Genomic DNA, 56088 nt, shown 5'->3' on the forward strand with positions numbered 1-56088 from the left:
CGATGGGCCACGTCGACCACGGCAAGACCACCCTGACCGCCGCCATCACCAAGGTCCTGGCCGAGCGCGGCACCGGCACCTTCGTGCCGTTCGACCGCATCGACCGCGCCCCGGAGGAGGCCGCCCGCGGCATCACCATCAACATCGCGCACGTCGAGTACGAGACCGACACCCGGCACTACGCGCACGTGGACATGCCGGGCCACGCCGACTACGTGAAGAACATGGTCACCGGCGCCGCGCAGCTCGACGGGGCGATCCTCGTCGTCTCCGCGCTCGACGGGATCATGCCGCAGACCGCCGAGCACGTGCTGCTCGCCCGGCAGGTGGGCGTCGACCACATCGTCGTCGCCCTCAACAAGGCGGACGCCGGCGACGAGGAGCTCATCGACCTGGTCGAGCTGGAGGTCCGCGACCTGCTCACCGAGCAGGGCTACGGCGGTGACGCGGTGCCCGTCGTACGGGTCTCCGGGCTGAAGGCGCTGGAGGGCGACCCGCGCTGGACGGCGTCCATCGAGGCGCTGCTCGACGCGGTGGACACCTATGTGCCCATGCCGGAGCGGTACCTGGACGCGCCGTTCCTGCTGCCGGTGGAGAACGTGCTGACCATCACCGGCCGGGGCACCGTCGTCACCGGTGCGGTGGAGCGCGGCACGGTCCGCGTCGGCGACCGGGTGGAGGTGCTGGGCGCCGAGACGGAGACGGTGGTCACCGGCCTGGAGACCTTCGGCAAGCCCATGACGGAGGCGCAGGCCGGGGACAACGTGGCGCTCCTGCTGCGCGGTGTCCCGCGCGACGCGGTCCGCCGGGGCCATGTCGTCGCGGCCCCGGGCAGCGTGACGCCCAGGCGGCGCTTCAGCGCGCAGGTGTACGTCCTCTCCGCCCGCGAGGGCGGCCGTACGACACCGGTGTCCACCGGCTACCGCCCGCAGTTCTACATCCGCACCGCGGACGTGGTCGGCGACGTCGACCTCGGCGAGGCGGCGGTCGCGCGGCCCGGGGACACGGTCGCGATGACGGTGGAGCTGGGACGCGAGGTGCCCCTGGAGCCGGGGCTCGGCTTCGCCATCCGCGAGGGCGGCCGGACCGTCGGCGCGGGCACGGTGACCGCCGTGGAGTGAACGGGGTGTGCTGACGGAGCCGAAGGTGCGGGCCGGGCGAGTCCGGCCCGCACCCGGCGAGGTCACCGGCGGGCGCCGGGTGCGGGGGCGGCGCGCACCGGACGTACGGACCGGCACAATGGATCCGTGACCGAGTCCATACCCGTGACGCGCGCCGTCGATCACGGGACCGCCAAGCTGATGCCCGACATCGACCGCGAACGGGCCTGGTTGCTCACCGTGGACGGGGCGCCGCAGTCGTACGTCGACCTGGACGAGCCCACGCACCTGGAGTTCGAGTACGCGCGCCGGCTCGGGCACGTCCTGGACACCGTCGCGGAACCGGGCCGCCCGCTGGACGTCCTGCATCTGGGCGGCGGTGCGCTCACCCTGCCCCGCTACGTGGCCGCGACCCGCCCCGGATCGCGCCAGGAGGTCGTCGAGGCCGACCGGGCCCTGCTGGAGCTGGTCGTCAGCCACCTCCCGCTGCCGGAGGGCGCGGGGACGGCGCTGCACACCGCCGACGCCCGCGCCTGGCTGGAAGCGGCCCCGGCCGATTCGGCGGACGTGCTGATCGCCGACGTCTTCGGCGGCTCCCGGGTCCCGGCCCACCTCACGACCCTCGCCTACGCCCGTGAGGCCGAGCGCGTGCTGCGCGCCGACGGGATCTACCTCGCGAACCTCGCCGACGCCGCGCCCTTCGCCTTCCTGCGCTCCCAACTCGCCACGTTCGCCACGCTGTTCGAGGAACTGGCGGTGATCGCCGAGCCCGGTGTGCTGCGCGGCCGGCGCTTCGGCAACGCGGTGCTGATCGCCGCGCACCGTCCCGTGGACACGGCGGTCCTGGCCCGGCGCACCGCCGCCGACGTCTTCCCCGCCCGTGTCGAACACGGCGCCGCCCTGCGGGAGTTCATCGGCACGGCCGCGGCGGTCGGGGACGAGGGCGCCGTACCCTCGCCCGAGCCTCCGGGCGGGACGTTCAGCGTCGGCTGACCCGCCCGTCCCGCCCGCGGGCCGGGCCCACGCCCGGTCAGCCGGTCGGGTCCCCGTGCAGCCGGACGGTGCTGAGGATCTTGAGGATGGTGGCGTCGGCAAGCTCGTCCTTGACGCCCTTGGCACCGTAGAGGGTCCAGGAGGTGAAGTCGCCCTGCGCGTTCTTGAAGGCGAAGCTGGTCGCCTTGCCGTCGGTGTCGCACTTGTGCGTCTTCGGCACTCCCACGGTGAACGAGGTCGCGACGCTGCCCTTCAGGCCGGACTTGGTGGTGTAGGGCTTCGCCTTGCCGATCTTCAGGTACTTCTTGGCGGCGTCGCTCTGGTTGGTGTAACCGCCGAAGGCGAACGCGGCGGCGTCTCCGCGGGCGATGCTGGCGGTGTCCTTGCCGCCGTTCTCACCCTTGGTGCCGCTGGAGGCCAGGGAACTGGTCTCCTTGGTGCCGTCCTTGTCGTCGTCGGACGTGCACCAGTCCTCCTTCAGGAAGGCGGGCGCGGAGAACACGATGTAGGGAGAGCCATCACCCTTCTTCTTGTCCTCGAAGCCGCTGACCACCCCGGGGGAGTCGACCTTCCAGTCGGGCGGGACGTCGAAGGCCGTGCCGTGCTTGGGATTGAGGACGACCTTCCAGCCGGGGATCACCGGCTTCTCGGTCTGAGTGCCGCGCGGGTTGTCGCCCGTCGTGGTGTCGGACGGGCTCGCACCGGTCGACGCCGAAGCCGAGGCCGAGGCGGACTGGCTCGCCTTGCCGTCGGTCCCGCCGCCGTCCGCCTTGTCGTCCTTGTCGCCACCGAGGACCAGGAACCCGGTCACCCCCGCCGCCACCACCACGGCCGTCGCGGCGATGATCGCGACGAGCTTCGTCCGGTTGCCACCGCCACCGCCACCGCCGCCCGTGCCGGTCGGCGGCTGCGGCCCGCCCACGGGGGTGGGCGCGCCCCACTGCGGCTGCTGCTGCGGCGGCTGGGTGTAGGGGTTGGGCTGTTGGTACCCGGGCTGCTGATAGGGATTCGGCTGCTGGTAACCCGGCTGCTGGTACGGGTTGTTCTGCGGGTTCTGCTCGCCCCCGGGCGGCTGCTGTCCTGGCCACATGGGCAGCAACCCTATGGTGCCGGGGACACGATTCGGTCACCGGGCCTTGTCAGGGACGTACCAGATCGGCGGACGCGGTCCCGGGACCGCTCTGGTCAGGTCTGCTACTCGCAAGTAACATGACGCCATGAGCGCAGATCAGATGTCGATCGGCGAGTTGCTCGCCGCCACGGTGCCGATGGTCCGGACCCTGAACCTCGAGTACCTGGAGACCACTCCGGAGCGGGCCGTGCTGTCCCTGCCGGACCAGGGCGAGTACCGCAACCACGTCGGCGGACCGCATGCCGGGGCGATGTTCACGCTCGGCGAGTCGGCCAGCGGGGCGATCGTCCTCGCCGCCTTCGGCGACCAGCTCTCGCGGGCGGTGCCGCTGCCGGTGAACGCCGAGATCGCGTTCAAGAAGATCGCCCTCGGCCCGGTCAAGGCCACCGCGACCCTCGGCCGTCCCGCCGCCGAGGTCGTCGCCGAACTCGACGAGGGCCGGCGCCCCGAGTTCCCGGTGACGGTGCGGATCCAGCGTGAGGACGGCGCCGTCACCAGCGAGATGACGGTCGTCTGGACCCTGCGGCCGAACGGCTGAGCGGCGCTGCGTCGCCGCAGGCGTCCACTCCGGCTCCCACCTGGCCAGGTGGGTGACCGGAGTTGGAGGTTTCGTGTGGCATCCGGCCCTGTCCGTCCACATCTCGGGGCCTTGCGCGAGGGAATTTTCGAATGCGGGTGCGGATACTCGCGGTAACTCCCCTGGCATTTCCGGGCATTGTCCCTTCGGCCTTTCGAACTCCTTGTTTCCCGTGAGTAGCGTGTGCGAAGGTGAGCCTCCCCTGCGGGAAAGGCGATGACCGGCCTCCCTTTCCCGGTCAGGTGCGCACCCGTCCGGCACCCGCGTTCCCTGGACGCGTTCCGCGTGCCGTCCTGCGGCCTGAAAGGAAAAGGTCCAGTGCAAGCCCCCCACCCCCCACGCCCTCCCTATCCGCCCCACCCCGGTGTGGCCACGACCGAGTCCGACCGCCATCTCGTCGCCCGGCTGCGGGACCCCGACGGCGGCCACCACGCCGTCGCGCTGCTGCTGGCCCGGCACTGGCGGGCGACCTACGACTACGCCGCCATCTGCCTTGCGGCGCCGGGCGATTCGGCGGCCATGGTGGCCACCGCCGCCTTCCGGCAGGTGCTGCGCCGGCTGACCGCCGGCGCGGTCGGCGGCGCCCTGCGCCCGCAACTCCTCGTCGCCGCCCGGGAAACCGTCCGGGAATGGGCCGCCGACGAGGCGGCGTGCGCCGTACTGCCGGAACTGAGCAGACCTTCGGGAGGCCGCGGTCTTCGTGCGGTGACGTCCATGACGTCCGAAAAGCGGCTGCTGGCGGAAAGGGCTTTCCAAGCACTTCCCGGCGCTTTCCAATGCCTGTTGTGGCACACCGAGGTCGAGGCCGAACCCATAACCATACCGTCGGGTCTGCTGGCGATGGACGCCGATGGCGCGGCCGGCACGCTGGAGCAGGCACGGGAGCAATTCCGGGCCGGTTGTGTGCGTGCGCACCGGGACCTCGCGCCGAGCGGTGAATGCCGCTACTACAACCGTCTTCTCGACGTTCCTCTGCGTCGTGGCGGGACGCTGCTGCCCGATGTCCGGCAGCACCTGCGCGCCTGTGCGCACTGCCGTCACGCGGCCGAACAACTCGGTCACTTCGACGGCGGCCTGCGCGTCCTGCTCGCCGAGGCCGTGCTCGGCTGGGGCGCCCGCCGCTATCTGGACTCCCGTCCGGCCCGCGCCGCGGCCACCGCGGCCGGCCCGGTCACCGCTGCCGCCCCGGCTCCAGGAGCCCACCGTGCGTCCGGGCCGGCCGGCCTCGCCCGCGGCGGACGTCGAGGCATCGCCCGGACCGCCACCGGTGTCCGCGGCGGCCCGTTCCTCGGAGGTACGGGCCCACGGCGCGGGCATGGGCACGCGAACCGGCACCGCACGGCCCTGGCCGTGGCCGTCGGACTCGCCTCCCTCGTCCTGCTCGCCACCGTCCTGGCGGCGAAGGGCTGGACCGCCGACCGGGTCGCCCCCGTCCCCCGGGTCACCTGGGGAGCGCCCGGCGAGACCGCCCGCACGGACGCGGTCGCCGGCGGGACCCCGTCCGCGTCCGCCTCGGAGAACTCCGGGCGAACCATGGCACACCACCCTTCGGTGCCGAACCGGTAGGCTTCCCGGGGGCGCTTCTTCGCGGCGCGCCCGGGAACACACGGACGCGAAACGGGGAGGAACCGGCGGTGCACGTCCAGGAGTGGCTCGACTCGGTGCCCGCAGGCGCCGTCTACGCCGTGGTGGCCCTGGTCATCGGGCTGGAGAGCCTGGGCATCCCCCTGCCCGGCGAGATCATCCTGGTCTCGGCGGCCCTGATGTCCTCGCAGCACACCGGTGTCAACCCCGTCGTGCTGGGCGCCTGCGCCACCGCCGGCGCGGTCGTGGGCGACTCCATCGGCTACGCCATCGGCCGCAAGGGCGGCCGACCGCTGATCGCCTGGCTGGGCAGGAAGTTCCCCAAGCACTTCAGCGAGGGACACGTCGCCACGGCCGAACGCTCCTTCGAGAAGTGGGGCATGTGGGCCGTCTTCTTCGGCCGTTTCGTCGCCCTGCTGCGCATCTTCGCCGGCCCGCTCGCGGGCGTGCTGCGGATGCCGTACTGGAAGTTCCTCACCGCCAACGTGCTCGGCGGCATCTGCTGGGCGGGCGGCACCACGGCCGTCATCTACTACGTCGGTGTCGTCGCCGAGTCCTGGCTGAAGAAGTTCTCCTGGCTCGGCCTGGTGGTGGCCGTGCTCATCGGGCTGGGGTCGATGCTGGTGCTCAGGCGCAAGGCGAAGAAGGCGCAGGGTGCCGCGCGGGAGGCCGAGGTGGAGACCGTGGGCGCCGCCGAGTGACCGGCGAGCGGGCCGGTCGTGCACCGGCTGCGCGGGTGCGTCCGTGCGCTACTCCTGCACGTCTCGGTGGGCCTTCGCCAGCTCCGCGTACATCGTGCCGTTGAGCGTGAGGCCCTGGCGCTCCTCCTCGGTCAGTTCCCGCCGCACCTTCGCCGGCACCCCTGCCACCAGCGAACCCGGCGGCACCACCATGCCCTGCGGCACCAGGGCCTGGGCGGCGACGAGCGATCCCGCTCCGACGACCGCGCCGTTCAGCACGGTCGCCCCCATGCCGATCAGGCAGTCGTCCCCCACCGTCGCCCCGTGGACGACCGCGTTGTGGCCGACGGACACCCGCTCGCCGATGGTCACCGGGAAACCGGGGTCCGCGTGCAGGGTGCAGTTGTCCTGGATGTTGCTCCGCTCGCCGACGAGGATCCGCTCGACGTCGCCCCGGACCACCGCGCCGTACCAGACGCTCGCCCCGGCCTCCACCGTCACGTCCCCGATCACCGAGGCCGTGGGCGCCACGAACGCCTCCCCGTCGATCTTCGGCTCCTTGCCCCCGATGCCCGTGATCAGCGCCTTGTGCGTCATCGCCCTCTCCTTGTCGTCGACACCCCGCACCGTACGTCATCCGGTGGGGTGAAGATCACAGGCGTCCGGTCTCATGGGGGCGGCACGGCCTGAGTACGGTGAGCGGGTGCCCAAGCGCAAGAACACGTTCTCATCATGGCGGCGCCGCCTCGCGCAGCGCGCCGTCCACGCGGGCTGGGCCTGGGTGCAGAGCACGGGCTCCGTCACGGCGGAACACCCCGGGCGCTTCCGCTTCGGCGCGATGGGAACAGGTACCAGACTGGCGTTCCCGCTCGGCACGGTCTTCGGTGAACCGTGGATCCATCTCGGCGCGCACTGCATCGTCGGCGAGCAGGTCACGCTGACGGCCGGACTGATGCCCGACCTCGACCTCGGCCCCGACCCGATCCTGCGCATCGGCGACGGAGTCGTGCTCGGCCGCGGCAGTCATGTCATCGCCGACACGACGGTCACCATCGGCAGCGACTGCTACTTCGGGCCGTATGTGTACGTGACCTCGACGAACCACTCCTACGATGATCCGCACCAGCCCATCGGCAAGCAGTGGCCGCGGATGGAGCCGGTGGAGATCGGGCCCGGGTGCTGGATCGGCACCGGGGCGGTGATCCTGCCCGGGGCGCGGATCGGGCGGAACGTGGTGGTCGCGGCCGGTGCGGTGGTGCGCGGCGAGGTGCCCGACCACGCCGTGGTCGCCGGCGCGCCCGCCCGGGTCGTACGCCGGTGGACGCCCGCCGGGGGCTGGCAGCCGCCGCTGCGGACACCGGCACCGGTGCCGATACCGGACGATGTCACCCCGGAGCAGCTGGTGGCACTGGCGGACCTGGACGCGGAGAGCGTGGCCGGGCTCGCGCGGCTGGGCGATGCGGAGGACTCCGGTTCCCCGGCCGCGCGCTCCTGAGGCGGTGTCCGGCCCTTCAGCCGGTGGTCCGTAGCCGGTCCCTCATCCCGTCGCCAGCAGCAGCGTTCCCACCAGCGCCAGCCCCGCTCCGGCCGCCTGGACGGCCCGCAGCCGTTCGCTGAGGAAGCCGCGCGCGGCCAGCGCGGTCACCACCGGGTACAGGGAGGCGAGCACGGCGGCCACGGTGACCGGCCCGTGCTGGGCGGCGACCGAGTACGTGCCGTTGGCGGCCACGTCCGCGAGTCCGACGAAGGCGAGGGCCGGCAGCGCGCCCCAGGGGAATCCGGCCTCCGGCAGCACGGCCCCGCCCCGCCGTGCGGAGACGTACAGGGCGACCCCGCCCGTGGCCACGTTGGTCACCCGCTGCACGAACAGCGCGAGGAAGAGCCCGGTGACCGTGGTCGACGCCTCGGCGATCAGGGCGAACACCGTGCCGAAGCCGAGGGCGGCGACGAGGGTCAGCCAGATCGTCCGCCGCTGCACGGCGGCGCCCCTCGTCTGCGGCCCGCCCGCGAGGACCACACCGGTGACGGCGACCGCGATGCCCGCGGCCTGGAGCAGTCCCGGCCGTTCGCCGAGCACCAGTCCGACCCCGATGGGGACGGCCACGCTCAGGGTCGCGAGCGGGGAGACCACGCCCATCGGGCCGAGTGCGAGCGCCTTGTAGAAGGAGAGCATCGCCACCGGCCCGACCAGGCCCGCGGCGAAGGCGAACCACAGCCGCGGCCCGGCCTCGCTCCAGCCCCCGGTGGCCACCACGATCGCGCCCAGCACCGCCGCGGCGATCGCCTGGGAGACCACGACGACCGTCAGCGCCGGGTTGCGCCGCGTGAGCAGTCCGCCGCCGAAGTCGGCCAGGCCCCACAGGAGGCTGGTGGCCAGGGCGAAGAATGCTGTCACGGGACGCCTCGCAGTACAGTTCGGTGAACGATCGGGTGCACCCCACCGTAGTTCAGTGAAGTGAACTATGTCATCAAGAATATTGGACGGAATGTGTCGGACCTCGAACTGCTGACCCAGTCCCTGGCGCGCAACGTCAAGCGCTGGCGCACCGAGCGCGGCTTCACGCTGGACACGCTCGCCGCCCGCGCGGGAGTCAGCCGCGGCATGCTCATCCAGATCGAGCAGGCCCGCACCAATCCCAGCCTCGGCACCGTCGTCAAGATCGGTGACGCGCTCGGCATCAGCATCACCACCCTGCTCGACTACGAGCAGGGCCCGAAGGTCCGCATCGTCCCCGCCGAGCAGGCCGTCCGCCTCTGGCACACCGACGCCGGCAGCTACAACCGGCTGCTGGCGGGCGTCGAGGCGCCTGGGCCGCTGGAGATGTGGGAGTGGCGCCTGATGCCGGGAGAGTGCAGCGCCTCCGACCCGCACCCGGGCGGAACGGTCGAACTGGTCCACGTCACGGCGGGGGAACTGACGCTCACCGTGGACGGGACGGAGTACCGCGTGCCCGAGGGTGCGAGCGCCTCCTTCGAGGCCAACACGCCGCACACGTACGCCAACGAGGGGCCGGTGCCCATGGAGATGGTGATGGCGGTGTCGGTGCCGCCCGTGCACTGAGACGCCCCGGCGGCGCGCACCGGGCGGCTGTTACGGTGCGGTCATGCGCGCACCCATCGGAGACTTCGACCGGGCCACCGCCGTGCCCGACTGCCTCGACGACCTGGTCCGCCCGGTCGCCGACGCCCTGCGCCACTGGCGCGGCAGCGTCCCCGCCGACCAGATCGTCTACGTCGAGACCGACCCGCGGTGGGCCGACACCGCGGTATTCGTCGAGCACTACGGCCAGGACCTGCTGGAGCGGTCCGCGAACTGTGTGGTGGTGGCCGGCAAGCGCGGCGGCGAGAGCCGGCTGGCCGCGTGTGTGGCCCTGTCGACGACCCGTGTCGACGTCAACGGTGTCGTACGCCGCCATCTCGACGCCCGCAAGGCCTCGTTCGCGTCGATGGACGTGGCCACGGGGGAGACCGGCATGGAGTACGGCGGCATCACCCCGATCGGGCTGCCCGAGAGCTGGCCGGTACTGGTCGACTCCGCCGTCGTCGACCTCCCGTACGTCCTGGTCGGCAGCGGCCGCCGCCGCGGCAAGCTCCTCGTCCCGGGCAAGGCCTTCGCGGAACTCCCGGGCGCGGTGGTGCTGGACGGCCTGGGCATCTGACGTCTGATCAGGGTCCGAACCACGCTCGCTCAGGGCGATGCGTGGTGGGCGAGGGTCAGGTGGGGGTCGGATGCGCCGGGGCTGGGGGCGGGGTCGGCGTGGACCAGGGCCGCGGTGAGCCCGGGCACGGTGTGCAGCAGGGCGTGTTCGGCGTCGACGGCGACCGCGTGGGCCTGGCGCAGCGTCGCCTCGCCGTCCACCACCACCGCGACCTCCGCCCGCAGCCGGTGCCCGATCCAGCGCAGCCGCAACTCGCCCACGGCGTGCACCCCGGGCACCTGGCGCAGGGCCCGCTCGGCCCGGTCCACGAGGGCCGGGTCGACGGCGTCCATCATCCGCCGGAACACCTCGCGCGCCGCGTCGCGCAGCACCAGCGCGATCGCCGCCGTGATCGCCAGCCCCACGATCGGGTCGGCCGACCGCCACCCCAGCGCCGCGCCGCCCGCGCCCAGCAGCACGGCGAGCGAGGTGAAGCCGTCCGTACGCGCGTGCATCCCGTCGGCGACGAGCGCGGCCGAGCCGATCGCCCGGCCCACCCGGATCCGGTACCGGGCCACCCACTCGTTGCCCGCGAACCCGACCAGGGCCGCCGCGGCCACCGCCGGGAGGTGCTGCACGGGACGCGGATCGACGAGCCGTTCGACCGCCGCCCATGCCGCGAACACCGCCGACGCCGCGATCGTCAGCACGATCACCAGACCGGCCAGGTCCTCCGCGCGCCCGTAGCCGTAGGTGAAGCGGCGGGTCGCCGCCCTGCGGCCCAGCACGAAGGCGATGCCCAGCGGCACGGCGGTCAGGGCGTCGGCCGCGTTGTGCACCGTGTCGCCGAGCAGGGCGACCGACCCGGAACCCACCACCACCAGCGCCTGGACGAGCGCGGTCGCCCCCAGCACGGCCAGCGAGACCCACAGGGCCCGCATGCCGCGCGCCGAGGACTCCAGCGCGGAGTCGAGCTTGTCCGCGGTCTCGTGGGAGTGGGGGGTGAGGAGATGCCGCAGGCGGTGCCGGAGGGACGCCGACGGGTCGGAGCGGGGGTGCGGGTGCGGGTGCGCATGACCATGGCTGTGGTCGTGGTCGCGACTGTGGTGGTCGCCGTGGTCGCGGCCGTGGTGGTCGCCGTGTCCGTGGTCGTGGGGGTGGTGCCGGTCGCTCACGTCGTTCCCCTTCCGGTGCGCGGGAGGTGGACGCCAGGCGTCCACGACGCCATTATGTGCGTATGAGCGCACGCATGCACCTATCACCTGCGCACCATGCGCACCCGCGCACCCCGGGCGAGGAGCAGATCGCGCTCGCCGCCGAACTGCTCGCCCTGCTCGGGGACCGCACGCGGCTCGCCCTGCTGCACGCGCTGACCTCGGGCGAGGCCGATGTCACCACGCTGACCGAGGCGTGCGGCGCGGCCCGCCCCGCCGTCAGCCAGCACCTGGCGCGGCTGCGGCTGGCCGGGCTGGTGGCCACCCGCAAGGAGGGCCGCCGGGTGATCTACTCCCTGCGCGACGGCCATCTGCGCCGCCTGGTCGCCGAGGCGCTGAACGTGGCCGACCACCGACTCGGCGACCGGCCGCTCCACGACTGACCCGCGACCGACGGCAGACGGCAGACGGCAGACGGCAGACGGCAGACGACCAGCCACCGGCGACCGGGGGCCGTCGGCGGGCGTTCGGCCCTGGGCTCCGTCCTCAGAAGTGGCCCGCCGTGCCGAGGTACTGCTCGGCGAAGGCGGCCGCCGCGGCCGGCGACGTGAACAGACGGCGCAGCCGGGCGAGCGTGGTGCCCGCGTGGAACGGATCGCCCGACGCGGTGCCGTGGTAGACGTCGGAGAGCCACTGGGAGAATTCCTGGTAGTCCCACACGCGCCGCAGGCACGCCGCCGAGTAGCCGGCCAGGCCGCCCTCGTCGCCCCGGGTGACGTACGCGGCGAGTGCGTCCCCGAGCAGGAAGGCGTCGTGCAGGGCGAGGTTCATGCCCTTCGCCGCGATGGGCGCCGTCAGATGCGCCGCGTCACCGGCCAGGAACAGCCGCCCGGAGGCCATCGGCTCCACGACGTAGTCGTGCATGTCGAGCACCCGCTGCTCCAGCAGCCGGCCCTCCGTGAGCGGCGGGGCTTCCGCCGCGGCGAGCCGCTGCCGCAGCTCGGCCCAGACGCGCTCGTGCGGCCAGTTCCGCGGGTCGTCGCCGGGCGGGCACTGAAGGTAGTAGCGGGTCACGTCCGCGCTGCGGGGCATGTGCCCGGCGAAGCCGCGCGGGTGGACGCCGAAGAGCACGCAGTCGGAGGACGGCGGGGCCTCGGCGAGCAGCGCCAGCCAGCCGATGCCGTAGTCGTGCCGGGCGATCCGGGCCCGCTGCGGCACGAGCGCGGACCGGCTCACCCCGCGGGCTCCGTCGCATCCGGCGACGAAGTCGCAGTGGATCACCCGTCGTCGCCCCGTCTCGGGGCAGAGGTACGACACCGACGGCCGCTCCGAGTCGGTGTCGTGCAGCGTCACCTCCCGCACGCCGAAGCGGATGTCGCCGCCCCGGACGTCGGCGTACTCGCGCACAAGGTCCGTCACGAGCAGCGGCTGCGGATACACGAAGTGGTGATGGCCCGTCAGGTCCGTGTACGGGAAGCGGTGGCCGGCACCGTCGAAGCGGAACTCGCAAGCGGTGTGCCGTCCGGCCCGCTCCAGCAGGCTCGCGGCCAGGCCACGGCGTTCCAGACCGCGTACGGCCCACTCCTCCAGGACCCCCGCGCGGGGCCGCTGTTCGATGAACCGCCGGGACTCCGTCTCCAGGACCAGGCAGTCGACGGAGGCGGCCCGCAGGATGTTGCCGACGGTGAGACCCGCCGGTCCGGCGCCGACGATGACGACCGGAAAGCGTTCGCGGGCAGGGGAGTCGGGGTGGGGGGAAGGCTGAGTCACCCGGGCATTATGACGGTGTCCCGTCAGACGCGCCCCGGTGGTGGGGGCGCGGCCGACGGGACACCGTACGGGCGAGGGGCCGGGGTGTGACCGTGATCAGTGCGCGGGCGCGTCGGTGACCACGACCTCCTCGATGCTGCGCTCGATCTCCTCGGACCGGGACGCGGTGGCCTTCGCCCAGTAGTAGACGCCCAGCGAGAAGGCCGCGACGACGGCCATGTCCCACCACAGCCCGATGTGACCCTGGCCGCCGAAGCCGCCCTGCCACGAGATCAGGCCCATGCCGAGCAGGTAGCCGGGCAGCCACTGGGCGGCCTTGAAGTCCAGCCGGGGCGCGTCGGGGAGCTGCTTGTTGGTGGCGTACCAGGCGTAGCCGCCGAGCAGCAGGTAGCCGAGGACGATCGCGATGCCGAGCCGCCACAGCGTGTCCCAGCCGGCCCAGTAGATGATGAGGTTGGCGACCACGAAGGACAGCGGCGAGATCACCTTGCCCGCGGGCAGGCGGTAGGGCCGCTCGTGGTGCGGCAGCCGGTCGGCGAACACGCCGTAGGCCAGCGGGGCGCCGGCGTACATCAGCACGCTCGCCGAGGTGATGAAGCCGACCAGCTCCTGCCAGCTGGGGAAGGGCAGGAAGCAGACCACGCCGGTCACGAAGGAGATGGCGAGGCCGAACCACGGCACACCGCGCGCGTCGATCCGCTCGAAGAGCTTGGGCGCGTAGCCGTTCTTCGCCAGGCCGTAGGAGACCCGGGAGGTGGCGGTGACGTAGATCAGGCCGGTGCCGCCGGGGGAGATGACGGCGTCGATGTAGAGCACGACGCTCAGCCAGCCGAGGCCCACCAGCGTGGCCACGCCCGCCCAGGGGCCGCTGATGCCGGGGAAGTCCAGCTTGGCCCAGCCGTGTGCGAAGGAGTCGAGCGGCAGCGCGCCGATGAACACGACCTGGAGCAGGACGTAGATGGTCGCGCCGATGGCGACCGAGCCGAGGGTGGCGCGTGGCAGGTCGCGCTTGGGGTTGCGGCTCTCACCGGCCAGCTGGATCGCCTGCTCGAAGCCCAGCAGGGCGAAGATGATGCCGCTGGAGCTGATGGCGCCCAGCACGCCCTTGGCGCCGAACGGGGCGAAGCCCTGGGCGGTGAAGTTGTGCGGGTGGAAGTTGCCCACCGCGATGATGAAGATCGTGGCCAGCGGCACGGCGATCTTCCACCAGGTGGCCGCGCTGTTGGTGTGCGCCAGTACGCGCACACCCAGGAAGTTGACCACGACGAACACGGCCATCAGCACGACGGCGACGATGAAACCGCTCGTCGTCAGGGTGCCGTCGGTGTGCTGGAGGCCCTGGGCGAAGTGCCAGTGACCGGCGTAGCCGATCATCGCCTCGACCTCGATCGGGGCCACGGTGGCCGCCTGGAGCCAGGAGAACCAGCCGAAGGACATGCCGGCCAGGCCGCCGAAGGCGTAGTGCGGGTAGCGGGCCGTGCCGCCCGCCACCGGGAACATGCCGCCGAGCTCCGCGTGCACGAGCGCCAGCAGCACGATCGCCACGGTGCCGATCAGCCAGGAGACGATCGCGGCGGGGCCGGCCATCACGACGGCCTTCTCGGCGCCGTAGAGCCAGCCGGAGCCGATGATGGAACCGACCGAGGCCCACATCAGACCGATCAGACCGACGTCACGCCGGAGACCGGTCTGGTCCCGGGTGACGTCGGCGGTTACATGGTCGAGTTTCGCCATGTCAAGGGGCCTTTCACTATCTGAACACCGAATTAACGCCCGACGGCGGCTCAGAGTAGGAATGCGGGCCCCCTCCACAGAAGGCCGTCGCCCTAAATTTGACTCTTCCAAGGGTGCTTCTTTGGTGCGCCCTTTACCCAGGTCAACGGCCATCGCAGAATGTTGCTATTCAGTTGCGAAATATCGGAAGAGCTTGTCACACACTAGTTCAGACGCGGAATTTCGATCGCCGGGCAGCGATCCATGACCATCTCCAGGCCCGCGGCCCGGGTCCGTTGGTAGGCGGCCTCGTCGACGACGCCGAGCTGGAACCACACCGCCTTCGCGCCCTTGGCGACCGCCTCGTCCGCGACCGGGCCGGCCAGGTCGCTGTTGACGAAGACGTCCACCACGTCCACCTCGAAGGGGATGTCCGCGAGGGAGGCGTAGCCCTGCTCGCCGTGCACGGTCTCCGCCTTGGGGTGCACCGGGACGACCTTCTTGCCGAACCGCTGGAGCACCTGCGCCACGCCGTACGCGGCGCGGTCACGGTTGTTGGACAGGCCCACCACGGCCCAGGTGTCACCGAGTTCGGTCAGGATCTTCCGGACCGTCGCCGCATCGCCGTACACCACAGGTCTCCTCGCGTCTCGGGGAACGTTGCCGACTGCGCCAACAGTGCCCCTGGTCGGTCGATTCCCCGATCGGCCGGACGCGGCACTCTGTCCGGAATGTGGGCCGCAGGCCTGCGCGCGGCCGGTCGGGGGCCTACGCTCGGGCCGTGCTGCGCATCATCGACGCCCGAACCGGCGAGCCCATGGACGCCGCCCCCGCTCGCCGTGGCCTGACCCGCATCGAGGTGCACGCGTCCGGCTTCGACGCCTCCGGGCTGCGGGTGCTCCTCGTCGCCGACCTGCTCGTCCGTGCCCTGGAGGTGGGCGGCACACCGGTGTGGGCCCTGCTGACCGGCGAGCGCGAGCAGGCGGAGCTGCGGGCGGCCGCCGCGGCCCTCGGCATCCGGCCCTTCGAGGACAGCCGCGGGCTGGGCGCGGCCCTGGGCGAGGCCCAGGTCGTGCACGTGGCCGGTGAGGCCGACGAGACCGCACCCGAGGGCGTCCGGCTCGCCGTCGCACCCGTCGACGCGGCCGTTCCCCTCACCCCGGCGGCCGACGCGGACCCCGCCACCTGGCGTCTCGCCCTGCTCGCCCGCCGCCGCACCCTGCCCCTGCGGCTCGATGCCGACGCGTTGGACGAGGCCGCCCGGACGCTCGCCCACTGGCGCGGCGCGGTCGCCCACTGGGCCCGGCAGCCCTCGCGGCCCATCCCCGACGACGTGCGCGGACGGCTGCGCGGAAGCTGGGAGGACGACCTGGACGTCCCCGCGACGCTCCGGGTGCTGGAGTGGGTCGAGACCCGGCCGGACCTGGCGGACGGCGCCCGCTTCGAGACGTACGCCTACGCGGACCGCCTGCTCGGCCTGGACCTCACCCGCGACGTCGGGCGCGCGCCGTGAGCACGCGCTCGGGAGCCGGCCCGCTGCGCCGTCTGGTGGTCCTGCGGCACGCCAAGTCCGCCCGGCCCGAGGGCGTCGCCGACCACGACCGCCCGCTCGCGCCGCGCGGCCGCCGGGACGCCCCCGCCGCGGGCCGCGCGCTCGCCGAGTCCGACTGCCTGCCGGACCTCGCGCTGTGCTCCACGGCCCTGCGCGCCCGCCGGACCTGGGAACTGGCCTCCGCAGAATGGGGCACCCCACCGCCGGTGCGCCTCGACCCGCGGCTGTACGCCGCCGACGTCCCCACCCTGTTGCAGGCCGTGCGCGAGACACCGCCGCAGGTGGAGACACTGCTGCTGATCGGGCACAACCCAAGCCTGGAGGAACTGGTCCTCCATCTCGCCGGGGAGGGCCTGGACGACACGCTGGAACGGCTCCGGGTGAAGTTCCCCACCTCCGCGATCGCCGTGCTCGCCTGGCACGGCACCGGGTGGCACGCCCTCGCCCCCGGCACCGCCCTGCTGACCGGACTGACGGTGCCGCGGGGCACGAAGGGCAGGTCCTAGGAGCCCTCCCGGGCCCTGCCTCCCGGACCGGCCGGGACGGGGGCCGCTGGGCGCCGGGGACACCCCCTAGGCTGGCCGGATGCAGGACGAGTACCGCACAGTGGCCCGCCCGGGCGTGCACGAGACCGAGGTCAACCGCTCCCGCTTCCTGTGCGCGCTCGCCCCGGCGGCCACCGAGCAGGAGGCCCAGGACTTCATCGCGGCGGTCCGCAAGGAGCACGCGGACGCCACGCACAACTGCTGGGCCTACGTCATCGGCGCCGACGCCGGCGTCCAGAAGGCCAGTGACGACGGGGAACCGGGCGGCACCGCCGGGGTGCCCATGCTCCAGATGCTGCTGCGCCGCGACATGCGCTACGTCGTCGCCGTCGTCACCCGCTACTACGGCGGCGTCAAGCTCGGCGCGGGCGGCCTCATCCGCGCCTACGGCGGAGCCGTCGGCGAGGCGCTGGACGTGCTCGGCACCCTGACGCGCCGGCGCTTCCGCCTCGCCACGGTGACCGTCGACCACCAGCGCGCCGGCAAGGTGCAGAACGACCTCAGGTCGACCGGGCGGGAGGTGCGGGACGTGCGCTACGGCGAGGCGGTCACGATCGAGATCGCCCTTCCGGACGCCGACGTGGACGCCTTCCGGGCATGGCTCGCCGATGCGACGGCGGGCACGGCCGGGCTCGAACTCGGCGGAGAGGCCTACGGCGATGCGTGATGAAACGGGCATTTCATCAGTAACGGTCCCACAGCTGACCGCCCATGACGGCTGATACGGGAGTAACCGCCCGTGTTGTCGGACCCTGCCGTTAGTCTCGGGGATCATGAGGCTGCTGCACACGTCCGACTGGCACCTGGGCCGGTCCTTCCACCGGGTGAGCATGCTCGAGGCCCAGGCCGCGTTCATCGGTCACCTCGTGGCGACCGTGCGTGAGCACGGCGTCGACGCGGTGGTCGTGTCGGGAGACGTGTACGACCGCGCGGTGCCCCCGCTGGCCGCCGTCGAGCTGTTCGACGACGCCCTGCACCGTCTCGCCACCCTCGGTGTGCCCACGGTGATGATCTCCGGCAACCACGACTCCGCGCGCCGGCTCGGCGTCGGCGCGGGGCTCATCGACCGCGCGGGCATCCATCTGCGGACCGAGCCCGCGGCGTGCGCCACGCCGGTGGTGCTGGCCGACGCCCACGGCGAGGTCGCCTTCTACGGCCTGCCGTATCTGGAACCGGCCCTGGTCAAGGACCAGTTCGGGGTCGAGAAGGCGGGGCACGAGGCCGTGCTCGCCGCCGCCATGGACCGGGTCCGCGCCGACCTCGCCACGCGCGCGCCCGGCACCCGATCCGTCGTCCTCGCGCACGCCTTCGTGACCGGCGGCGAGGCCAGCGACAGCGAGCGCGACATCACCGTGGGCGGGGTGGCCGCCGTCCCCGCGGGCGTCTTCGACGGCGTCGACTACGCAGCCCTGGGGCATCTGCACGGCTGCCAGACCATCACCGAGCGCGTGCGCTACTCCGGCTCCCCGCTGCCGTACTCCTTCTCGGAGGCCGACCACCCCAAGAGCATGTGGCTCGTCGACCTCGACGCCGACGGCCGGGTCGGCGCCGAGCGGGTCGGCTGCCCGGTCCCGCGCCCGCTGGCCCGGATCCGGGGCACGCTGGAGGAACTGCTCGCCGACCCCGGCCTCGCCCGCCACCAGGACGCCTGGGTCGAGGCCACGCTCACCGACCCGGTCCGCCCGGCCGACCCGATGGCCCGCCTCACCGAGCGCTTCCCGCACACCCTCAGCCTGGTCTTCGACCCCGAGCGCGCCCCGGACGACCCGGACGTGTCCTACGCCCGCCGGCTCGCGGACCGCGGCGACCAGCAGATCGCCGAGGACTTCGTCGCCCATGTGCGCGGCGCGGGACCCGACGCGCACGAGCGGGCCGTCCTGCGCGAGGCCTTCGACGCCGTGCGTGCCGACGAGGCGGAACGAGAGGTGGCGCGGTGAGGCCGCGGGATCACGGCGGAGACCGTCGGACGGACCACAGGGGGGAGGCGAGGTGAGGCTGCACCGGCTCGGCATCACCGCCTTCGGACCGTTCGGGGGCACCCAGAGCATCGACTTCGACGCCCTGTCGGCCGCCGGACTGTTCCTGCTGCACGGACCGACCGGGGCCGGCAAGACGTCCGTCCTGGACGCCGTGTGCTACGCCCTGTACGGCTCGGTGCCCGGCGCACGGCAGGGCAGCGGGCAGGGGATCACCCTGCGCAGCGACCACGCCGCCGCGGACACCCGAACCGAGGTCACCCTCGACCTCACCGTCGCCGGACGCCGCCTGGAGATCACCCGGCAGCCGCCCTGGGCCCGCCCCAAGCGGCGCGGCACCGGCACCACCGTCGACAAGGCGCAGACCTGGCTGCGCGAGTACGACGCGACGACCGGCGCCTGGAAGGACCTCAGCCGCTCCCACCAGGAGATAGGCGAGGAGATCACCCAGCTGCTCGGCATGAGCCGCGAACAGTTCTGTCAGGTCGTGCTGTTGCCGCAGGGCGACTTCGCCCGCTTCCTGCGCGCCGACGCCGAGGCCCGCGGCAAGCTGCTCGGCCGCCTGTTCGACACCCACCGCTTCGCCGAGGTGGAAAAGCGCCTCGCCGAGCGCAGGCGGGCCACCGAGGCCCAGGTGCGCGAGGGCGACGCCGCACTGCTGGCCGACGCCCACCGCATGCAGCAGGCCGCCGGCGACACCATGGAGCTGCCGGAACTGTCCCCCGGCGAGCCGGGACTGGCCGGGGCCGTGCTGACCGCCGCCGCCGTCGCCCGCAGCGCCGCGCGCGAGCAGCTGACCGTCGCGCACTGCCGGCTCACGGCCGCCGAGGCCGCCCACGCCGCCGCCGAGCGCTCCCTGCGCGACACACGCGAACTGGCCCGGCTGCAACGCCGGTTCACCGAGGCGCGGGAGCGCGCCGCACGCCTCGAGGAAGGGGCCGAGGAGCACCGTCGGACGCAGGAGCGGATGGAACGGGGCCGCAAGGCGCAGACCGTGGCACCGGCACTGGAGCTGCGGGAGGCCGCCGACGCCGCGCACCGGCGGGCCGTCGCCGCCGAGGCACACGCGCGTGCCCTGCTGCCCGGCGCCTTCGCCGACGCCGGCGCGGCCGGACTGGCCGCCGCGGCGCGCCGGGCGGCCGAGGAACTGGGCGGACTGGAGTCGGCCCGCCGCGCCGAGCGGCGCCTGGCCGAGCTCGTCGCCGAGCGCGCGGACGCGGACCGCCGGGAGCGCGCCGACGAGGACATGCTGGAGGAGGCCGAGGCCTGGCTCGCCGGCTGGGAGAACACCCGCGCCGGACTCCAGGCCCGTGTCGAGGCCGCCCAGGAGGCGGCCGGGCAGGCGGACCAGCTCTCCGTGCGACGCGAGGGAGCCCAGGCGCGGCTCGGCGCGGCCAGGCTGCGCGACCAGCTCCTCCGGGACACCGACGAGGCGCAGCGGCGCGCCCTCGACTCCGCCGAACGCGCCCTGCGCGCCAAGGACCACTGGCTGGACCTGAAAGAGCAGCGCCTGAACGGGATCGCCGCCGAGCTCGCCGCGAACCTCACCGACGGCGAGCCCTGCGCCGTCTGCGGTGCCACCGAACACCCCGCCCCCGCGCGCCGGGTCACCGGACACGTCGACCGCGAGGCTGAGGAGCGCGCCCTGGCCGCCCTCCAGGACGCCGAGGAACGGCGCACCGACCACGAGCGCCGGCTCGCCGCCCTGCGCGAGCGGCTGGCCGCGGCCACCGCCGAGGCGGGCGACGCGCCCACGGCGCAACTCGCCGACGAGGTACAGACGTTGGAGCGTGAACTCACGCGGGCACGACAGCAAGCCTCCGGTCTGCACGCCGCCCGGGAGGAGCTGCGCCGGGCGGAGCAGGAGCACGAGCGCCGGCTCGCCGACCGCCGGCAGGCCGAGGTCAGGTCGGCCGCCCGGCTGACCCGCAAGGAGAACCTGGACCGCGAACAGGCCACTCTGGAGGCCGAGCTGGCCGAGGCCAGGGGCGCCGCCGCGAGCGTCGCCGCACGGGCCGCGCAACTGGAGCGCCAGGTGGCGCGCCTCACCGACGCCGCGGAGGCCGCGCGGGCCGCCGAGGAGAGCGCCGAACGGCTCAAGGACGCCGACGGGCGGCTCGCCGAGGCCGCCTTCCGCGCCGGTTTCGACACTCCGCGGGCCGCGGTCGCCGCGCTCCTCGACGACGGCGCCCACCGCGAACTCCAGCACCGCCTGGACGCCCGGCACGCCGAGGAGGCCGCCGTCCGCGCTGTCCTCGCCGAGGCCGACACCGTGGCCGCGGCCGGGCGCGAGACCGCCGACCCCGCGGCGGCGGAGACCGCCGCGGCCGCCGCGGGCCTGCGGCTGCGCCAGGCCTCCTCCGCCCGGGACGCCGCCGCCCGGCGCTGCGCCGAACTCGACCGGCTGTCCGCCCGCACGGCCACCGGCGTACGCCGCCTGGCACCCCTGCGCCAGGAGTACGACCGCGTGGCCCGGCTCGCCGCGCTCACCGCGGGGACCTCGGCCGACAACGAGCGCAAGATGCGCCTGGAGTCCTACGTCCTCGCCGCCCGCCTGGAACAGGTGGCCGCCGCCGCGACCGCACGGTTGCAGCGCATGTCGTCCGGCCGCTACACCCTGGTCCACTCCGACGACCGGGCCGGACGAGGCCGCAGCGGCCTCGGGCTGCACGTCGTCGACGCGTGGACGGGGCGCGAGCGGGACACGGCGACCCTGTCGGGCGGGGAGACGTTCTTCGCCTCGCTCGCCCTCGCCCTCGGACTCGCCGACGTCGTCACCGACGAGGCCGGCGGCGTCCGGCTGGACACCCTCTTCATCGACGAGGGCTTCGGCAGCCTGGACGACCAGACCCTGGACGAGGTCCTGGACGTCCTGGACTCCCTGCGCGAACGCGACCGCAGTGTCGGCATCGTCAGCCATGTCGCCGACCTGCGCCGCCGGGTCCACGCCCAGCTGGAGGTCGTCAAGGGCCGGTCGGGCTCGACGGTGCGGCAGCGCGGAGTGGCCTGACCCCGCCCGCCGCCGCTCTGCCCTCAGCGGCCCAGAGGGCGGCGGGGCAGGGGCGAGGAGTACACGATGCTCGTGGTCACCGAGCCCAGCGTGCCGATCCTGCCGGACACCTCCTCCAGGTGGCGCATGGAGCGCGCGGCGACCTTGATGACGAAGCAGTCGTCGCCCGTCACATGGTGCGCCTCCAGGATCTCGGGGGTGGCGGCGACCAGGTCGTGGAAGGGCTTGTAGTTGCCGTTGGGGTAGCGGAGCCGGACGAAGGCCAGGATCGACATCCCCAGCCGCTCCGGGTCGACCACGGCCGCGTACCCCTGGATGACGCCCGCCTCCTCCAAGCGGCGCACCCGTTCGGTGACCGCGCTCGGGGACATCGACACCGCCCGCGCCAGCTCGGCGAAGCTGGCCCGCCCGTCCCGCTGGAGGACGTCGAGAATGCGCCAGTCGGTGGCGTCCGGGGAAAACGCGGTCATGGGCGATGGATACCAGGGGAATCCCCGGCCGATCAAGAGGTGCGCCGTGGATCGCCGCTTCATGGAGGTGATCTTCGGTCGTAGATTTCCAGGTGCCGAGACCGCCCATGGAAGGACTCCACGATGACCGCCGCACCCACCGCCGCCGGCACCACATCACTCGCCGCCCACCCGGTGCTGCGGGTCCCGCCGGCCCCTCCGGCGGAGGCCGCCGCCCACTTCCGGGCGAGCCTCGCCTTCCACGCCGACGTGTCCGACGTCGCCGCCGCGCTGGCGGCCGGCGGCGACCCCGGCTTCGTCCTGCTCGACTCCCGCTCCACCGAGGCCTGGGACCAGGGGCACATTCCCGGCGCGGTGCACCTGCCGACCGCTCTGATCCCCGAGCAGGCCGAGGCACTGCTCGACAGGTCCGTCCCGGTGGTCACCTACTGCTGGGGCCCGGGCTGCAACGGCGGCACCCGCGCCGCCCTCGCCCTCGCCGAACTCGGCTACCGGGTCAAGGAGATGCTCGGCGGCTTCGAGTACTGGGCGCGCGAGGGCTTCGCCTACGAGACGTGGCAGGGCGAGGACCGCCGGGCCGCAGACCCGCTGACGGCGCCGGCGGAGGGAGGCGACTGCGGTTGCTGACGCACCGCGGACGGGCGCGGGGGCGGGCGACCGAAGTCGTGTGGGCCGCTCCCGGTCGGGGCGGGCGGTCGACCTCGGGCCGCGCGCCGCGGGTCGGGGCGGGCGCTCGATCTGGGGCCGCGCGCCGCGGGTCGGGGAGGGCGCCGCGGGTCGGGGGGCGGCCGCTCGTGGTTCGGGGCGGGCGACCGGAGTCCGGTCACCCGCCCCGGCTGGTTCACAGCTGCGAGAGTTCGTCCACCAGATCGTCCAGCCCCAGCGACCCCTGGGACAGGGCCGCCATGTGCCAGGCCTTCGCGTCGAACGCGTCGCCGTGCCGCTTCCTGGCGTTCTCGCGGCCGAGCAGCCAGGCCCGCTCGCCCAGCTTGTAGCCGATCGCCTGGCCGGGCATCGACAGATAGCGGATCAGCTCGCTCGCCACGAAGTCCCGCGGACGGCTGCTGTGCGCGCCGAAGAACTCCTGTGCCAGCTCCGGCGTCCAGCGCTCACCGGGGTGGAAGGGCGAGTCGGCCGGGATGTCCAGCTCCAGGTGCATGCCGATGTCGATGATGACGCGGACCGCCCGCATCATCTGCGCGTCCAGGTAGCCCAGCCGCCGCTCCGGGTCGGTGAGGAAGCCGAGTTCGTCCATCAGGCGTTCCGCGTACAGGGCCCAGCCCTCGGCGTTGGCGCTGACGATGCCCACCGTCGCCTGGTAGCGCGAGAGGTTGTCGGCGACGTGCGCCCACTGGGCGAGTTGCAGGTGGTGGCCGGGGACGCCTTCGTGGTACCAGGTCGAGACGAGGTCGTACGCCGGGAAGCGGGTCTGTCCCATGGTCGGCAGCCAGGTGCGGCCCGGCCGCGAGAAGTCGGCGGACGGCGGCGTGTAGTAGGGGGCCGCGGCGCCGCCGGGCGGGGCGATGCACGACTCCACGCGCCGCACCCGCTCGGCGAGTTCGAAGTGGGTGCCGTCGAGCGCGTCGATGGCCTCGTCCATCAGCCCCTGGAGCCAGGCGCGGACCTCGTCCACACCCTCGATGTGCGTGCCGTCGGTGTCGAGATGGGCGAGCGCCACCCACGGGGTCTCGGCGCCCGGCAGGACCTTCTCGGCCTCCTTCCGCATCTCGCCGAGCAGCCGGTGGAACTCCGACCAGCCGTACGCGTACGCCTCGTCGAGGTCCAGGTCCGTGCCGTTGAAGTAGCGCGAGAAGCGGGCGTAGCGCTCGCGGCCGACCGTGTCCGGGGTGCCCTCGATCGTCGGCGCGTACACGTCGCGCATCCAGTCGCGCAGCTCGACGATGGCCGCGGTCGCCGCCCGGGCGGCCTCGTCGAGTTCGCCGCGCAGGGATTCGGGACCGGGGGCGGCGAAGTCCTCGAACCAGCCGCGGCCCTGACCGTTCGTGTCCGACCACTCGGTGAGCTGCTCGACGAAGGTCCGGGTCGGCCGCGGGCCCGCGTACAGCTTGCGCTCCAGGCCGAGGGCCAGGGACTCGCGGTAGCCGCGCAGCGCGGCCGGTACGGCGCGCAGCCGCTCGGCGACCGCCGCCCAGTCCTCGTCGGTGTCGGTGGGGGTGATCGTGAAGACTTCGCGTACCGAGTGCACGGGGCTGTGGATGTTGCTCACCGCGCGTAGACCCTCGTCGGCATCGTGCACGGCGAGTTCCGCGGTGAGCCGCTCGCGCAGCAGGCGCGCGCACCGGCGCTCGATGTCACTGTCCGCGCCGGGCCGGCGCTCGGCCTCGTCCAGGCGGGCCAGCGTGGTGCGCGCCAGCTCCGCGAGCGCCTGCTGGCCGGCGGGCGAGGTGTCGGGCAGCCTGCCCGAACTCTCCTTCACGCCGAGGAAGGTGCCGGTGATCGGGTCGAGGGCGATGAGTTCGTCGACGTAGGCGTCGGCGACCTGACGGGGAAGCGCGCTGTTGGTGTCTGACATGGTGCCCATCCTCGTACGAGGTGGTGCCCCGCGTCAGCCCGGTTTACCGGCCTCTGGTGCCGCCGTTTCCGCGCCCGGCGGCAGCAGGGGGCCGCAGTCCCACTGCTGGAAGATCAGCCGGGTCTCCACCCGGGCCACCTCCCGCCGTGCCGTGAACTCGTCCAGCACCAGCCGCTGGAGATCCGCCATGTCCGCGACCGCGACATGGACGAGGTAGTCGTCCGGCCCGGTCAGATGGAACACGGACAACGACTCCGGCAGCGCCCGGATCCGCTCCACGAACGGGCCCACCAGCTCCCGCCGGTGCGGCCTGACCTGCACCGACAGCAGTGCCTGAAGGCCCCGGCCCAGCTTGGCGGGGTCGAGCCGGAGGCGATGGCCGACGATGACGCCCGAGCGGCGCAGCCGGGTCACCCGGTCCAGGCAGGTCGACGGCGCCACCCCGACCTGTGCGGCGAGATCCCGGTAGGTGATCCGGGCGTCGTTCTGCAGCAGCCGCAGCAGATGGAGATCCACCGCGTCCAGTTCGACGGATTCGGCCATGTGCCGAACGTAGCACGGAGTTCCCGGTCGGCTCCTCGATGGTTGTTCACCCTTCGGTCATGGACACGCCCTTCGACTCCGCGCGCACCACCGCGTACGACGACGTGCGCACCGCCGCACCCAGAGCACTGGCCACCGAGGCCGTGCACGCCGGCCGGGACGACCTCGCCCGCCAGGGACTGCACGCCCCGCCGATCGACCTGTCCACCACCTACCCCTCCTACGACAGCCGGGCCGAGGCCGCCCGCATCGACGCCTTCGCCGGCGACGGCGCCGAACTCGACGGACCGCCCGTCTACGGGCGGCTCGGCAACCCGACCGTCGCCCGCTTCGAGACCGCGCTGGCCCGGCTGGAGGGCACCGAGGCGGCGGTCGCGTTCGCCAGCGGCATGGCCGCGCTCAGCGCCGTCCTCCTCGTCCGCTCCGCCATGGGCCTGCGCCACGTCGTGGCCGTACGCCCCCTGTACGGGTGCAGCGACCACCTGCTCACCGCCGGGCTGCTGGGCACCGAGGTGACCTGGACCGACCCGGCGGGCATCGCCGACGCGCTGCGCCCGGACACCGGGCTGGTGATGGTGGAGTCCCCAGCCAACCCGACGCTGGCCGAGGTGGATCTGCGGGCCGTCGCCCACGCCTGCGGCTCCGTCCCGCTGCTGGCCGACAACACCTTCGCCACGCCGGTGCTCCAGCGCCCGGCCGAGCAGGGTGCCCGGCTGGTGCTGCACAGCGCCACCAAGTACCTGGGCGGACACGGGGACGTCATGGCCGGCGTGGTGGCGTGCGACGAGGAACTCGCCGGGCGGCTGCGGCAGGTGCGCTTCGCCACCGGCGGCGTCCTGCACCCGCTCGCCGGGTATCTGCTGCTGCGCGGCCTGTCCACGCTGCCGGTGCGGGTACGGGCCGCCTCCGCCACCGCCGCGGACCTGGCGGCCCGGCTGGCTGCCGACCCGCGCGTGGCCCGGGTGCACTATCCGCGCATCGGCGGCGCGATGGTCGCCTTCGAGGTGCACGGCGACCCGCACGCGGTCATCTCGGGCGTGGGTCTGATCACCCCCGCCGTCAGCCTCGGCAGCGTCGACACGCTGATCCAGCACCCGGCCTCCATCAGCCACCGCATCGTGGACGCCGAGGACCGGCGCGGCGCCGGGGTCAGCGACCGGCTGCTGCGCATGTCGGTCGGCCTGGAGGACGTCGAGGACCTGTGGGCCGACCTGGACGCGGCCCTGGGGCAGCCGCCGTCGGAGTCGCCCGAGGTGAAGGGGCTGCACGAGGCGATGAGCTGAACCGCTCCGCTCGCGGTCCGGAGGGGGTGTGCGGCCCGGTGGACTCCACCGGACCGCACACCGGCGTGCCGGTCGGCCCGGACCAGTGGTACGGGCCGGGTCCAGCGACGCCGGACCGCGCACGGGCGTGCCGTCGGGCCGGACCAGCCGTGCGGGCCGGGATCAGCGGCGCCGGCCGGGCGTTTCGGGGTCGGTCGCGCAGGGGCAGGGTCAGTCGCGCAGGGCCGGGCCGTCGTACTCCTCCTGCCGGCCGGCGTACGGCAGCCGGCAGGACGCCGGGACGGTGTCCAGGCGGGCCGTGATCACGAGGGTGCCCTCCTCGATCTGGAAGTCCAGCGGCAGGCCAAGCCCGCGCATGGCCGCGACCATCCCGGTGTTCGACGCCTGCGTCACGGCGTACACGCTCGCGCAGCCCGCCTCGACGGCCATGCCCACCAGCCGGCCCAGCAGCTCGGCGCCGATGCCGCGTCGCTGCCAGTCGTCCTCGATCAGGAGGGCGACCTCGGTCTCGTCGCCGTCCCAGAGCAGATGGCCGAGGCCGACGATCCGCCCCGACGCGCTCTGCGCGGCGAGCGTGCGACCGAAGCGCGGGCTGAGCAGGTGGTTCAGAAAGCGGTCGGCGTCATGGACCGGACCGTGGTAGCGCAGGCCGAGCGTCCGCGCCGAGCATCGCTCGTGCATCTGCCGGGCGGCCCTGAGATCCCTCGTGTCGGCGCGGCGCACGGTGATCGCCTCGCCCTCGGGCAGCGTCAGCACGTCCTGGCCGCGCGGGACGCGCGGTCCGAGCCGGGTGTCCAGCTCCACCAGTGCGCGGGCCCGTGCGAACTCGGTGGGCGTGAAGGGCGGATACGGCCGCTCCACGGTGATCACGCCGCCTTCCGGCGCCCGCAGCCGCAGCACCGTGTCCTCCAGCACCCCCTCGGCCGGGACCTCCTCGGGACCCCGGCCGCCGCCCGCCGGCCGGGCAGGCAGCGAACGGATGGTGCACCGGCCCAGCAACTGCCGCAGGGCGAGCGGGAGTTCCGCGGCGTCCAGTGCGGTACGGGTGGCCAGGCCCAGGACCCGTGTCGGCGCGTCCACCAGGTCGTGCGCGTCGGCCCGCTCGATCCAGGTGTCCGCGCCGCCCGCGGCCGCGACCGCGCCGGTGATCTGCGACGCCTCGGTCCGGCCCGGGGCGCGCAGCAGGAACTCGTCCACCGTGCCCTCGGCCAGCGGATGCGTCTGCAGGCTCAGGATGTCGACCTGCCGGGCGGCCAGTGCCGCACAGAGCGCGGCCAGCGACCCCGGCTCGTCCCGCACCGTCGTCCGCATCCGCCACAGCGCGCTCACCACCGCAACCTCGTCCCGCTCCACCGTGGAGGAGGCGGAGGGCCCGGCCTGCCGCCCTTCGGCGGCGAGCGGCCGGGCGCCGGTATCCCCCGTCGGGGGCGCGTGCCCGTGGCGCCGTGCCCACCAGGTGTGGAATGTCGCCGTCGCGAGCAGCGCCAGCGCCGAGATCAGCAACAGGGCCGGTCCGTCGGGCCCGTGACCGATCAGGTTCGCCACGCCGTCCGCCACCGCGACGGCCGTGAACAGCGCGGCCAGTTCCACCACGTCCCGCCGCCAGTGGTGCACCGGGCGGCCATGCCTTCTCCGCGTCACATCAGACATGTCTCGAGTCATGCGACCACTGTGAAGGACCGGTGTTGCGCGATCGCGAACGCTCCGTGTCGTCCCGGTAAAGCGATGATTCGCACCTTTTGTCGCTGATTCAACTGGTGTGACGCTGGAAACCCGTGGAGGCGACCACTGACTCTCACCGCGACCTGCGAAAACGCCATGTACGAGGCAAAGTTGACGGTCGGCCCGGAGTCCGGGCCGCGCCCCGGGGATGACGTCGGGGCGCGGCACGGACGAAGAGCGTACGGGACAGGCCTACTGCCCGACCCGGCCCGGCTGGAGCACCTGAGTGAAGAGGACGGAGCCGTCCTGTTCGCGCAGCCGGACCGTCAGCTCGCCGCTGTCGCCGTCGATGTCGACCTCGCCGAAGAACTGGTAGCCCTCGGCGGGCGAGACGTTGGAGGCGGTCGGCGCCTTGACGAAGACCCGGTCCGGGCCGAACGTCCCGTCGAGCGCGCTGGCCGGGAAGGCACCCGCGTTGAGCGGGCCGGAGACGAACTCCCAGAACGGCTCGAAGTCCTTGAAGGCCGCCCGTGACGGGTCGTAGTGCTGGGCCGAGGTGTGGTGGACGTCCGCCGTCAGCCACACCGTGCCGGTGATCCGGCGGTGCTTGACGAACCGCAGCAGCTCGGCGATCTGGAGCTCCCGGCCGAGCGGGGCGCCCGGGTCGCCCTGCGCGACGGCCTCGAAGTTCGGCCTGCCCTCGACGCCGTCGGGCACGACCAGGCCGAGCGGCATGTCGGCGGCGATGACCTTCCACACCGCCCGCGACCGGGCCAGCTGCCGCTTGAGCCATTCCAGCTGCTCGCGGCCGAGGATGCCCTGCGGGTCGCTCTTCTGGTCGTCGGGCGAGTTGGCGTTGCGGTAGGTCCGCATGTCGAGCACGAACACGTCGAGCAGCGGGCCGTGGTGGTGGACGCGGTAGATCCGCCCGTCCGGACGGCCGCTGATCGTGGAGACGGGGAAGTACTCCGAGAAGGCCCGGCGGGCGCGCAGGGCCAGGTCGTCGAGTTCCGTCCCGGCCGGGTAGGGGGTGCCGGTGCCGATGACCTCGCCCGGGTACCAGTTGTTGCGGACCTCGTGGTCGTCCCACTGGACGATGTTCGGCACCCGCGCGTTGAACCGGCGCAGCGCCGCGTCGAGCAGGTTGTAGCGGAAGTTGCCCCGGTAGTCCGCCAGGGAGACGGCGACGTGCGACTTCTCCTCGGTGGTGACATTGCGGTAGACGCTGCCGTCCGGGAGCTCGGCAGTGGCCTGGACGGGGCCGTCGGCGTAGATGGCGTCGCCGCTGCACAGGAAGAAGTCCGGGTCCAGCTTCGCCATGGCGTCGAAGATCCGGTAGCCGCCGATCGACTCGTTGATGCCCCAGCCCTGCCCGGCCAGATCGCCGGACCACACGAACCGCACGCCCTGACGGCGGCGCGCGGGCGCCGTGCGGAAGGTGCCGTAGGCCGGCTCGCCGGTGCGGCGCGGGTCGTCCGGGTCGGCGAGGAGCACGCGGTAGTGGACCTGCTCGCCCGGGGGCAGGCCGTGCAGCCGGGCCGTGCCCGTGAAGTCGGTGTCCGCGCCGAGCAGCGGGCCGTGCCATCTGCGCGGGGCGCGGAACGACTCGGTCGCGGAGGTCTCGACGACCATCCGGGCCGGGCGGTCCGCGCGCACCCACACCAGACCGGAGTCGGAGGTCACGTCTCCCGCCTGCACGCCCCAGTCCGCCCGGGGGCGGCCGGACAGGGCGAGCGCCGGAGCCGCGCCGAGCGCGCCGGGCAGGGTCAGGGCCGCCGACGCGGCCAGCGAGCCGCGCAGCACGCTGCGGCGGCCGGGGAACGGACGATGGGACATGGATACGCCTCCAGGGGACGGGAACCGGCCGGTGTTCGGTGCCACACCTACTGGTGCGGTGCGGCGCGCACGGAAACCGCGAGTGAACAACCGGACGCCACCCCACCGGACCCACCAGATCCTCGGTCCCACCAGATCCTCGGTCCCATCAGCCCGCCGGTCCCACCAGCCCGCCGGTCCACCAGCCCGCCGGTCCCATCAGACCGCCGGTCCCATCAGACCGCCGGTCCACCAGCCCGCCGATCCCATCAGACCCGCCGGTCCCATCCAGACCCGCCGCACCCGCCGCACCCGCCGGACCCGCCGGAACCACCAGACCCGCCGGACCCACCAGTCGCACGGCCGCCGGTGAGGAAGACGGTCACCCTCCGGCCGCCTCCCGCATCAGCCGTACGCCCTCGTGGATCCGCGCCGGCGACAGGTGCGCGTACCCCAGGACCAGCCGTACGCCGTCGCCTGTCCCGCCGTCCGTGCCGTCGTCCCCGCCGGGGGCATCGGCACGTGCGTGCGTGTACGCCGCCAGCGTGCGCACCGCGATCCCGGCCGCGTCCGTGCGCGCGAGGAACCGGTCCTCCGGGCCGTACCGTCCGGGCAGTTCGGCGATCAGGTGCAGGCCCGCCGCGATCCCGGACAGCCGCGCACCGGGGAAGTGCTCCCGGAGGGCGGCGACGAGCGCGTCCCGGCGCTCCCGGTAGGCGCGCTGGCAGCGGCGCAGTTGCCGATCGTAGTCGCCCCGTTCGACGAAGTGCGCGAACAACGCCTGCTCGAGGGTCGGATGACCGAGGTCCATGGTCCGCTTGCGCTCGACGACGTCGTCGGCCAGGGAGTCGGGCACGATCATCCAGCCCAGCCGGAGCCCGGGTGCGAGGGACTTGCTGACCGACCCCGCGTAGACCACGTGCTCCGGGTCGAGGCCCTGGAGGGCGCCCACGGGGGCGCGGTCGTAGCGGAAGTCGCCGTCGTAGTCGTCCTCGAGGACGACCCCGCCCACCGACCGCGCCCAGTCCAGCAGTTCGGCGCGCCGGCGGGCCGAGCAGGCGATGCCGGTGGGGAACTGGTGGGCGGGCGTGGTCACCACGGCCCGCACACCGGAGCGGCGCAACGGCCCGAGGGCCGGACCCTCCGCGTCCAGCGGAAGCGGAACGGTGCCGATGCCGGCCGACGCGTACAGGGCGCTGTGCTGGGGGCTGCCCGGATTCTCCACCGCGACGGTGCGCATCCCGCGCGCGTGCAGCACGAGACCGAGCAGCGTCGTCGCCTGCGTCACCCCGGAGACGACCACGATCCGCTCCGGGTCCGCGACCACGCCCCGGCGCCGGGCGAGCAGTTCGGCCAGCGCGGTACGCAGCCGGGGCAGCCCGCGCGGGTCGGGATAGCCGAGGTGGTGGTGCGGGAGGCCGGCGAGCACGGAGCGGTGCGCGGCCGTCCAGGCGGCCCGCGGGAACAGCGACAGGTCGGGCGTGCCCGGCACGAAGCCCACGCGGGCGCCGGGGGAGTGGGGGGCGAGGTCCCGCGCGCGCGGGTGCGCCGCCCGCACGGCACCGCCCACCCATGTCCCCGCGCCCCGCCCGCTGCGCAGATAGCCCTCCGCCACCAGCTGTTCGTACGCCTCCGTGATCAGCCCCCGCGACACGCCGAGGTCCGCCGCGAGGTCCCGGCTGGAGGGCAGCCGGGTGCCCGGGGCCAGCCGGCCCGAACGGACGGCCTCGCGCAGCGCGGCCTGGAGCGACCGGCCACGCGCGCGTGCCGGTGCGGAGGCGGCCGGCAGCAGCAGTTCCCAGGCGGCAGAGCCGGTCCCGCCGGCCGGATTGGTCCCCGATGACGTCATGGATGTGGACCTTAAACCGGGCCGCCGTGCTCCGTAGCGTCGCCGGCATGAACGCCACCGCCTCGCGCGGCGCCCTGCTCGCCGCGCTCGCCTGCGTCCTCGTCGGAGGGTCCTTCACCGCCAACAGCGTCCTCGGCCACTACCCGTACGCCGGCGGACAGTTCCTGCGCTACGGCCTGGCCTGTCTGCTGCTCCTGCCCCTGGCCCGGCGGGGCTCGGCCGGGCGGCTGCGCAGGCTCGGCCCCCGGCAGTGGGTCCGGCTCGCGCTGCTCGCGGCGGTGGGCATGGTCGGCTTCAACCTGGCGGTGCTGGCCGCCGAGCGCACCGCGGAACCGGCGGTGCCGGGGGTCTTCGTCGGCTGCGCCCCCGTGGTCGTGGCGGTCCTCGTCCCGCTCCTGGAAGGGCGGCGGCCGCGACGGGTCGTCCTGTACGGGGCGTGGCTGGTGGCCGCCGGGGCGTTCACCGTGCAGGGCTGGGGCCGCACCGACGGCACCGGCATCGCCTTCTCCGTGTGCGCGCTGGCCGGTGAGGTCGGCTTCGCGGTCCTCGCCACCCCCGTGCTGCGCCCGCTCGGGCCGCGGCTGTTGTCCGCCGTGGTGTGCGGCGTGGCGTCCCTGGAGGCGGCGGTCGCCGGGATCTGCCTCGACGGCACCGCCTGGCTCCGGCCCCCCGGCACGGGCGAGGCCGTCGCGCTGCTGTGGCAGGCGGCGGTCGTCACCGTCGTCGGCTTCGTGTGCTGGTACATGGGCATGCAGCGGATCGGCGCCGAGCGTGCCACGCTCTTCTCCGGCCTGATCCCGGTCGCGGCGGCCTGCACCGCACCGCTCGCCGGCACCGGCTCCTACGGGGTCGCCCAGGTCGTGGGCAGCGCCCTGGTGGGCACGGGAGTCGCCCTGGGCTCGGGGGCTTTGGAGCGTGCCGGGCGGCGGTCAGCGGCTGCCGTCGAGGAGCACGCGCGCGACGAGCGCCGGGTCGTCGTTCATCGGGACGTGTCCGCAGCCGGGCAGTCGCACCAGCCTGGCGCGCGGGATGATCTGCTTGGCCCGCACCCCCTGCCGGCGGACCAGCAGCCGGTCCTTGGTGCCCCAGGCCACGGTGACCGGTATGCCGGGGACGTCGTCGGTGAACTGGACGTCGACGCCCGCGAGGAGGGTCTGCTCGAAGCCGGTGGCCTGCGCCAGGGCGAGCGTCTCGGCGACCACGGCCTCGGGTGAACGACGGCCCGGACGTGCGTAGATGGTGCTCGTCAGGACGGTGCGCCCGGCAGCCGTCCGCGCCAGCCGTTCGACCAGCGGCAGCGGGGTCCGCCGCGCGACGGCCCGCATCGCCTGGAGCACACCGAAGGCGTAGCGCCGCTCGGGCTGCGTCCAGAAGCCGGCCGGGGAGAGTGCGGTGACGGACCGTGCGAGCTTCTCGCGGCCCAGTTCCAGGGCCAGCAGGCCGCCCAGGGAGTTGCCCGCCACATGGGGGCGCTCGATCTCCAGGGCCTTGCACAGCGCGGCGAGCGCGACGTTCATCGTCGGCAGGTCGTGCCGCAGCCCCTCGGGCAGCGCCGGGGAGGCGCCGAAGCCGGGCAGGTCGACGCTGATCACGTCGCGCTCGGCCGCCAGGAGATGGACCACCGGGTCCCAGGCCTGCCGGTGGTGACCTATGCCGTGCAGCAGGAGCAGCGGCTCGCCGCTGCCCACGCGCGCGTACGACAGGGTCACGGTCCGCGGGCCGTGCGGGGAGGGGACCTTGAAGGAGACGGTGGCGGCCATGGGGGCTCCTCGTTGGGGGACTCGGCGGCGAACGCCGGGTAGACAGCTTGTCAGCAATTGCTACCGACCGGTAGCCCCTGGAAGGAGCGTTTCCCGCCGTCGCCCTGGGCGGTCCTCGGGCATCGCCGCCACGCACCCGGTGTCCGTCTGGACACCGCCGCGGGTGTCGGCTGGGATGGGGCGGTGACCACCGAAACGGAGACAGACCTCTTCGAGGAGCACCGTCCCGTCCTCATGGGCGTCGCCTACCGCATGCTGGGGCGGGTGGCCGACGCGGAGGACGTGGTCCAGGAGGCCTGGCTGCGCTGGTCCGGCGCCGACCGGAGCGTGGTGCGGGAGCCGCGCGCCTACCTCGTGCGCGTCACCACGCGTCTCGCCATGGACCGGCTCCGCCAGATCAAGGCGCGGGGCGAGTCGTACGTCGGCCCCTGGCTGCCCGAGCCCCTGGCGACCGACGTCGCGGGCACCGCCGCGGACGCGGAGCAGCGAGCCGTGCTCGCCGACTCCGTCTCGCTCGCCGTGCTGGTCGTCCTCGAGTCGCTCTCACCGCTCGAACGCGCGGTGTTCGTCCTCAGGGAGGCGTTCGGCTACCCGTACGGGGAGATCGCCGCCCTGCTCGACCGGGGCGAGGCGGCGGTGCGCCAGCTCGCCGGACGGGCCCGCAGGCACGTCGAGGAGCGGCGTCCGCGCTACGAGGTCGACCCGGTCCAGCGGCGCGACCTCACCGAGCGGTTCCTGGCCGCCGCGACCGGCGGCGACCTGGCGGGTCTGATGGCGCTGCTGGCGCCCGACGTCCGCCTGGTCGGCGACAGCGGAGGCAAGTCGAGGGCGCCGCTGCGGGTCCTGGAGGGCGCCGACAAGGTCGGCCGCTTCCTGGTCGGCGCGGCCGAGAAGGGCGTCGCGGACGTGTCCTTCCGCCTGCTGGACCTCAACGGCGGCCCGGCCGTGCTCGTCCTGTCCGGGGGCAGGCCCGACAGCGTCTTCCAGGTGGACGTCGCCGGCGGGCACATCCACGCCGTCTACATCATCCGCAACCCGGACAAGCTCCAGCTCCTGGCCGCCGCCTGAGGCACCCGGCCGCGACAACCCACGCGGAAGCCCCCGCCCGTACGGCGGGGGCTTCGCCGTGATGTCACCGACGTCCCCCCGTGGAGTCACCGGCTTCCCCCTGTGCGAACGCCGTGTGAACGCTGTGCGGCGCGCCGCCATGCGTTCGGCACACGGCCGAGGATTGGTATTGACCAAGGGTGGGGGCGGCCCTATGGTCACAGATAAGTACAACAACCTTTAATAAACAAGGGCGCTAAAAGCCGCCGGACCAGGGGATCGCGGAGGACAGGGTGGGGACCACGCAGCTGGAATCGGTGCCGGAGCCGAAGTACTGGCACCTCAGGACCGTGCTCAGTGAAGCACTGGACTCCGAGTTCTCGGTGGGGGAGATCCTGCCCAACGAGCGGGAACTGGCCGCCCGGTTCGGTGTCGCCCGGGCCACGCTCCGCCAGGCCCTGGAACAGCTGGAGCTGGAGGGCCGGCTGCAGCGCCGCCGCGGCGTCGGCACGACCGTCGCGCCGCCGCGCGTGGGCGTGGCCGTCGGCACCGAGGAACAGGCCTGGCCGGGGGCGGCAGGTGACGCGTGGCAGCCCGTGGACTGTGTGGAGGCGGTGCCCCCGGCGGCCGTCGCCGACGCCCTGGAGGCCGGCCGCGACGAGCCCGTGCACACGGTCCGCCGGTCCCGGATGAGCCAGGGCCAGCCGGTCGCGGCCGAGCTGCTGTACATCCCCGCGTCGTCGGTGCCCGGTCTGACCGCGATCGACGCGCCGTCCGGCCCGGCACGCGCGCGCGCCGTGCTGCGCGAGCTGCAACACCTGGACCTGGAGGGCCAGGACCGCGCCGTCGAACTCGGCTCCGCCCGCGCGGAGGACGCCAAGGAGCTGGACCGGCTGCCCGGCGCGCCCGTCCTCGTCGTCACGACGCGCTTCCTCGCCGGGGGCCGCACCACCGTCCTCTCCGTGGCCACCTACCGCGCCGACACGTGCCGGCTGACCTTCAAGGAGTCCGGCGGCGTGGAGATCGACCACGGCCCGGAGCGCCGCGCCTCGTGACCACCGCCGGCTGAGGACCGCCGTGCTGGGCGTCCCTGGGGGGCGGCGCTCAGCGGCGGGCCGTCGGTCTGCCCAACTCGGCCGCGGGCCGTCGGTCGGCCCGGCTCGGCCGCGGGCCGTCACCGTGCCCTCCACGGCCCGGAGCGCCGTGCCTCGTGACCACCGCCGGCTGAGGACCGCCGTGCTGGGCGTCCCTGGGGGGCGGCGCTCAGCGGCGGGCCGTAGGTCGGCCCGGCTCGGCCGCGGGCCGTCACCGTGCCCTCCACGGCTCGGAGCGCCGTGCCTCGTGACCACCGCCGGCTGAGGACCGCCGTGCTGGGCGTCCCTGGGGGGCGGCGCTCAGCGGCGGGCCGTCGGTCGGCCCGGCTCGGCCGCGGGCCGTCGGCCTGCCGGCTCAGCTGCGGGCCGTCACCGTGCCCTCCACCGCGAACAACTGCTCCTCCACGTGGTCGAGGGCGAGCCGCAGGGCGCCTGTCGCCACGGCCGCCTCGCCGAGCATCGACAGGGTCACCTGCGGCGTCCGCAGGCAGTAGCGGGCCAGCTCCTGGCGCAGCGGCTCCAGGACGCCGTCCAGGCCGGCCGCCCAGCCGCCGATGACCACCAGCTCCGGATCAAGCGCCAGCACCAGCGCCGCCACGTCGTGGACGAGTCGCTGGATGAAGCGCTCCATGGCCTCCAGGGCCCGCCGGTCGCCCTCGCGGGCCAGCGCGAAGACCGCCGCCACCGCCTGCTCGTCCAGCGGGTGCAGAGGCTGGTCCGTGGTCGACAGCAGCGTCTCCGGGGTCTCCTCCCGGCCCAGCAGGTGCAGCGCGCCGATCTCACCGGCCGCCCCGCCGAACCCGCGGTGCAGCCGGCCGCCGATCAGCGAACCCGCCCCCGGACTCAGTCCGGCCAGCACGAAGACCACGTCGTCGGACTCGGTGGCCGCGCCCTTCCAGTGCTCGGCGACCGCCGCCGCGTTGGCGTCGTTCTCGACCAGCACCGGGCACTTGAAGGAGCGGCTCAGCCGTTCGCCCAGGTGCAGCCCCGTCCACCCGGGCAGCGCGGTGCCCAGCCGTACGATGCCGCCCGCCTCGACGATCCCCGGTGTGCCGACTCCCACGGCCCGCAGGGAGCTGCGCGGGACACCGGCACGGCGCAGCAGCTCGGCGACCGCGTTGCGCAGCCGCTCCAGGCGCTCGTCCGCGTCCGCCGTCTCGTCCACGTCCTTCGCCTGGGCGCCGAGCACCCGGCCGTCCAGGTCGGACAGCAGCGCGGCGACCCGGTGGGCGCCGATCTCCAGGCCGAGCAGATGCCCGGCCTCGGCCCGGAACCGGAACCGCCGCGCGGGCCGTCCCTGACGCCGGGTGGCGCCTTCCTCGGCCGCCGTCTCGACGACCAGGCCCGCCCCGATGAGGTCCTCGACGACACCCTCGACCGTCGGCCGGGACAGCCCGGTCACCCGGGTGATCTCCGTGAGCGTCGCGCAGTCCGTGGCACGCAGCGCGTGCAGCACCACCGTGGAATTGATCCTTCGCAGCAGCGAGGGATCCCCGCCGGTAAGCCGCCCCACCGTCCGTCCTCCCAGCTCGTGCGCGTGTTGGCCGGATCGTACTCGGCACGGACCGGACCAGCGAGTGCCGGGACACCGAGCCGTCCGTGCGGGTCGCGGCGCGCCTCGGCCGACGCCCGGCCTGCGGGTTCGCGCCGCCGCCCGGTCCCCGGACTGCGGGTGTCGGGTCGCGTGTGCGGGTCTGTGCTGGATCGGTCGAAGTCGCCGGGCCCGCGCGTGCGGGTGTGTGCTTTTTGGCCGGCAGGCCGCCGTGGTCCCGCCCCGCCTTTCTACGGGTGTCTGCCGTCCGCGGTCCCCGACACGCCTCCCTCAGGTGCCTGCGCCGCCCGGATTCTGACGCGCCGCCAATTGTCAGTGGCGGCCGGTTTACTGGGGGCCATGGACATCGCGAAGGCTCTCGCCGTGATCGACCGGCTGCGTACCGAGGCGTTCCCCGCCGAGCAGGTCAGAACGGACGTCGGCACGGCCGGACCCGGCTACTCGATAGCCGAGTTGGAGACGAGCGACGGCTTCTGGGAGGACGACGGCACCCTGCGGGAGGAGACGGAGGAGCAGTACGAGTGCGATCGGGACGGGCTGGGGGAGCGGCTGACGGAGCGTTGGGGACCGCCCCGGGAGTGCAGCCTGTACAGCGTCCTCCACCGATCGGTGGAGGGGGAGGACCTGCCGGAGCCGTGGGCCTCGATGAGCGGGCATGTGCCGAACGTCCAGCTGTGGAGGGAGCAGGAGACGGGCCGGTGGATAGCCCTCGGTGTCTCCCAGTGGGACAGGGAGCTGCCGTTCCAGCTGCTCGCGGTCGTCACCGACACGGACCCGCCATGACCGCCCGGCCAGCCCCGGGCAGTCCCGGTCGGCCCCGGCCAGTCCAGGTGGGCCCTGGCCGGCCCTACCCGCCCGTCCGGCCGGTCTTACCCGCCCGCCCGTCCGGCCCCGCCCGGCGCACCGGCCGTTCCTGGGCGGTCTCCGCCGCCACCCGCAGTCGTGCGAACTCCTCCGCCATCGTCTCGGCCGTCCAGTGCGCGTTCAGCCCGCTCGGATTCGGCAGGACCCACACCCGCGTGGCACCGATCGTCCGCTCCTGCGGCCCCACTTGGGCCTTGCGGTCGCCGAAGGCCGCCCGGTAGGCGGTGACGCCGACCACGGCGAGCCACCGAGGCCGCAGCCGCGCCACCTTCAGGGCCAGCAGCCGTCCGCCCTCCCGGTACTCCTCCGCCGTCAGTTCGTCGGCGCGTGCCGTGGGCCGGGCCACCACATTCGTGATGCCGAGCCCGTACGACAGCAGTTCGGCCTGTTCCGAGGGCTCCAGCCGCCTCGGCGTGAACCCCGACCGGTGCAGCACCGGCCAGAAGCGGTTGCCGGGCCGCGCGAAGTGATGGCCGGTCGCGGCCGTCATCAGACCGGGATTGATACCGCAGAACAGCACCCTCAGGCCGTCCGTGACCACGTCAGGTACCAGGCGGTCGCGGGCGGCCTCGAGGTCTGCCGGGGTGAAGCGGGTCAGAGGATGGCTCCCGGGGTGTAGGCCGCGGCCTCCGGGTGCTGCTTGACGATCTCCTCGACGCGGCCGACGACCGTGCCGACCTGGTCGGCGGCCGCGCCGGTGAAGGAGAGCTTGTCGGCCATGAGCGCCTCCAGACGCGCGCGGTCGAGCGGGAGGCGGTCGTCCGCGGCGAGCTTGTCGAGGAGCTCGTTGCGCTCGGCGCCCTGCTCGCGCATTGCGAGTGCGGTGGCGACGGCGTTCTCCTTGATCGCCTCGTGGGCGACCTCGCGGCCGACGCCGGCCCGCACGGCGCCCATCAGCACCTTGGTCGTCGCCAGGAACGGCAGATAGCGGTCCAGCTCCCGGGCGATCACCGCGGGGAAGGCGCCGAACTCGTCGAGCACCGTCAGGAACGTCTCCAGCAGGCCGTCCAGGGCGAAGAACGCGTCCGGAAGGGCCACTCGGCGCACCACCGAGCAGGACACGTCGCCCTCGTTCCACTGGTCGCCCGCCAGCTCGCCGGTCATCGAGGCGTAGCCGCGCAGGATGACCATCAGGCCGTTGACGCGCTCACAGGACCGCGTGTTCATCTTGTGCGGCATCGCCGAGGAGCCGACCTGGCCCGGCTTGAAGCCCTCGGTGACCAGCTCGTGCCCGGCCATCAGCCGGATCGTCTTCGCCAGCGACGACGGGGCCGCCGCCAGCTGCACCAGCGCGGTGACGACCTCGTAGTCCAGGGAGCGCGGGTAGACCTGGCCGACGGAGGTGAAGGCCTGCGAGAAGCCCAGGTGGCGCGCGATGCGCCCCTCCAGCTCGGCGAGCCCCGCCGCGTCCCCGCCCAGCAGGTCCAGCATGTCCTGCGCGGTGCCGACCGGGCCCTTGATGCCGCGCAGCGGGTAACGGCCCAGCAGCTCCTCGACCCGTCCGTACGCCACCAGCAGCTCGTCGGCCGCGGTGGCGAACCGCTTGCCGAGGGTGGTGGCCTGCGCCGCCACGTTGTGGGAGCGGCCGGCCATGACCAGCTCGCCGTACTCCGCGGCCAGCTTGCCCAGGCGCGCCAGCACGGCCACCGTGCGGTCGCGCATCAGCTCCAGCGAGAGCCGGATCTGCAGCTGCTCGACGTTCTCCGTCAGGTCGCGGGAGGTCATGCCCTTGTGCACGTGCTCGTGCCCGGCCAGGGCGTTGAACTCCTCGATCCGGGCCTTCACGTCGTGCCGCGTGACCTTCTCACGCTCGGCGATGGAGGCCAGGTCGACGGTGTCGAGGACGCGCTCGTAGTCGGCGATCGCCGCGTCCGGCACCTCGATCCCGAGATCCTTCTGGGCGCGCAGCACGGCGAGCCAGAGCTGCCGCTCCAGCCTCACCTTCTGCTCGGGCGACCAGAGCGTGGCGAGCTCGGCGGAGGCGTAGCGTCCGGCGAGGACGTTCGGGATACGGGGCTTTGCGGGCGCAGCAGTCACGTGCACCGATTCTACTGGCGATTCATGCAGGCCAGCGCCACCGGGGTGTTCGTCGGAAGCTACGAGAGCCCGGCCTCGGCCGCCGGCTGCGCCGGACCGCCCTCGTAGGGCACCAGCTCGGGCCGCTTCGGCGGGCGGCCGTCGCCTGAGGAGCGGCCGGTCAGGCGGCGGCCTATCCAGGGCAGCAGGTGCTGCCGGGCGAAGCGGGCGTCCGCGGCCCGGCGGCTGATCCAGCCCGGCGGCGCGCTCGCGGGCATCGGCGTACGCCACTCGGGGTCCTCGGACTCGTAGCCGAGCGCCTGCCACACGGCCTCCGCGACCCGGCGGTGACCCTCGCCCGTCAGGTGCAGACGGTCCACGTCCCACAGCCGGGGGTCGCCCAGCGAAGGCGCGCCGTACAGGTCGACGACCACGGCCCCGTGCTTCTCGGCGAGCTCGTCGATGCAGGCGTACAGCGCCTCCATGCGCGGCCGGAAGCGTTCCAGGACCGGTCCCTGCCGGCCGGGGCTGCGCATCAGCACCAGCTGCCCGCACGACGGTGCCAGCCGCTCCACCGCCTCCGTCAGCAGGCCCCGCACCCTGCCCATGTCGCACTTGGGCCGCAGGGTGTCGTTGAGCCCGCCCACCAGCGTCACCACGTCGGCCCGCATGGCCGCCGCGACCTCGACCTGCTCGTCGACGATCTGTCCGATGAGCTTTCCGCGCACGGCGAGGTTGGCGTACCGGAAGCCCGGCGTACGGGCGGCCATCCGTGCCGCCAGGAGGTCGGCCCAGCCCCGGTAGGAGCCGTCGGGCAGCAGGTCCGACATGCCCTCGGTGAACGAGTCGCCGACCGCGACCAGGCTGGTGTGTGTGGGAATCGTCTGCATGGCGTGAGCGATCGTATCCCGCGATCCCACACGCATACCAAGCGGTCGGTCCTGCTCCGCCCTTCTCGGTGGGATCGGTGGGATCGGTGGGCTCGGTGCGCCTCACGCGCTCCGGCCCTCTCACACCGGCTGGCCGAACAGCTCCCGCAGCACGTCCTCCATCGTCACCAGGCCCGCCAGCCGTCCGTCCGTGCCCAGCACGGCCGCCAGGTGCGTGCGGCTGCCCCGCATCGCGGTGAGCACGTCGTCCAGCGGCGTCCCCTCCCGGACCCGGGCGATGGGACGCATGTCCCGCAGCCGGAAGGGCTCGTTGCTCGGCGAGGCGTCCAGCGCGTCCTTGACGTGCAGGTAGCCGATGATCCGACGCTGCTCGTCCACCACCGGGAAGCGGGAGAACCCGGACTCGGCCGACAACCGCTCCAACTGCTCCGGGGTGACCCCGAGGCGCGCGTAGACGACCCGCCCCAGCGGGAGCACGACGTCGCGCACGGGCCTGCTGCCGAGCTCCAGGGCGTCGTGCAGCCGCTCCTGCGCACGGTCGTCGATGAGGCCGGCCTGGCTGGCGTCCTTGACGATCTCGGCCAGTTCACGGTCGGTGAAGGTCGCCGAGACCTCGTTCTTGGCCTCCACCCGCAACAGCTTGAGCAGGACGTTCGCGAACGTGTTCACCGTGAAGATCACCGGGCGCAGCGCCCGGGACAGCGCGACGAGCGGCGGGCCGAGCAGCAGCGCGCTGCGCACCGGCTCGGCGAGCGCGACGTTCTTCGGCACCATCTCGCCCAGCAGCATGTGCAGATACGTCGCCAGTGCCAGCGCGATCACGAACGACACCGCGTGCCCCGCGCTCACCGGCACGCCCACCGCGTGGAACACCGGCTCCAGCAGATGCGCGATCGCGGGCTCGGCCACCACACCGAGGACCAGTGTGCACAGGGTGATGCCGAGCTGCGCCGCCGCGAGCAGCGCGGACACGTGCTCCAGCCCCCACAGCACGCTCTTCGCCCGCCGGTCGCCCTGCTCGGCGTACGGCTCGACCTGGCTGCGGCGCACCGAGATCAGCGCGAACTCGGCCCCCACGAAGAAGGCGTTGACGACCAGGGTCGCCAGACCGATCAGAATCTGTACGGCGGTCACCGGCCGGCCCTCTTCTCGTCGCTCAGGTGCTGGTCGTGCCGCAGGGACGGCTCGGTCTCGTCGTCGAGGGGCGCGTGCAGCAGCACGCGCGCGGCGCGCCGTCCGCTCGCGTCCACCACCTCCAGGCGCCAGCCGGCGACCTGCAACACGTCGCCGGTCTCCGGGATCCGGCCCAGCCGGGCGGCGACGAGACCGGCGAGCGTCTCGTACGGCCCGTCCGGCACCCGCAGTCCGACGCGCGCCAACTGGTCGACGCGGGCGGAGCCGTCGGCCGAGTACAGGCCGCGGCCCTCCGCGTCGGCGCCCGCGGGGGCGAGGTCGGGCGTCTCGTGCGGGTCGTGCTCGTCGCGGACCTCGCCGACGACCTCCTCGACGATGTCCTCCAGCGTCGCCACGCCGGCCGTGCCCCCGTACTCGTCGATGACGACCGCCATCGTGCGTCTGCCCGAGAGCCGGTCGAGGAGCCGGTCGACGGTCAGCGACTCGGGGACGAACATGGGCTCGCGCATGATCTCCGAGACCTTGAGACGCATCCGCCGATGGGCGGGCACGGCCAGAACGTCCTTGACGTGGGCGGTGCCCACCACCCCGTCGAGGCTGCCGCGGTAGACGGGGAAGCGCGACAGTCCGGTCGCCCGCGTCACGTTCGCCACGTCCTCGCAGGTGGCCTGCGCGTCCAGGGCGACGACCTGGACGCGCGGCGTCATCACGTTCTCCGCGGTCAGGTCGGCGAGGTTGAGGGTGCGGACGAACAGCTCGGCCGTGTCGGGCTCCAGGGCGCCCTCCTTGGCGGAGTGCCGGGCCAGCGCCGCCAGCTCCTGGGGGCCGCGCGCGGAGGCCAGCTCCTCGGCGGGCTCCACTCCGAGCCGGCGCACCACACGGTTCGCCGTGTTGTTGAGATGGGTGATGAAGGGGCGGAAGGCGGCGCTGAACCAGCGCTGAGGGGTGCCCACCCGCCGGGCCACCGCCAGCGGCGAGGAGATCGCCCAGTTCTTGGGCACCAGCTCGCCGACCACCATCAGGAACACCGTCGACAGCGCCGTGCCCAGCACCAGCGCCACCGAGGTCGCCGCGGATCTCGATATGCCCAGCTTCTGGAGCGGTCCCGCCAGGAGCCGGGCGATCGAGGGCTCGGCGAGCATGCCGACCACCAGGTTGGTGACGGTGATGCCGAGCTGGGCCCCGGAGAGCTGGAACGTCAGGCTCCGAACGGCCTTGAGGGCGCCGGGGGCGCCCCGCTCACCGCGCTCGGCCGCCCGCTCCAGGGCACCGCGCTCGACCGTGGTCAGCGAGAACTCGGCGGCCACGAAGGCACCGCAGGCCACGCACAGCAGCACCGCCACGATCAGGAGGAGCACTTCGGTCATCGGGTCACCCCCCTCTCATCCTCGGGCAGGAGCAGGGGGATCGCGCGGCGGTGGGGCCGCGTACTGGGAGGCTCGCCCATGGGCGGACGCTCACAACCTTTCATGGAGGACCGAGTGCTCCTCCAATCGTAAAGGATGAGCAAAGAAGCCTTGGACGTCTCACTCCGTCAGCGGCTTCACCCAGCGCCGCCAGTGCTCCTCGGGTGCGTAGCCCGCCGCACGCCAGGCGTGGTGCGCGGTCTCGTTGCCGGTGAGCACCATCGCGTCGCCGCGCCGCCCACCGAGCCGTACGAACCGCTCCTCGGCGGCGGCCAGCAGGGCCGAGCCGATGCCCTGCCTCCGCCGGCCGGGGTGCACCGCGAGCCGGTACAGATGGCAGCGCCAGCCGTCGAAGCCCGCGATCACCGTGCCGACCAGCTCGCCGTCCCGCTCGGCCAGCAGCAGCGCCTCGGGGTCCCGCGTGACCAGCCGCTCCACGCCGTCCCGGTCGTCGCTGATGCTGGAGCCCTTCGCGGCCGCCTTCCAGAAGGCCAGCACGGCATCGAGGTCGCCGGGCACCGCGGCCCGTATCCGCAGATCACTCATGGCGCGATCCCATCACCTGCCGATGCGCGCGCCGCGGAATTCCAGCATCCGGACACCTGCGCGCACCTGCGCGGCACCTGCGCTCACCCATGCCCTGCGCCTACGCGCGCCTACACGTTCCTACGCGCCCCGCAGCGCCTCCATCACCGGCGCGAACGCCTCCATGTACGGCTCCAGCACGGTCAGGTACGTGAAGCCGTACCGCTCGCGCTGCGCCCGCACCCGCTCGACGATGTGCTCCAGGGGGCCCACCAGCACGATGGGCAGCGCCGTCGCCTGCTCCACCGTCAGCTGCGGCAGGCGCTCCAGCAGCGGCCGGAGTACGGGCTCGGGGTCGTCGGTGACGGCCACCAGCTGGATGAGCAGATTCAGTTCGGCCGGTTCCGCGCGGCCCGCCGCGAGCTTGCGGTACAGCGCCACCCGCTCGTCGAGCTCCTCGGCCGTGAGCGGCTCCAGCTGCCCGGAGGCGCTCCCCGGCACCGATCGCGCGCCCGTGAACGCCGCGATGTCCGCGTGCTCGGCGGCCAGCCGCAGCATCCGGTCGCCGTTGGCGCCGACCAGCAGCGGGATCCCGGGCTCCTGCACCGGCCGGGGGTGGTGCTCGGCGGAGCCCAGCAGCCGCTTCAGCTCCTGCACCGTGCGCCGCAGGTGATCGACGCGCTCGCCCGGCGAACCCCACGGCAGCCCGGCCGTCTCGTGCTCCGCCCGTACGTAGCCGGTGCCCAGCCCGAGTTCCAGCCGGCCGTTGGTCAGCGAGTCCGTCGTCGCCACCTCGCGGGCCAGCAGCGCCGGGTTCCAGAAGCCCGCGTTGAGCACGAACGTGCCCAGCCGGGGCCGCTCGGTGGCCTCGGCGGCCGCCACCAGGGCCGGGAACGGCGCGGGCCAGCCGAGGTGGTCGGGGACGAGGAGCACGTCGTAGCCGAGCTGCTCGGCCCGACGGCACTTGGCGCGCCACTCCGCGGCGGGCGCGGGGCTGAGCAGGTTGACACCGAAACGGAACGGGCGCGTCATGAACTCTCCTCCGCTGCGGGCGACTTGAGCACCTGCGGCGATTCCATCACTCGTGCGCGATCGCCGCCAGCACGTTCATCCGGGACGCGCGCAGCGCCGGCAGCAGGGCCGCCACGATCCCCACCACGGCCGAGCCGATCACGACCGCCACGATCGTGCCCCACGGGATCGCCAGCGCGGTCATGCCTTGAAGGGCCAGCACCCGCTGGATGCACACGCCCCACACCAGGCCCAGGCCCAGACCCAGGACCGCGCCGAACACCGCGATCACCACCGACTCCAGCCGGATCATCCGCCGCAGCTGCCGCCGGGCCAGCCCGATCGCCCGCAGCAGCCCGATCTCCCGCGTGCGCTCCACCACCGACAGCGCGAGCGTGTTGACCACGCCGAGCACCGCGATGACGATGGCCAGCCCGAGCAGCGCGTAGACGAGGTAGAGCAGCACCGCGATCTGGTCGTGCACCAGCTTCTTGTAGTCCGCCTGGTCACGGACCTGCACGTTCGGATACGGGGCGAGGTTCCGCTCCAGCCGGGAGCGCAGCTGGCCGGCGCCGGTGCCGGGGGCGGCGTTCACGAACACGGCCGCGTCCTCGGTGCCGGGCACGTACTTCTCCAGCGTGCCGATGCCGACGTACAGCCCGCCCTGGAGGCCGAACCCCTCGGCCTGGTCCTGGTCGGTCAGGGCCGCCACGGTCAGCTCGCCCCGGCGCCCGCCCTGGAACTCGGCGGGCAGCACGCTGCCCACCCGCACGCCGTGTCTCCGGGCGAAGTCGATGTCCATGGCCAGGTGCCCGTCGGCCAGCGCCGCCGCGGTGTTCCCCGCCCGGTACGTGATGTGGGCGACCGCGTCCAGCTGCCGGTCGAAGCCGGAGGCCGCCGTCTCCACCCGCTTGCCGTCCGGGAGCCGTACCGCGATCGCCGCCAGCCGCTGCCGTACGACCGTGCCCGCGCCCGGGGTGTGGCGCACCGTCTCCGTGATCTCCTGCGGGAAGGGCAGGAAGCTGCGGTTCTGCACGATGTAGTCGGCGCCGAGCGTCTTGTCGATCTGGTCGTCGAAGGAGCGGGTCATGGAGGCGCTGGCCACCGACATCCCGCCGACCAGGGCAAGCCCCACCATCAGCGCGGCGGCGGTCGCGCCGGTCCGCCGCGGATTGCGCAGGGCGTTGCGCTGGCTCATCCGCCCGACCGCCCCGAACACCGCCGGGAAGGCCCCGCCCAGCACCCGGATCAGCGGGCGCACCAGCAGCGGCCCGGCGACCACGGTCGCGATCAGCGTGAGGACGACGCCGACTCCCAGCAGCGAGGCGGCGGTCGCGGTTCTGCTCGCGGCGGCGCAGCCCGCGAGCGCCGCCGCGCCGGCCGCCCCCACGGCCGCGCCCACCACCGCACGCACCCGCAGCGGCCGCCCCACCCCGGCCACCTCGGCGTCCACCAGAGCCGCCATCGGGGAGACGGCCGCGGCGCGGCGGGCCGGAAGGTAGGCCGCCACGAACGTGACGCCCACGCCGACGACATAGGCCGCGGCCGGGGTGACCCACCCGATGACCATCTCGGTCGTGCTCAGGTTCATGCCGAAGACACCCAGGAGCCGGATGAGACCGGCCGCGAGGCCGATACCGGCCGCCAGACCCAGCGTGGAGGCCACCACGCCGAGCAGCACCGCCTCGGTCAGCACCGACCTCCGCACCTGCCGCCGGTCCGCGCCCAGGGCACGCAGCAGGCCCAGTTCCCGGGTGCGCTGGGCGATCAGCATCGAGAAGGTGTTGACGATCAGGAAGATCCCGACGAGGACCGCGATCCCGGCGAAGCCGACCATCACATACTTGATGATCTTGAGGAACTCGCCGAGGCTCGCGGCGGCCGACTTGGCCTGCTCACCGGCGGTCTTCACGTCGTACGCCCCGCTGCCGACCGCCGCGGCCACGCGCTGCTTGAGCTGGTCGTCGGTGACGCCCGCGGCCGCGTCGACGGAGATGCTGGTCGCACGGGAGGTGGAGCCGAGCAGTTTGGTCTGCGCGGTCGGTGTGTCGAGGAACAGCAGCGCCGCGCCCGGATTGGTGGTGGTGAACGTGGCGATGCCGACCACCCGCACGCGGAACGTCCCCGGCTGGGCCTGCACGGTCAGCACATCCCCGATCCGCACGTGCTTGTGCCGGGCGGTGTCGGCGTCCAGGAGTGCCTCGCCGTCCCCGTGCGGGGCGTGACCGGAGGTCAGCTTCACCGGGCTGCGGCCGGTGACCTCCCAGTTGCGGGCGATGGTGGGTGCGCCGGTGGTCGGGCCGACCGGTTCGTTCCTGCTGTCGACCACCACCACGTTCTCGACGGTCGCGTCCACCTGGGTCGCCGCGACGCCCGGCACCTGGGCCACCCGCCGGGCGAGCGACGCGGGCACGGTCTGCACCGCGCCCGTGCGCACGGGCGACCTCAGCTCCAGCTTCGGCGCCACCGTGACATCGGCGGCCGTCGAGGCGAACAACCGGTCGAAGGTGCGGCTGACGGTGTCGGAGAAGATCAGGCTGCCCGCGACGAAGGCCACGGACAGCACGACCGCCAGCGCCGAGAGCAGCAGCCGCCCCTTGTGCGCGAGGAAGCTGCGCAGTGTCGCCCTGAGCACCTGGGTCAGGCCTCCCCGACGGCGGTGCCGTCCCCGCCGCGCAGCGGGGTCCCCAGAGCGGGACCCGCCGCCCGGGTGGCCTCCCCGGCGAACAGGCGCATACGCTCCAGGACGGCTTCCGCCGTCGGGTGCTCCCGCTCGTCCACGATGCGGCCGTCCGCGAGGTAGAGCACCAGGTCGGAGTGGGCGGCGGCGCCGGGGTCGTGGGTCACCATGACGACCGTCTGGCCGAGGCCGTCGACGGCGTCCCGCAGGAAGCCGAGCACCTCCAGGCCGGCACGCGAGTCGAGGTTGCCGGTGGGCTCGTCCGCGAAGATCAGTTCGGGCCGGGAGGCGAGCGCCCGCGCACACGCCACGCGCTGCTGCTGGCCTCCGGAGAGCTGCGAGGGCCGGTGGCTGAGCCGGTTCCTGAGCCCCAGGGTGTCGATGACCTGGTCCAGCCATGCCTGGTCGGGTCCGCGCCCCGCGATGTCCATCGGCAGGGTGATGTTCTCCAGCGCGTTCAGCGTGGGGATCAGGTTGAACGACTGGAACATGAACCCGATCCGGTCCCGGCGCAGCCGGGTCAGCTCGCGGTCCCGGAGCCCCGTGATCTCGGTGTCGCCGATCCACACGCGCCCCGCCGAGACGGTGTCGAGCCCCGCCAGGCAGTGCATCAGCGTGGACTTCCCGGAGCCGGAGGGACCCATGACCGCGGTGAAACGGCCGCGGGCGATGTCGACGTCCACCGAGTCCAGCGCGAGCACGGCGGTCTCGCCCGAACCGTACGCCTTCGTCAGACCGCGGGCGCGGGCCGCGATCCCGCCGGACGACGCCCGGCCCGGCACCGGAGCAGGTGTGGACACGGCGCCCTCCTCGGTGGTCCGTGGATCCTGAGCGTGCTGATTCATGACTGCTTTGTCCCCCGTCGAGCGTAGTGTGACCGGGCGCGCAGCCGGTATCCCCCGTTGGGCCGAGCCGATCTCCACCCCCGGCTCCACCCTCGGGCGGGCACTCCGATCCCGGTGTAAGGGCCACCCGCCGGCCAGGCACCGGTCAAGAGCGGCGAGGCGTCGGTGCAGGACATCGCGCGGGAGCTGCGCCAGTGGAGCCTGTAGGCGGCCGTACGGACAGAAGCTCGCTCAGTGGCCGGGGGCCGACGCGTCCGTCACCGGCCGCCAGGCGGTGCCCAGCGAGCAGTACGAGCTGGGCAGGACCGGCCCGGTCTCCGGCATCATGACCCTCCGGTAGGGGCCGAGTTCGAAGCCCGCCCGACGCAGGGCGGCGACCGGGTCGCGGGAGAGATGGCAGCCGCCGCTCAGCAGCGGCCACACCGTGCGGTCCAGGACGCGCTGGGCGAGGGCCATCGCCGGGCCGCCGCCCGTGCCGTGCTCGAAGAAGCGCACCTCGCCGCCGGGCCGCAGCACCCGTCGTGCCTCGGCGAGGGCGCGCGGCAGGTCGCGCACACTGCACAGCACCAGCGAGAGCACCACGGCGTCGAAGCCCTCGCTCTTGACCGGCAGCGCCTCCGCACAGCCCGGCACCACGTCCACCGGGACCTCGGTGTGCAGGGCCGCCGCCACGGCCTTCTGCCGCAGCAGGCGCTCCGGCTCGATCGCGACGACCTCCGAGACGGTGCCCGGGTAGTGGCCGAAGTTCAGCCCGTTGCCCGCGCCGATCTCGATCACCCGTCCGGTCAGCCCGGCGAGCAGCCGCTCGCGGATCCCGGCCATTCCCATTCTGGTCTCGGCGGCCACGCTGATCCGCGTGTAGCAGCGGGCGAACAGCGGATGGTGCACGGCATCCCGCGCCACCTTGCCGGAGCCGGTGGACCGCAGCGACATGACGACCTCCCGGAGGCGACGGGCCTACGGGGAGTGTCCCCCGTACTCCTCCGTACGACTCCACCGCACGCACCCGCGTGCCCGCAAGGGCCGTCACCCACCTGCCCGCACGAGCCTGCCCGCAAGAGCCCCACCGGCCCGCCGTGCACGCGCGTCAGGCGAACGGCGCCGGCGCCTCCCGCTGCGTGAACGCCGCCGCGTCCCACCTGCCGTTCAGACGGGGCGCCAGCCACCGCGGGGCGGCCGTCCGGAAGTCCGCGGGGGCGAGGGCCCCGGCGCCGTCGGGCAGGGCGCCGAGCAGCGGGGCACCGGCCACATAGGGCAGGTCGGCCACGTTGCAGCGCGAGGCGAGGTCGGGCTCGGCGGGCCAGCCGCCGATCACCACTCCCAGCAGGTCGATGCCCCGGCCGCGCAGTTCCCGGGCCGTGAGCTCGGTGGTGTTCAGCGTGCCCAGACCGGCCGAGGCGACGACCAGGACCGGAGCCCGCAGCAGCTGCGCCGCGTCCGCGAGCGTGCCGCCCGCCTCGTCGAACCGTACGAGCAGGCCGCCCGCCCCCTCGACCAGCACCAGATCGTGCTCGGTGGCCAGCTTGGCGGCAATCTCGGCGACCTCCTGCGGACGCACCGGCGCCCGCCCGGCCCGGCGCGCGGCCGTCCCGGGCGCCAACGGCTCGGGATACCGGGCGACCTCACAGGCCGTCACCGGCCCGGCGAGCCGGGCGACCTCCGCCGCGTCCCCGCGCTCGTCCGGGCCCACACCGGTCTGCGCCGCCTTGAGCACGGCCACGGACCGGCCGGCCGCGAGGGCCGCGGCGGCGACCGCCGCAGTCGTGACCGTCTTGCCGACCTCCGTGCCCGTTCCCGTGATCACCAGTACCGGCATCTCATCCCTCCCGTGCCGCCGCGCAGACCGCGCGGCCGATCCGTGCCACGTCCTCGTCACCCGTGACGTACGGCGGCATCGTGTACACCAGGTCCCGGAACGGCCGCAGCCACACGCCCTCGCGGACGGCGGCCCGGGTCGCCGCCGCCATGTCGACCGGGTGGTCGAGCTGGACGACCCCGATGGCGCCGAGGACCCGTACGTCCTTCACTCCGTCGAGCCCGGCCGCCTCGGACAGGCCCGCCCGCAGTCCCGTCTCGATCCGTGCCACCTCCGCGCGCCAGTCCTGGCCGAGCAGCAGTTCGATCGAGGCGCAGGCCACGGCCGCCGCCAGCGGGTTGCCCATGAACGTCGGACCGTGTGCCAGCACCGGCACCTCGCCCCGGGAGATCCCGTCGGCCACCCGCGCGGTGCACAGTGTCGCCGCCATCGTCAGGTAACCGCCGGTCAGTGCCTTGCCCACACACATCACGTCCGGTGTCACGTCCGCGTGCTCCGCCGCGAACAGCGCGCCGGTGCGGCCGAACCCGGTCGCGATCTCGTCGAACACCAGCAGCACGTCGTGCGCGTCGCACGCCTCGCGCAGCACCCGCAGATAGGCGGGGGAGTGGAACCGCATCCCGCCCGCGCCCTGCACCACCGGTTCGACGATCACGGCGGCCAGTTCACCGGCGTGGCGTTCGATCAGCTCGTGCAGATGGGCGGCGTACGCCTCCTCGTACTCGGCCGGTGGTGCCTCGGCGAACACCTGGCGCGGCAGCACGCCGGTCCACAACTCGTGCATCCCGCCCTCGGGATCGCACACGGACATCGGCTGCCAGGTGTCGCCGTGGTAACCGCCCCGCCAGGTCAGCAGCCGCCGCTTGGCCGGGCGGCCCAGCGAGCGCCAGTACTGGAGGCACATCTTGGCCGCGACCTCGACCGAGACCGACCCGGAGTCGGCGAGAAAGACATGTTCCAGACCGTCGGGCGACATGTCGACAAGGAGCTTCGCGAGCCGGACGGCGGGCTCATGGGTGAGCCCGCCGAACATCACATGGCTCATCCGGCCCAGCTGGGCATGGACGGCCTCGTTGAGCACCGGGTGGTTGTACCCGTGGATCGCGGCCCACCAGGACGACATGCCGTCCACGACGTCGTCGTCGGTTCCGTCGGCGTGCCTCAGTTTCAGACGGACGCCGCTCGCCGACTCGACGACGAGCGGTTCCTGACGGCCGGGCATCGGGCCGTACGGGTGCCACACGTGCCGCCGGTCGAGCTCCAGCAGCGCGGACACGCTCAGGTCGCTGGGGCCGGGCAGATCAGGCATTGGGCGCGAGATCCGTTCCGGCGCCCCGGCGGCGCACGGCGACCAGGTCCGTGCGGGGCTCGCTCACCGAGGGGGCCGCGTCGGCGGCGGTACCGCACACGCCGCCCTCGTGACAGCCGACGGAGGCGCCCTCGTGACAGCCACCGGAGGAGCCGTCGTGGCAGCCGCCGGACGCCCGGTGCTCCGGCAGCGTCACCTGGCCGGCGCCCTCCACCTCGAATCCGGCGTCCGCGATCATCTCCAGGTCGGCCTTGCCGGCCTGGCCCTCGCTGGTCAGGTAGTCACCGAGGAAGATCGAGTTGGCCAGGTGCAGGGCGAGCGGCTGCATCGTGCGCAGATGCACCTCGCGGCCACCCGCGATCCGTACCTCCACATCGGGGCAGACGAACCGGACCATCGCCAGGATGCGCAGACAGCGCTGCGGGGTGAGGTTCCACTCCTTGGCCAGCGGGGTGCCCTCGAACGGGATCAGGAAGTTCACCGGCACCGAGTCCGGGTCCAGTTCGCGCAGCGAGAACACCACGTCGACCAGGTCCTCGTCGCTCTCGCCCATGCCGGCGATGAGCCCGGAGCAGGCGGACAGCCCGGCCGCGTGCGCCTTGGTCACGGTGTCCACCCGGTCGGCGTAGGTGTGGGTGGTGGTGATGTCGCCGTAGGTCGCCTCGGAGGTGTTGAGGTTGTGGTTGTAGGCGTCGGCCCCGGCCTCGCGCAGCCGCTCGGCCTGGCCGTCGGAGAGCAGCCCGAGACAGGCGCACACCTCGACGCCCTCGTTCTGGTCCTTGATGGCCTTGATGGTCTCCGAGACCCGGTCCACGTCACGGTCGGTCGGACCGCGCCCGCTGGCCACCAGGCACACCCGCTTGGCGCCGCCGGCCAGCCCGGCCGCCGCGGCCTCGGAGGCCTCGTCCGGCTTGAGCCAGGTGTACTTGAGGATGTCCGCCTTCGAGCCGAGCCGCTGAGAGCAGTAGGAGCAGTCCTCGGGGCACAGGCCCGACTTGAGGTTGACCAGATAGTTGAGTTTCACCCGTCGGCCGAACCAGTGGCGGCGCACCTTGCCGGCCGCCGCCACCACATCGAGCAGGTCGTCGTCGGAGGTGGCCAGGACGGCCAGAGCTTCCTCGCGGGTCGGCAGCTCGCGCCGAAGCCCCTTGTCCACCAGCGTGTTCAGCAGGTCCATGAGAGTCGATCCTGTCCTAAGGGACCGCCCCGGGCCAAGGAGGGTTTGCACAACTACAGTCGGTTCGACGTGTGGGTATTGCCACACGATGCCCGGCCGGCCGTCCGGCTAGTGTCTGTGCACTGCCTACAAAAGCCCGGAGGAACCATGGCGTTCGGCTGGATCGACGAGCAGGCGGACGCGCGCCGCCGGGCCGGACTCGTACGGACCCTGCGCCCCCGTCCGGCCGACTCGCCGCTGCTGGACCTGGCGAGCAACGACTACCTGGGGCTGGCCCGCCACCCCGAGGTGACCGGCGCGGCCGCCGCGGCGGCGCGCGCCTGGGGCGGCGGCTCCACCGGCTCCCGGCTCGTCACCGGCACCACGGAACTGCACACGGAACTGGAGCGCGAGCTGGCGGACTTCTGCGGCTTCGAGGCGGCGCTCGTGTTCTCCTCCGGATACGCCGCCAACCTCGCCGCGGTCACCGCGCTCGCGCCGCACGGCTCGCTGATCGTCTCCGACGCGGGCAACCACGCCTCGCTCATCGACGGCTGCCGGCTGGCCCGCGCCACCACTCAGGTCGTCGCGCACGCCGACCCCGAGGCCGTGCGCAAGGCGCTCGGCACCCACGCGGGCGAGGCGGTCCTCGTCTCCGACACCGTGTTCTCGGTCGACGGCGACGCGGCCCCGCTCGCCGAGTTCGCGGCGGCCTGCCGGGAGCGCGGTGCGGGACTGGTTGTCGACGACGCCCACGGCCTGGGCGTCCTCGGCCCCGGCGGCCGCGGCGCCCCGCACGCGGCAGGGCTCGCGGGCGCCGACGACGTGGTGGTGACGGCCACGCTGTCCAAGTCGCTCGGCAGCCAGGGCGGGGCCGTGCTCGGACCCGCCCGGGTGATCGAACACCTGGTCAACGCGGCCCGGACGTTCATCTTCGACACGGGCCTGGCCCCCGCCGCGGCGGGGGCGGCCCTGGCCGCCCTGAGGCTGCTGCGCCGCGAACCGGAACGGGCGGCGCGGGCGCGCACGGTGGCGGCCGAACTGCACGCACGCCTGACCGCCGCGGGGCTCGAGGCGGTGCGCCCGGACGCCGCGGTGGTCTCCGTGCGGGCGCCGTCCCAGGAGAGTGCCGTGCGCTGGGCGGCCGACTGCAGTGCGGCGGGCCTGGTCGTAGGATGCTTTCGTCCTCCTTCCGTGCCCGACGGCATCTCACGGCTCCGGCTGACCGCCCGTGCCGACCTCTCCGGGGCTCAGATCGAACGCGCTGTACGGGTGATCGGCGAGACGCGGCCATGAGTCGGCGTGACACGGCCGTGCGCCACCGGATACGGACTCAGATGCGGTGCACCGCGGCCGTGAAGTCCGCCCAGCTCCCGGGGGAGAAGAGCAGCGCGGGTCCGGCCGGGGCCTTGGAGTCGCGCACGGCGAGCAGTCCGGCGCACGGCCCTGAGGCCGGCCGGGCCGTCTCGACGCAGTTGTTGGCTCCCGTGCTGTAGCTGCTGCGCAGCCACCGCACACCGTGCAGATCGGTAGGGGAAGGTACGTGCCGCAGCAAAGCGGACATGGTGCCTCCTTACGCGGTTGCGTGCCGTGCCGTCACCTGTCGTGGTGTATCGCGGCGATGAAGTCCAACGAGTCCTCGATCGAAAGCGCGTGGTACCGAAGGGAGTTGAAGGCCTCGGTGTAGGCCTCTAGGTCTTCTTTCCGTTCGAGGTGGAGGCTACTCGTCAAGTGGTCGAGAACAACGACGTCCAGATCAGAAGTGTTCGAAAATGAAAAGATTACGAAAGGCCCGGTGATGCCGATATGCGCCCCGGCGGCGAACGGCAGTACCTGGAGCCGGACTTGGGGCAGTCGTGCCGCAGCGGTCAGGCGTTCCAGCTGCCGCGCCATCACCTCCGGCCCGCCGACCTCCCGGCGCAGCACCGCCTCGTCCAGTACCGCGTGCAGCTCCAGCGGCTGATCTGCCCGCAGCACGTCCTGCCGGGCCAGCCGCACCTCCACCAGGGCGTCCAGCCGTTCGTCGTCCAGCCCGTCCACGGCGGCCCGGGTCACCGCGCGGGCGTACTCCGGGGTCTGCAACAGCCCCGGGACCACCGAGGTCTCCAGCGTGCGCATCGCGGTGGCCTGGGACTCCAGGCTGATGAAGTCCCGGTACGTCGGCGGCAGTACGCCCCGATAGGCGTGCCACCAGTGCTCCCGCTCGTCGCCGCCGTCGGAGCCCGCCAGCACCATGAGCAGATCGCGCAGACGGGCGTCGCGGACCGCGTAGGCGTCCAGCAGTAACCGCACATCGGCCGGTTTGACCCCGCTCGCGCCGGTCTCGATCCGGCTCACCTTCGACTGGTGCCAGCCCACCAGCCGGGCCGCCTCACCACTGGTGAGGCCCGCGTCGGCGCGCAGCGCGCGCAGTTCGGCGCCCAGCTTGCGGCGGCGCACCGCGGGACCGTGCTGCATCGACTGCTCCTCACTCCTTCTGGGCTCCCGGTGACAGCCTTCGGGAACCCGCGCCAAATCCGCTCGGCCGTCGCAGAGTTCACCGCTTCGAGCGACAGATATATGCATATCTTGGTGGATCGCCACCCGTGACCGGCCCGGTGGTGGCAGTCTGACGGCGAAGCACCAGTCCGGGACCGTACTCGAACCATCCGCTCCGTGTCGGACCCCGGTCCCGTGGGAAAGGGACGACGTCGCCATGGCAGACCATCTGGAAGCATCCGTCACTCTGCCGAGCGATCCCGCCTCGGTCTCCGCCGCCCGGACCTATGTGGTGGGCACCCTGGCGGAGTGGGGCCTTCCGTCGGACACGGACACCGCCGACACCGTACGGCTCATCGTCTCCGAACTCGCCACCAACGCCGTGCAGCACACCCTCGGGCAGTCACCCACCTTCACGGTGGACATGGTCCTGGAACGGGACGAACACCTGCGCATCGGCGTGACCGACAGCCACCCGCGGTTCCCCAGACGACTGCCGGCCGCCGTCCAGCAGGACAACGGCCGGGGAATGGTGATCATCCGGTGGCTCACGGCGGAGTGCGGCGGCAGCCTCACTGTGCGGCCCACCCGCGAGGGCGGCAAGACGGTCTGGATCGAGCTCCCGTGGACCTTCGAGGACCGCCCGGTGACGACGGCGGGCCGACAGGAGTCGTAGGCGCGGCTGAGGGGGTGTGCGTGACGGCCCGAGGCGGTGGCGGCGGCCCGCAGGCCCCGCCACCGCCTCGGGCTCGTCAGCTGACCCGGCCGTACCAGACGCTGCGCGTCCAGATCTTCTCGAGCCGCACCACGTCCCCGGTCCGCGGAGCGTGCCAGATCTTGCCGCTGCCGGCGTAGATGCCGACGTGGTAGACGTACGAGCCCGAGTGGAAGAACACCAGGTCCCCGGCCCTGCGGCTGCGTGCGGA

Annotated in this window: 51 protein-coding genes and 2 pseudogenes (2 of these 53 running past the window's edge); 22 read left to right on the forward strand and 31 right to left on the reverse strand. The window is 73.4% G+C overall.

The annotated features are described in order from the left end of the window. A protein-coding gene (gene tuf / locus ABZ484_RS02310; protein ID WP_358864008.1) for an elongation factor Tu crosses the window boundary here: on the forward strand, positions 1-1121 show its 3' portion. Its footprint begins 49 nt before the window's first position; 1121 of the gene's 1170 nt are visible here — the last part of the coding sequence; its start codon lies beyond the left edge, outside the window; the stop codon is at positions 1119-1121. A 126-nt stretch (positions 1122-1247) separates the two neighbouring features. Continuing rightward, positions 1248-2093, forward strand: a complete 846-nt coding sequence (locus ABZ484_RS02315) for a fused MFS/spermidine synthase (protein ID WP_358864009.1) — start codon at positions 1248-1250, stop codon at positions 2091-2093. A 37-nt stretch (positions 2094-2130) separates the two neighbouring features. Here the strand turns inward: ABZ484_RS02315 and ABZ484_RS02320 are convergent, their stop codons facing one another. Then, on the reverse strand, positions 2131-3183 hold the full coding sequence (locus ABZ484_RS02320; protein ID WP_358864010.1) for a hypothetical protein: 1053 nt from the start codon (positions 3181-3183) through the stop codon (positions 2131-2133). 142 nt (positions 3184-3325) lie between these two features. Between ABZ484_RS02320 and ABZ484_RS02325 the strand changes: the two genes are divergently transcribed. The 3 genes and pseudogenes from ABZ484_RS02325 (at position 3326) to ABZ484_RS02335 (ending at position 6087) form a co-directional block, all read left to right on the forward strand. Then, on the forward strand, positions 3326-3763 hold the full coding sequence (locus tag ABZ484_RS02325; RefSeq protein WP_358864131.1) for a DUF4442 domain-containing protein: 438 nt from the start codon (positions 3326-3328) through the stop codon (positions 3761-3763). 357 nt (positions 3764-4120) lie between these two features. After that, positions 4121-5221, forward strand: a pseudogene (locus tag ABZ484_RS02330) (hydrolase); the annotation flags it as partial. A gap of 215 nt (positions 5222-5436) precedes the next feature. Beyond that, on the forward strand, positions 5437-6087 hold the full coding sequence (locus tag ABZ484_RS02335; protein ID WP_358864011.1) for a DedA family protein: 651 nt from the start codon (positions 5437-5439) through the stop codon (positions 6085-6087). Between the two features lie 48 nt (positions 6088-6135). On the opposite strand, the gene ABZ484_RS02340 is transcribed toward ABZ484_RS02335, so the two are convergent. Next, entirely contained in the window at positions 6136-6663 is a 528-nt protein-coding gene (locus tag ABZ484_RS02340) for a gamma carbonic anhydrase family protein (protein ID WP_358864012.1), read from the reverse strand. Positions 6664-6769: 106 nt separating this feature from the next. Between ABZ484_RS02340 and ABZ484_RS02345 the strand changes: the two genes are divergently transcribed. Beyond that, the gene (locus ABZ484_RS02345; RefSeq protein ID WP_358864013.1) at positions 6770-7561 is read left to right on the forward strand and encodes an acyltransferase; all 792 of its coding nucleotides are present in this window, start codon (positions 6770-6772) and stop codon (positions 7559-7561) included. A gap of 42 nt (positions 7562-7603) precedes the next feature. On the opposite strand, the gene ABZ484_RS02350 is transcribed toward ABZ484_RS02345, so the two are convergent. Then, entirely contained in the window at positions 7604-8461 is an 858-nt protein-coding gene (locus ABZ484_RS02350; protein ID WP_358864014.1) for a DMT family transporter, read from the reverse strand. A 93-nt stretch (positions 8462-8554) separates the two neighbouring features. Between ABZ484_RS02350 and ABZ484_RS02355 the strand changes: the two genes are divergently transcribed. Together ABZ484_RS02355 and ABZ484_RS02360 are read left to right on the forward strand one after the other, a co-directional pair. Next, positions 8555-9127 (forward strand): XRE family transcriptional regulator, encoded by a 573-nt coding sequence (locus ABZ484_RS02355; RefSeq protein ID WP_358864015.1) that lies wholly within the window; start codon positions 8555-8557, stop codon positions 9125-9127. Positions 9128-9170: 43 nt separating this feature from the next. Beyond that, the gene (locus tag ABZ484_RS02360) at positions 9171-9725 is read left to right on the forward strand and encodes a YbaK/EbsC family protein (RefSeq protein ID WP_358864016.1); all 555 of its coding nucleotides are present in this window, start codon (positions 9171-9173) and stop codon (positions 9723-9725) included. Positions 9726-9754: 29 nt separating this feature from the next. Here the strand turns inward: ABZ484_RS02360 and ABZ484_RS02365 are convergent, their stop codons facing one another. Beyond that, positions 9755-10879, reverse strand: a complete 1125-nt coding sequence (locus ABZ484_RS02365) for a cation diffusion facilitator family transporter (protein ID WP_358864017.1) — start codon at positions 10877-10879, stop codon at positions 9755-9757. A 62-nt stretch (positions 10880-10941) separates the two neighbouring features. Here ABZ484_RS02365 and ABZ484_RS02370 point away from each other — a divergent pair, with 62 nt between their 5' ends. Continuing rightward, entirely contained in the window at positions 10942-11301 is a 360-nt protein-coding gene (locus tag ABZ484_RS02370; protein WP_358864018.1) for a metalloregulator ArsR/SmtB family transcription factor, read from the forward strand. A 103-nt stretch (positions 11302-11404) separates the two neighbouring features. Here ABZ484_RS02370 and ABZ484_RS02375 read toward each other — a convergent pair whose 3' ends face one another. The 3 genes from ABZ484_RS02375 to ABZ484_RS02385 form a co-directional block, all read right to left on the reverse strand. After that, positions 11405-12628 carry a 4-hydroxybenzoate 3-monooxygenase gene (locus ABZ484_RS02375; protein WP_358864019.1) on the reverse strand — a complete coding sequence of 408 codons (1224 nt, stop codon included), beginning with the start codon at positions 12626-12628 and terminating at the stop codon, positions 11405-11407. Positions 12629-12724: 96 nt separating this feature from the next. After that, positions 12725-14362, reverse strand: a complete 1638-nt coding sequence (locus ABZ484_RS02380; RefSeq protein ID WP_358864020.1) for an APC family permease — start codon at positions 14360-14362, stop codon at positions 12725-12727. 203 nt (positions 14363-14565) lie between these two features. Then, positions 14566-14973: a CoA-binding protein gene (locus ABZ484_RS02385; RefSeq protein WP_358864021.1), complete on the reverse strand. Its 408-nt coding sequence runs from the start codon at positions 14971-14973 to the stop codon at positions 14566-14568. Positions 14974-15122: 149 nt separating this feature from the next. Between ABZ484_RS02385 and ABZ484_RS02390 the strand changes: the two genes are divergently transcribed. From ABZ484_RS02390 to ABZ484_RS02410, 5 genes are all read left to right on the forward strand, one after another. Next, positions 15123-15854 carry a hypothetical protein gene (locus ABZ484_RS02390; RefSeq protein ID WP_358864022.1) on the forward strand — a complete coding sequence of 244 codons (732 nt, stop codon included), beginning with the start codon at positions 15123-15125 and terminating at the stop codon, positions 15852-15854. Beyond that, positions 15851-16399 carry a histidine phosphatase family protein gene (locus tag ABZ484_RS02395; protein WP_358864023.1) on the forward strand — a complete coding sequence of 183 codons (549 nt, stop codon included), beginning with the start codon at positions 15851-15853 and terminating at the stop codon, positions 16397-16399. Before ABZ484_RS02390 ends, ABZ484_RS02395 begins: the two co-directional genes overlap by 4 nt. A 79-nt stretch (positions 16400-16478) precedes the next feature. Next, the gene (locus ABZ484_RS02400; RefSeq protein WP_358864024.1) at positions 16479-17105 is read left to right on the forward strand and encodes a YigZ family protein; all 627 of its coding nucleotides are present in this window, start codon (positions 16479-16481) and stop codon (positions 17103-17105) included. A 106-nt stretch (positions 17106-17211) separates the two neighbouring features. Further along, positions 17212-18375, forward strand: a complete 1164-nt coding sequence (locus ABZ484_RS02405; protein ID WP_358864025.1) for an exonuclease SbcCD subunit D — start codon at positions 17212-17214, stop codon at positions 18373-18375. 52 nt (positions 18376-18427) lie between these two features. After that, positions 18428-21424 (forward strand): SMC family ATPase, encoded by a 2997-nt coding sequence (locus tag ABZ484_RS02410; protein WP_358864026.1) that lies wholly within the window; start codon positions 18428-18430, stop codon positions 21422-21424. Positions 21425-21447: 23 nt separating this feature from the next. Here the strand turns inward: ABZ484_RS02410 and ABZ484_RS02415 are convergent, their stop codons facing one another. Continuing rightward, complete coding sequence (locus ABZ484_RS02415) at positions 21448-21894, reverse strand: Lrp/AsnC family transcriptional regulator (RefSeq protein WP_358864027.1); 447 nt, start codon at positions 21892-21894, stop codon at positions 21448-21450. 123 nt (positions 21895-22017) lie between these two features. Here ABZ484_RS02415 and ABZ484_RS02420 point away from each other — a divergent pair, with 123 nt between their 5' ends. Beyond that, positions 22018-22521, forward strand: coding sequence for a rhodanese-like domain-containing protein (locus ABZ484_RS02420; protein WP_358864028.1), 504 nt, complete (start codon positions 22018-22020; stop codon positions 22519-22521). A 214-nt stretch (positions 22522-22735) separates the two neighbouring features. Here ABZ484_RS02420 and ABZ484_RS02425 read toward each other — a convergent pair whose 3' ends face one another. Both ABZ484_RS02425 and ABZ484_RS02430 read right to left on the reverse strand, forming a co-directional pair. Beyond that, positions 22736-24427 carry a DUF885 domain-containing protein gene (locus ABZ484_RS02425; RefSeq protein ID WP_358864029.1) on the reverse strand — a complete coding sequence of 564 codons (1692 nt, stop codon included), beginning with the start codon at positions 24425-24427 and terminating at the stop codon, positions 22736-22738. A 33-nt stretch (positions 24428-24460) separates the two neighbouring features. After that, positions 24461-24970 (reverse strand): Lrp/AsnC family transcriptional regulator, encoded by a 510-nt coding sequence (locus tag ABZ484_RS02430; protein WP_358864030.1) that lies wholly within the window; start codon positions 24968-24970, stop codon positions 24461-24463. Between the two features lie 59 nt (positions 24971-25029). Here ABZ484_RS02430 and ABZ484_RS02435 point away from each other — a divergent pair, with 59 nt between their 5' ends. After that, entirely contained in the window at positions 25030-26253 is a 1224-nt protein-coding gene (locus ABZ484_RS02435; RefSeq protein ID WP_358864031.1) for a PLP-dependent transferase, read from the forward strand. A gap of 210 nt (positions 26254-26463) precedes the next feature. Here ABZ484_RS02435 and ABZ484_RS02440 read toward each other — a convergent pair whose 3' ends face one another. The 3 genes from ABZ484_RS02440 to ABZ484_RS02450 form a co-directional block, all read right to left on the reverse strand. Beyond that, positions 26464-27903 (reverse strand): GNAT family N-acetyltransferase, encoded by a 1440-nt coding sequence (locus ABZ484_RS02440; protein WP_358864032.1) that lies wholly within the window; start codon positions 27901-27903, stop codon positions 26464-26466. Between the two features lie 264 nt (positions 27904-28167). Continuing rightward, on the reverse strand, positions 28168-29751 hold the full coding sequence (locus ABZ484_RS02445) for an alkaline phosphatase D family protein (RefSeq protein ID WP_358864033.1): 1584 nt from the start codon (positions 29749-29751) through the stop codon (positions 28168-28170). Between the two features lie 361 nt (positions 29752-30112). Next, entirely contained in the window at positions 30113-31579 is a 1467-nt protein-coding gene (locus ABZ484_RS02450) for a PLP-dependent aminotransferase family protein (protein WP_358864034.1), read from the reverse strand. Positions 31580-31626: 47 nt separating this feature from the next. Between ABZ484_RS02450 and ABZ484_RS02455 the strand changes: the two are divergent. Next, positions 31627-32415, forward strand: a pseudogene (locus ABZ484_RS02455) (DMT family transporter); the annotation flags it as partial. A gap of 93 nt (positions 32416-32508) precedes the next feature. On the opposite strand, the gene ABZ484_RS02460 reads toward ABZ484_RS02455, so the two are convergent. Next, positions 32509-33339 (reverse strand): alpha/beta fold hydrolase, encoded by an 831-nt coding sequence (locus ABZ484_RS02460; protein ID WP_358864035.1) that lies wholly within the window; start codon positions 33337-33339, stop codon positions 32509-32511. Positions 33340-33522: 183 nt separating this feature from the next. On the opposite strand from ABZ484_RS02460, the gene ABZ484_RS02465 reads away from it, so the two are divergent. Both ABZ484_RS02465 and ABZ484_RS02470 read left to right on the forward strand, forming a co-directional pair. Next, entirely contained in the window at positions 33523-34407 is an 885-nt protein-coding gene (locus ABZ484_RS02465) for an RNA polymerase sigma-70 factor (protein ID WP_358864036.1), read from the forward strand. A 272-nt stretch (positions 34408-34679) separates the two neighbouring features. Then, positions 34680-35441: a GntR family transcriptional regulator gene (locus ABZ484_RS02470; protein WP_358864037.1), complete on the forward strand. Its 762-nt coding sequence runs from the start codon at positions 34680-34682 to the stop codon at positions 35439-35441. Positions 35442-35835: 394 nt separating this feature from the next. On the opposite strand, the gene ABZ484_RS02475 is transcribed toward ABZ484_RS02470, so the two are convergent. Further along, positions 35836-36993, reverse strand: coding sequence for an ROK family transcriptional regulator (locus ABZ484_RS02475; RefSeq protein WP_358864038.1), 1158 nt, complete (start codon positions 36991-36993; stop codon positions 35836-35838). Positions 36994-37371: 378 nt separating this feature from the next. On the opposite strand from ABZ484_RS02475, the gene ABZ484_RS02480 reads away from it, so the two are divergent. Beyond that, positions 37372-37815, forward strand: coding sequence for a hypothetical protein (locus tag ABZ484_RS02480; RefSeq protein ID WP_358864039.1), 444 nt, complete (start codon positions 37372-37374; stop codon positions 37813-37815). A gap of 64 nt (positions 37816-37879) precedes the next feature. On the opposite strand, the gene mug is transcribed toward ABZ484_RS02480, so the two are convergent. The 13 genes from mug to bioB all read right to left on the reverse strand — a co-directional run bounded on the left by mug (position 37880) and on the right by bioB (position 52705). Next, positions 37880-38494: a G/U mismatch-specific DNA glycosylase gene (gene mug / locus ABZ484_RS02485; RefSeq protein ID WP_358864132.1), complete on the reverse strand. Its 615-nt coding sequence runs from the start codon at positions 38492-38494 to the stop codon at positions 37880-37882. Further along, a complete protein-coding gene (purB, locus tag ABZ484_RS02490; RefSeq protein ID WP_358864040.1) occupies positions 38491-39933 on the reverse strand; it encodes an adenylosuccinate lyase in 1443 nt (480 codons plus the stop codon). Before purB ends, mug begins: the two co-directional genes overlap by 4 nt. A 59-nt stretch (positions 39934-39992) precedes the next feature. Next, the gene (locus ABZ484_RS02495; RefSeq protein ID WP_358864041.1) at positions 39993-40802 is read right to left on the reverse strand and encodes an SGNH/GDSL hydrolase family protein; all 810 of its coding nucleotides are present in this window, start codon (positions 40800-40802) and stop codon (positions 39993-39995) included. Positions 40803-40922: 120 nt separating this feature from the next. Beyond that, a complete protein-coding gene (locus ABZ484_RS02500; protein WP_358864042.1) occupies positions 40923-41936 on the reverse strand; it encodes a hemolysin family protein in 1014 nt (337 codons plus the stop codon). After that, a complete protein-coding gene (locus ABZ484_RS02505) occupies positions 41933-43303 on the reverse strand; it encodes a hemolysin family protein (RefSeq protein WP_358864043.1) in 1371 nt (456 codons plus the stop codon). Before ABZ484_RS02505 ends, ABZ484_RS02500 begins: the two co-directional genes overlap by 4 nt. Before the next feature lie 159 nt (positions 43304-43462). After that, positions 43463-43888, reverse strand: a complete 426-nt coding sequence (locus ABZ484_RS02510) for a GNAT family N-acetyltransferase (protein ID WP_358864044.1) — start codon at positions 43886-43888, stop codon at positions 43463-43465. 120 nt (positions 43889-44008) lie between these two features. Then, positions 44009-44899, reverse strand: coding sequence for an LLM class F420-dependent oxidoreductase (locus tag ABZ484_RS02515; protein WP_358864045.1), 891 nt, complete (start codon positions 44897-44899; stop codon positions 44009-44011). Between the two features lie 46 nt (positions 44900-44945). Beyond that, on the reverse strand, positions 44946-47513 hold the full coding sequence (locus tag ABZ484_RS02520) for an ABC transporter permease (RefSeq protein WP_358864046.1): 2568 nt from the start codon (positions 47511-47513) through the stop codon (positions 44946-44948). Between the two features lie 5 nt (positions 47514-47518). After that, on the reverse strand, positions 47519-48358 hold the full coding sequence (locus ABZ484_RS02525) for an ABC transporter ATP-binding protein (RefSeq protein WP_358864047.1): 840 nt from the start codon (positions 48356-48358) through the stop codon (positions 47519-47521). Between the two features lie 276 nt (positions 48359-48634). Then, positions 48635-49336, reverse strand: a complete 702-nt coding sequence (locus ABZ484_RS02530) for a class I SAM-dependent methyltransferase (RefSeq protein ID WP_358864048.1) — start codon at positions 49334-49336, stop codon at positions 48635-48637. A gap of 154 nt (positions 49337-49490) precedes the next feature. Continuing rightward, a complete protein-coding gene (gene bioD / locus ABZ484_RS02535; protein ID WP_358864049.1) occupies positions 49491-50219 on the reverse strand; it encodes a dethiobiotin synthase in 729 nt (242 codons plus the stop codon). A gap of 1 nt (position 50220) precedes the next feature. After that, positions 50221-51528, reverse strand: coding sequence for an adenosylmethionine--8-amino-7-oxononanoate transaminase (locus ABZ484_RS02540; RefSeq protein ID WP_358864050.1), 1308 nt, complete (start codon positions 51526-51528; stop codon positions 50221-50223). After that, positions 51521-52705 carry a biotin synthase BioB gene (gene bioB / locus ABZ484_RS02545; RefSeq protein ID WP_358864051.1) on the reverse strand — a complete coding sequence of 395 codons (1185 nt, stop codon included), beginning with the start codon at positions 52703-52705 and terminating at the stop codon, positions 51521-51523. The genes ABZ484_RS02540 and bioB overlap by 8 nt, the downstream gene beginning before the upstream one ends. Positions 52706-52852: 147 nt before the next feature. On the opposite strand from bioB, the gene ABZ484_RS02550 reads away from it, so the two are divergent. After that, complete coding sequence (locus ABZ484_RS02550) at positions 52853-53980, forward strand: 8-amino-7-oxononanoate synthase (protein WP_358864052.1); 1128 nt, start codon at positions 52853-52855, stop codon at positions 53978-53980. A 37-nt stretch (positions 53981-54017) separates the two neighbouring features. Here the strand turns inward: ABZ484_RS02550 and ABZ484_RS02555 are convergent, their stop codons facing one another. Together ABZ484_RS02555 and ABZ484_RS02560 are read right to left on the reverse strand one after the other, a co-directional pair. Further along, positions 54018-54248 (reverse strand): DUF397 domain-containing protein, encoded by a 231-nt coding sequence (locus tag ABZ484_RS02555; RefSeq protein WP_358864053.1) that lies wholly within the window; start codon positions 54246-54248, stop codon positions 54018-54020. Positions 54249-54280: 32 nt separating this feature from the next. After that, the gene (locus ABZ484_RS02560) at positions 54281-55141 is read right to left on the reverse strand and encodes a helix-turn-helix transcriptional regulator (RefSeq protein ID WP_358864054.1); all 861 of its coding nucleotides are present in this window, start codon (positions 55139-55141) and stop codon (positions 54281-54283) included. A 238-nt stretch (positions 55142-55379) separates the two neighbouring features. Here ABZ484_RS02560 and ABZ484_RS02565 point away from each other — a divergent pair, with 238 nt between their 5' ends. Then, the gene (locus ABZ484_RS02565) at positions 55380-55838 is read left to right on the forward strand and encodes an ATP-binding protein (protein ID WP_358864055.1); all 459 of its coding nucleotides are present in this window, start codon (positions 55380-55382) and stop codon (positions 55836-55838) included. A 76-nt stretch (positions 55839-55914) separates the two neighbouring features. Here ABZ484_RS02565 and ABZ484_RS02570 read toward each other — a convergent pair whose 3' ends face one another. Further along, positions 55915-56088 carry the 3' portion of a C40 family peptidase gene (locus ABZ484_RS02570; RefSeq protein WP_358864056.1) on the reverse strand. The gene runs 300 nt beyond the window's last position, so 174 of the gene's 474 nt are visible here — the last part of the coding sequence; its start codon lies off the right edge, out of view; it ends in the stop codon at positions 55915-55917.

The sequence above is a fragment of the Streptomyces sp. NPDC006393 genome (assembly GCF_040628575.1).
Lineage (GTDB): Bacteria > Actinomycetota > Actinomycetes > Streptomycetales > Streptomycetaceae > Streptomyces.

Excerpts from the sequence above, each read along its gene's own strand:
- ABZ484_RS02540 (WP_358864050.1), bottom strand. The coding sequence starts at position 51,528 with ATGCCTGATCTGCCCGGCCCCAGCGACCTGAGCGTGTCCGCGCTGCTG.
- ABZ484_RS02515 (WP_358864045.1), bottom strand. The coding sequence starts at position 44,899 with ATGACGCGCCCGTTCCGTTTCGGTGTCAACCTGCTCAGCCCCGCGCCC.
- ABZ484_RS02435 (WP_358864031.1), top strand. The coding sequence starts at position 25,030 with ATGGACACGCCCTTCGACTCCGCGCGCACCACCGCGTACGACGACGTG.
- ABZ484_RS02340 (WP_358864012.1), bottom strand. The coding sequence starts at position 6,663 with ATGACGCACAAGGCGCTGATCACGGGCATCGGGGGCAAGGAGCCGAAG.
- ABZ484_RS02430 (WP_358864030.1), bottom strand. The coding sequence starts at position 24,970 with ATGGCCGAATCCGTCGAACTGGACGCGGTGGATCTCCATCTGCTGCGG.
- ABZ484_RS02320 (WP_358864010.1), bottom strand. The coding sequence starts at position 3,183 with ATGTGGCCAGGACAGCAGCCGCCCGGGGGCGAGCAGAACCCGCAGAAC.
- ABZ484_RS02400 (WP_358864024.1), top strand. The coding sequence starts at position 16,479 with ATGCAGGACGAGTACCGCACAGTGGCCCGCCCGGGCGTGCACGAGACC.
- bioB (WP_358864051.1), bottom strand. The coding sequence starts at position 52,705 with ATGGACCTGCTGAACACGCTGGTGGACAAGGGGCTTCGGCGCGAGCTG.
- ABZ484_RS02405 (WP_358864025.1), top strand. The coding sequence starts at position 17,212 with ATGAGGCTGCTGCACACGTCCGACTGGCACCTGGGCCGGTCCTTCCAC.
- ABZ484_RS02450 (WP_358864034.1), bottom strand. The coding sequence starts at position 31,579 with ATGACGTCATCGGGGACCAATCCGGCCGGCGGGACCGGCTCTGCCGCC.
- ABZ484_RS02510 (WP_358864044.1), bottom strand. The coding sequence starts at position 43,888 with ATGAGTGATCTGCGGATACGGGCCGCGGTGCCCGGCGACCTCGATGCC.
- ABZ484_RS02370 (WP_358864018.1), top strand. The coding sequence starts at position 10,942 with ATGAGCGCACGCATGCACCTATCACCTGCGCACCATGCGCACCCGCGC.
- ABZ484_RS02460 (WP_358864035.1), bottom strand. The coding sequence starts at position 33,339 with ATGGCCGCCACCGTCTCCTTCAAGGTCCCCTCCCCGCACGGCCCGCGG.
- ABZ484_RS02550 (WP_358864052.1), top strand. The coding sequence starts at position 52,853 with ATGGCGTTCGGCTGGATCGACGAGCAGGCGGACGCGCGCCGCCGGGCC.
- ABZ484_RS02415 (WP_358864027.1), bottom strand. The coding sequence starts at position 21,894 with ATGACCGCGTTTTCCCCGGACGCCACCGACTGGCGCATTCTCGACGTC.
- bioD (WP_358864049.1), bottom strand. The coding sequence starts at position 50,219 with ATGCCGGTACTGGTGATCACGGGAACGGGCACGGAGGTCGGCAAGACG.
- ABZ484_RS02425 (WP_358864029.1), bottom strand. The coding sequence starts at position 24,427 with ATGTCAGACACCAACAGCGCGCTTCCCCGTCAGGTCGCCGACGCCTAC.
- ABZ484_RS02440 (WP_358864032.1), bottom strand. The coding sequence starts at position 27,903 with ATGTCTGATGTGACGCGGAGAAGGCATGGCCGCCCGGTGCACCACTGG.
- ABZ484_RS02495 (WP_358864041.1), bottom strand. The coding sequence starts at position 40,802 with ATGCAGACGATTCCCACACACACCAGCCTGGTCGCGGTCGGCGACTCG.
- ABZ484_RS02555 (WP_358864053.1), bottom strand. The coding sequence starts at position 54,248 with ATGTCCGCTTTGCTGCGGCACGTACCTTCCCCTACCGATCTGCACGGT.
- ABZ484_RS02445 (WP_358864033.1), bottom strand. The coding sequence starts at position 29,751 with ATGTCCCATCGTCCGTTCCCCGGCCGCCGCAGCGTGCTGCGCGGCTCG.
- ABZ484_RS02420 (WP_358864028.1), top strand. The coding sequence starts at position 22,018 with ATGACCGCCGCACCCACCGCCGCCGGCACCACATCACTCGCCGCCCAC.
- ABZ484_RS02360 (WP_358864016.1), top strand. The coding sequence starts at position 9,171 with ATGCGCGCACCCATCGGAGACTTCGACCGGGCCACCGCCGTGCCCGAC.
- ABZ484_RS02530 (WP_358864048.1), bottom strand. The coding sequence starts at position 49,336 with ATGTCGCTGCGGTCCACCGGCTCCGGCAAGGTGGCGCGGGATGCCGTG.
- ABZ484_RS02325 (WP_358864131.1), top strand. The coding sequence starts at position 3,326 with ATGTCGATCGGCGAGTTGCTCGCCGCCACGGTGCCGATGGTCCGGACC.
- ABZ484_RS02380 (WP_358864020.1), bottom strand. The coding sequence starts at position 14,362 with ATGGCGAAACTCGACCATGTAACCGCCGACGTCACCCGGGACCAGACC.
- ABZ484_RS02565 (WP_358864055.1), top strand. The coding sequence starts at position 55,380 with ATGGCAGACCATCTGGAAGCATCCGTCACTCTGCCGAGCGATCCCGCC.
- ABZ484_RS02505 (WP_358864043.1), bottom strand. The coding sequence starts at position 43,303 with ATGACCGAAGTGCTCCTCCTGATCGTGGCGGTGCTGCTGTGCGTGGCC.
- ABZ484_RS02480 (WP_358864039.1), top strand. The coding sequence starts at position 37,372 with ATGGACATCGCGAAGGCTCTCGCCGTGATCGACCGGCTGCGTACCGAG.
- ABZ484_RS02560 (WP_358864054.1), bottom strand. The coding sequence starts at position 55,141 with ATGCAGCACGGTCCCGCGGTGCGCCGCCGCAAGCTGGGCGCCGAACTG.